Genomic DNA, 57,671 nt, shown 5'->3' with positions numbered 1-57,671 from the left:
AGTTGATCGTGTTAAAGAAAACCGCACGTAAATTTGCTGTGCGAGAGGTGGTCGATCTCACTCAAGGTGATAAGAAGCATTCCGTTCGTACGATAGACTTATTGGCTGGTGCTTACTCGCTTTTGGTGACGCACAACGATGGTCGGGTGTCGCAATGGTTTGATACGCTGCAAGAAGAAAAACGCACGTTAACGCATATTCGTGATTTTAAATTGGCGTCAGAGCTTAAGTATTTGTTGCCGGATTCTCATCGAAAAGGATTTTATAGCTTTTACACCAACGGCACGTTGCAAAGCCATTATACAACCAGTGAAAAACTGGTGTTGTTTAAGCGTGCGTACAATCAAGCGCCCGCAATCGCAGCAATGTCTAACAATGAACGCTACTTAATCACTTGGCAAAATAATGCGTTAAATGTTGCGGAAGTGGACAATGCCTATCCGGAAATTTCATTGTCTTCATTATGGCAAGAAGTGTGGTACGAAGGGTATCCTGAGCCTGAATTTGTGTGGCAATCGACTTCGGCGAGCGATAACTTTGAGGCTAAGTTCAGCCTAGTACCTATTGCGTTTGGAACGATAAAAGCGGCGATGTTTGCGATGCTGTTTTCAGTACCGCTCGCAGTGCTAGGTGCTATTTATACGGCTTACTTTATGTCGCCACGCATGCGTCGTGTAGTAAAACCGTCGATTGAGCTAATGGAAGCACTGCCAACGGTGATCATAGGTTTCCTCGCGGGATTGTGGTTCGCGCCTATTGTCGAAGATCATTTGATTACGATCGTCGTTATGCTGTTTGTTTTGCCCTTGAGCACCATGATTATGGGCGGGCTATGGGCATTAATACCGCAACCTTTGCGGAATCGTCTGCCTAATGGTTGGCATGCTTTAGTGCTCATGCCTGTCATATTGGTACTGATTGGGCTTGGAGTGTGGATTTCGCCTACGATTGAGCAGACGTTCTTTGGTGGCGATATGCGCTTATTCTTAACCGAGCATGGTATTGGTTACGATCAACGCAATGCATTGGTGGTGGGGTTAGCGATGGGGTTTGCTGTTATCCCGACGATTTTTACCATTGCCGAAGATGCCATTTTCTCTGTACCGAAGCATTTATCGGATGGCTCTTTGGCATTAGGGGCCACGCCTTGGCAAACTTTAATCTATGTTGTCTTGCTTACTGCAAGCCCAGGTATTTTTTCTGCCATTATGATGGGCCTGGGACGCGCTGTTGGCGAAACCATGATTGTATTAATGGCAACGGGCAATACGCCATTAATGGATTGGAATATTTTGGAAGGATTGCGCAGCCTGTCGGCGACCATCGCCGTTGAGTTGCCAGAGTCGGAAGTTGGAAGTTCGCATTATCGCCTGCTGTTCCTAGCTGCATTGATTTTATTTGTGTTTACGTTTGCAGTAAACGCGCTTGCGGAGTGGGTTCGTCAGAGACTGAGAGATAAGTACCGTGCGTTGTAATAATGGTTTGAATAAAGAGCGAGTAATAACGTGTTAAATTGGATTCGTTCTGGCGCACCGTGGATATGGCTAACAGGCGGTGCAGTCAGCATCAGTTTGTTGTCGGTATTAGGGTTGTTACTCCTTATCGGCTGGAAAGGCCTGACTTACTTTTGGCCAGCGCCTTTGTATCAGTGGAATGTTGCAGCGCTGACTCCTGTACAAGGTGAAGTGCTACATGAAAATACTATTCTGATTGGTCAAGTGTATGAGCGCAGCTTTGTACCGAAGAGTTATTTGCCTGAAAGCGCAGCACAACAGTTAGAAGACGATGAAGATTTTGCCACGCGACTCAACATCAAAATCGCTAACCGAGAGTTGTATCCCGCCGATTTTATCTCCGTATTGCAAATGCAGTTGGATGAGCCCACGACGCCAAAAGAGTGGGCGGTGATAGAGCGCAGTAGCGGTGGTTATTTCTTTGGTAAGCTGGTGGCGTTTCAAGATGGCGATAATATATACACCAGTGATATTCAATCGATACTAAATAAAAAGCTTGATGATGCAGAAACTCTGCGCCATGAGATTGATTCTTTGGTGGTCGATCAGCTTAAAGAGCTTGGTTGGAAGCTAGAGCAGTTGCGATTAGAAAAGCGCAAGCATGAATTGAATGACACGCTGACAGAAAGCTTCTTAAAGGAAAATCAGACGAAAAAAGAGCAGATAGAAAAAGCGCTTGCGACGTTAGATTTGCAACTTGATGGTTTACGACTTCAGCTCTCTGACTATGCCTTGATTGCCGAGGATATGACGGGGTCACAAGTATCGATTCCGCTCGAAGACATTTTGGACTACTGGTATCCAAACCAAATGTCACTGCCTGATAAAGTCATGCATTGGGGAAAACAGGTTTGGAAGTTTTTATCTGAAGATCCAAGAGAGTCTAACTCCGAAGGAGGCGTGTTCCCTGCGATATTTGGTACGGTTTTCTTAGTACTCATCATGTCGATCATTGTGATGCCACTCGGGGTGATCGCCGCTATCTATCTACATGAATACGCTAAGAATAACGCTCTAACCAGAGTTATTCGTATTGCGGTTATAAACCTAGCGGGTGTTCCATCGATTGTTTATGGCGTGTTTGGTTTAGGTTTCTTCGTTTATACGATTGGTGCCTCTATCGACAACGTATTCTATGCGGAGAAGCTACCGGCACCAACCTTTGGTACGCCGGGTTTGTTATGGTCTGCACTAACTCTTGCCGTGCTGACGCTTCCAGTTGTGATTGTGACTACTGAAGAAGGTTTAACTCGTATTCCGAGCTCAGTACGACATGGTTCTCTGGCGCTTGGTGCAACTCAGTTCGAAACACTATGGCGTGTGGTTTTACCTATGGCGACGCCAGCTATTATCACAGGTTTGATCCTTGCGATTGCACGTGCAGCTGGCGAAGTAGCGCCACTGATGCTGGTGGGGGTCGTGAAATTGGCATCCAGTTTACCGGTTGACGGACAATTCCCTTATGTGCATTTGGATAGAAAGTTCATGCATTTAGGTTTTCACATTTACGATGTTGGCTTTCAAACCTCCAACATCGAAGCGGCGCGACCATTAGTTTATGCTACCTCTTTCTTACTCGTGACAGTGATTGTCGGGCTAAACTTAACAGCAATCAGTATTCGCAATAATTTACGAGAAAAATACAGAACGTTAGGACAAGATTAAGTATGTTTAATTTTGATAGTACATTAGGTTATGAGCCACCATTGGATGTTCATAATTTAACGGATGAACAAACAGCCATCTCAATCGAGAACCTTAATCTGTTCTATGGTCAAACTCAGGCGCTGCATGATATTTCGATGCGAATTCCCAAAGGGCGAGTCACCGCTTTTATCGGTCCTTCAGGGTGTGGAAAGTCGACGTTATTACGTTGCATCAATCGCATGAACGACTTAGTGGAAGGGTGTCGAGTCACAGGCAAAGTGCGTCTCCATGGCAAGAATGTTTATCATCCTAATGTCGATGTTGCGACACTTCGACGCCGAGTGGGGATGGTGTTTCAAAGACCCAATCCATTTCCTAAGTCTATTTATGAAAATGTAGTTTATGGCTTACGCTTACAAGGTGTAAAAAACAGCCGCAGTTTAGATGACGCAGTGGAGCGATCCTTGCGCTCGGCGGCGTTGTGGGATGAGGTAAAAGACCGCTTGCATGAGAACGCATTTGGTTTATCTGGTGGTCAGCAACAGCGCTTGGTCATTGCGCGTGCGGTGGCGATTGAGCCGGAAGTCCTGTTATTGGACGAGCCAACATCAGCGTTGGATCCAATCTCAACTTTAACTATTGAAGAGCTTATCAATGAGCTGAAGACTCAATATACTGTCGTTATCGTTACCCATAACATGCAACAAGCGGCGAGAGTGAGCGATCATACTGCATTCATTCATATGGGTAAGTTAATTGAATACTCTGACGCGGACTCGATCTTCACTTCGCCAATGAAGAAACAGACCGAAGATTACATTACGGGTCGCTACGGTTAAGTCGCGACTCTATACGGAATAAGGAACATCATGCACTTTGGACGTCATATTTCAGGACAATTTAACGTAGAGCTAGAATCGATTCGTACTCATGTATTAACCATGGGTGGCTTGGTAGAACAGCAGCTTTCGTATGCTATTCAAGCCTTGCATAAAGAAGACATCGAACTGGCGCGTAAGGTTGTGCGTGACGATCATAAAGTGAATGCGATGGAAGTCTCGATCGATGACGCTTGCACACGCATTATTGCTAAGCGTCAGCCAACGGCAAAAGACTTGCGCTTAATTATGGCTATCATCAAAACGATCACTGATTTAGAACGTATCGGTGACGTGGCGACACGTATTGCTTACGTTGCCATTGAAAGCCCATCATCAAAAGAACGACAATTCCAAGTGTCGTTAGAGCCTCTCTGCCGTCAGGCAATTAATATGCTGCATCAGGTTTTAGACGCGTTTGCCCGTATGGATGTAGAAGCGGCAGCAGAGGTGCACAAACAAGATGACAAACTAGACGCCGAGTATGAAGCGGTGATTCGTCAGTTGATGACATACATGATGGAAGATCCAAAAAATATCCCTAATATTCTGCAAGTGATGTGGTCTGCACGCGCGATTGAACGCGTGGGGGACCGCTGCCAGAACATCTGTGAATACATTATTTACTTTGTGAAAGGGAAAGATGTACGCCACCTAGGTGATCAAAGTATTGATGACGTACTGAAGTAACTGACTTCAACAAATAGACCAGCTTTTAGGCTGGCCTATTTATTAGAGAGAAGGAAAGCACGTCAATATTTATCAGGAACGAAGGTCTGATCATCAATGGGCGCTCTGACGTAACCTTCTTTATTGAGTTCAGGTAATTCGATGGGTGAGTACTCAAGTGCTTTGTAGTCAACCTGGCTTAGTAAATGACTGATACAGTTCAAGCGCGCTTTCTTTTTGTCATCAGAAGGGACGACCCACCAAGGGCAGTTTTTCGTGTCTGTATAGGCAAACATCTTATCTTTTGCTTCCGAATACTCCGCCCAGCGATGACGTGACTCTAAATCCATTGGGCTGAATTTCCAACGTTTGATCGGCGTATTAATTCGACCTAGAAAACGTTTTTCCTGCTCTTCGTCTGAAACCGAAAACCAATACTTAATCAGAATAATCCCAGATCGTTGCAACATTCTCTCGAATTCAGGGCAAGAGCGTAAAAACTCCTCGTATTCGTCTGGAGTACAGAACCCCATGACTTTTTCGACACCTGCTCGGTTATACCAACTTCGGTCAAATAAAACGATTTCACCAGCAGATGGTAAATGAGCGACGTAACGTTGGAAGTACCATTGCGTTTTTTCTTTTTCTGTCGGTGCAGGCAGAGCCACTACGCGACAAACACGCGGGTTTAGCTTTTCTGTAATTCGCTTTATCACTCCGCCTTTGCCCGCAGCATCACGTCCTTCAAACAGAACCACCACTTTTAACCCTTTGTGTTTGACCCACTCTTGAAGTTTTACGAGCTCAACTTGAAGGTTTTTGAGCTCCTTTTCGTATTCCTTTTTCTTCAATTTAGACATACACATTTCCTCACTCCTTGATAAACAATATGTTAGCACTCAAAAGCTATGCGCGTGAGGTTACGGTGGTCTATTTGAGAGCTGCTACGACATCGGTAATGGCTTGTGTACTTGTGATGGGGATTAAAAAATCATCGACATCGGATGCGCCCATTTTGCTTTGTTCAGCAACAAAGGTCATTTGGCTAGGGCGTGTGGTTTTGCCTGACAGATGGATTTCAGGAACTTGAGTGTCTTCTACTAGCTCACGTACGTTACTCGCATTAACGCCAGCACCCGCCATGATTGCTATGCGTCCTTGGGCTTGCTTAACCAAAGCTCTAAGCACATCGATCCCTTGTGGTGCTGAAGGCGCAAGACCGGAGGTTAAAATACGTTCACAACCTAAGCTGATCACTTCTTCCAAAGCTTTTTCAGCGTCACGACACTGGTCAAAGGAACGATGGAAGGTCACGCCTAAGCCAAGCGCTTGAGCAAATTCACACAGCGCAGCCGCGTAAGGCATATGAATATCACCGTCTTGAGTGAGCACGCCGAACACGACACCGCTCAAGCCTGATTGGTGAGCTGCTTCAATATCCCAACGCATCATTTCGATCTCTTCTTCATTGTAGAAGAAGTCACCTTGGCGTGGGCGGATCATGGCATAAACTGGAACACTAGAAAGCTTAGCCGCTTGCTGCATAAAGCCATAACTGGGTGTTAGTCCGCCTAAAGCCAAAGAGGAGCAAAGTTCAATCCGAGTGGCGCCGCCAGCAATGGCGTAGTGCAGAGATTCAATATTATCAATACAGACTTCTAGGTGAGTAACCACGTTCATTCATCCTGCTAACGTTACAAATAAGTGTTGTGGCTAAGATATTAACAGGGCCAGTAAGCAGAATCTGTATGGAGGGGATGATAAATAGAGGTAAAGTTTACGCTAAAGCGTTACCTCATTTTGGCGGTTTATCTGAAGGAAAAAGAAAGCCCAGAGCAGAGGCTCTGGGCTTTGATAGGACTTTACTTAGACTGATTGGCGTTTGCGGTTTTCCGCATTAGCTTATTGCTTTATATACATCCAACCATCACACCCGTTGAGCTAGGGTGAAGGTCTATTATTTTTTGCCTAGGTCAGCTGCGTGCTCAGATAGGAACGCTGCAACACCTTTTGGAGATGCGTCCATACCTGCTTTACCTTCTTCCCATTGTGCAGGACATACTTCGCCGTGCTTCTGGTGGAAGTTAAGAGCGTCAACCATGCGTAGCATTTCGTCGATGTTACGGCCTAGTGGTAGGTCGTTAACTACTTGGTGACGTACAACGCCTTCTTCGTCGATTAGGAAAGAACCACGGAAAGCAACGCCTGCTTCTGGGTGCTCAACGTCGTAAGCTTTACAGATTTCGTGCTTAACGTCAGCAACTAGTGGGTACTTAACTTGACCGATACCGCCATCTTCGATAGCAGTGTTACGCCATGCGTTGTGAGAGAACTGAGAATCGATAGAAACACCGATTACTTCAACACCTTTAGCTTGGAAGTCAGCTAGACGGTTGTCGAATGCGATTAGCTCTGATGGGCAAACGAAAGTGAAATCTAGTGGGTAGAAGAATACTACTGCTTTCTTACCTTTAGTGAACTCTGCAAAGTTGAAGTTTTCAACGATTTCACCGTTACCTAGAACAGCTGCTGCAGTAAAATCAGGGGCTTGACGACCTACTAGTACCATTTTTTTGCTCCTAAAAAGTATGGTTAGCTCCAAACCGAATTCAGTTGTGTCGGTTTGGTTCGTGTTTGTACGAGACAAACTATAGTACAGATTGTAGTATTGAAAAAAGCGAAATAAATAGATTGAGTTAATCGAAAAAAACGATAATAACAAAACTCTTAACTCGATCACTGGAACGGCGGTAGATACAAATACAATTATGAATAAATGGCCCAGTTTGAAGCAGTTACACTATTTAGTCACACTGCATGAAACAAGACATTTTAGTGACGCTGCAGAGCGTTGTTTTGTCAGTCAGTCGACTTTAAGTAAGGGTATTCAAAACTTAGAGGAATTGATAGGTTGTCCCTTATATGAAAAGAAAGATAAGAAAAGTCCACTGGTTTTTACCCAAACAGGAGAAATGGTAGTAAAGCAGGGGCGAGAGCTGTTAGCAAAAGGGCAAGATTTGGTCGAGCTTGGACGTATGTGCCAAGGCGACGATATGCAAGGCCAGCTAAAAGTAGGATGTATACCAACAATTGCTCCGTTTTTACTGTGTGATTTGGTACAAGAGGTGAACTACCGTTTTCCACAACTGAATCTTTTATTAAGAGAAGACACGACGACAAACTTACTTCAAGCGCTCAGACATGGTGAGCTGGATGTGCTTATTTTAGCGTTACCAGTCGAAATTGATGGGATGGAAAGCCGAGTAGTGGGTAAGGATCCGTTTCGAATGGTTATAAGCGCTAATCAAGCCCAATCGGTCCCTGTGCCGATTCGTTACGCGGATTTACCTGACGAATCCGTCTTTCTACTAGAGAAAGAACATTGCTTAACGGAACATGCGGTATCAGCGTGTAAATTAACAGACAAAGAAAAAATCAATCCGTTTACGGCAACCAGCCTCCATACACTGGTGCAAATGGTTGCGAATGGTTTGGGAACAACGTTCATTCCTCAAATGGCTATCGACCATGGCTTGCTGCATAACCAGAATTTAGTCGTGATCGATCCTCCTGGTAAACAAGCTTATCGCGAAATCGGCTTAGTTTGGCGTCCGAGCTCGTCAAGAACGAAAACATTTAATCAACTTGCAGAAGTCGTTTCAGAGCTGCTTTAGCTATTAGTATTAGCCCTTACTTCTCCATTATTTATCTAAAAGCGCACTGGAAACAGTGCGCTTTCTAGTATTTTATTCTGTTGGTAAACTTTGACTTGTAAAATTTTACAGCTCTTCTTTGATGAAGCTTTCATAAAATAGTGAAATTTCACAATGTTAATTTTACACAAAGCCCTGCATACCTTGTTTGACCCCTGTTTAAATCCATCTCTTCAGCCCTTGTGAATACAAGGTGTTTGTTTACCAGTCTATATTCATACGCTTGTTTGAAATGATAAAACGACTTTAAATTTAATGTAATTTTATTACGTAATAACTTACAAAATAAGGCGCTTGATAGATGGTTTTTACCTTGCGGAATAAAACTTTGAATTTTCTGTTTTGTTTATATTGGGGGTTTCACTAAACTCTTTGTTGATATAGCTTATTTAAAGGCCGATACGACTTATGTCTAGATTGAAAATACACGTAGCATTACGCAATCTATCGGCATGGCTAGACGAGTTGAACACAAAGTTAAAGGATGTAATTTGTTGTTCATAACTTACAAATGTAGCTTTACGCTGACTGCCCAAGATTGATAAAGCACGTTAAGGATGAATAATTATGCTTGCTCAGACAGAACAAAAAACACAACAACTAAAGCAAACCCAAGGCATGCTTGAGGTGAATGGAGTCGTTGCTCCAGAACATCAAGCAATTTTCCCTGTTGAAGCCCAAACCTTTTTATCTCTACTATGTGAAAAATTTGCCGGACGTGTTGAACAGTTGCTGGAAGCAAGAGAAGAGAAGCAAGCACGTATTGATGCTGGTGAGCTACCAGATTTTCTACCAGAGACACAAGACATCCGTGAAGGAAGTTGGAAGATCCTAGGAATCCCACAAGATCTGCAAGATCGCCGTGTGGAGATTACCGGACCAACTGACCGCAAGATGGTGATTAACGCACTGAATGCGAATGTAAAAGTGTTCATGGCAGACTTCGAAGATTCAATGTCTCCAGCATGGAGTAAAGTGCTGGATGGTCAAATTAACTTGCGCGATGCTGTTAATGGCACCATCAGTTACACCAATCCTGGCAATGGCAAACATTATCAGCTGGAAGATGACCCAGCGGTGTTGATCTGCCGTGTTCGCGGCCTTCATTTAAAAGAAAAACACGTTACGTGGCACGGTCAGATCATTCCAGGTGCGCTATTCGATTTCGCTCTGTATTTCTATAACAACTACAAAGCGTTACTTCAAAAAGGCAGCGGCCCTTATTTCTACCTTCCAAAACTGCAATCGCATCACGAAGCGAAGTGGTGGAGCGAAGTGTTCCATTTCACGGAAGACTATTTCGGTTTGGATACAGGCACCATCAAAGCGACTGTGCTGATTGAAACCTTACCAGCGGTATTCGAAATGGACGAGATTCTGTTCTCGCTTAAAGAACACATCGTTGGTTTGAACTGTGGTCGCTGGGATTACATCTTTAGCTATATCAAAACATTGAAAAAACACTCAGACCGAGTACTGCCAGATCGCCAAGTGGTAACGATGGACAAGCCATTCTTAAACGCTTACTCGCGATTATTGGTACGTACTTGCCATAAACGAGGTGCTTTCGCGATGGGAGGAATGGCAGCATTTATCCCAGCTAAAGACCCGAAAGAGAATCAAAAAGTATTAGACAAGATCCAGACTGACAAATCGTTAGAAGCTAACAACGGCCACGACGGTACTTGGGTGGCTCATCCAGGTTTGGCTGACACTGCTATGGAAGTCTTTAGTGCTGTGCTGGGTGAACGCACCAACCAGTTGGATGTGAGCCGTGCAGAGGATGCGCCTATTACAGCAGCTGAACTGCTTGAGCCTTGTGAAGGCGAGCGCACTGAAGGCGGAATGCGCCACAATATTCGCGTTGCGCTGCAATACATCGAAGCTTGGATTTCTGGCAATGGTTGTGTGCCGATTTACGGACTGATGGAAGACGCAGCAACGGCAGAAATCTCACGCGCCTCTATCTGGCAATGGATTCAACACGGCAAGTCGCTAGACAACGGATTAAAGGTCACTAAAGAGCTGTTCGAGCTCTATCTCAAAGAGGAGATTGAAGTCGTGAAGCAAGAAATTGGCGAGCAGCGCTACCATGCGGGTCGATTTGAAGAAGCAGCAGACTTAATGGCAAGGCTCACGACGAGCGATGAACTGACCAACTTTTTGACAGTTCCTGGTTATGACTACCTGGATTAATAAAGAATAACTGTAACACCAATAACGTGAAGGATTTTCAAGGCAGATAGGGAAGTACTGCCTGAGAACGGAAACTCAACGCACACGCATAAAGTGCAAATTATAAAGAGGGATAGACCAATGACTAACTTAACTCGCCGCCAACAAATTGAAGCTCTGGAAAAAGACTGGGCAACTAATCCACGCTGGAAAAATGTGAAGCGTACTTACACTGCCGAGGAAGTGGTGGAACTGCGTGGCTCTATGGTGCCTGCAAACACAATTGCACAACGTGGTGCAGACAAACTTTGGTCACTGGTCAACGGTAGTGCGAAAAAAGGTTACGTAAACTGTCTTGGTGCGCTAACGGGTGGTCAAGCCGTTCAACAAGCTAAGGCAGGTATTGAAGCGATCTATCTGTCAGGCTGGCAGGTAGCGGCGGATAACAACACCGCTTCGACGATGTATCCAGACCAATCTCTTTACCCAGTAGATTCTGTACCGTCAGTAGTAAAGCGTATCAACAACTCATTCCGTCGTGCAGACCAAATTCAGTGGGCTGCTGGTAAGACGCCTGAAGATGAAGGTGGTATTGATTACTTCCTACCTATCGTAGCGGATGCTGAAGCGGGCTTTGGTGGTGTGCTTAACGCTTACGAACTAATGAAATCGATGATCGAAGCCGGTGCCGCGGGCGTTCACTTTGAAGACCAGTTAGCATCGGTGAAAAAGTGTGGTCATATGGGGGGTAAGGTATTAGTTCCTACGCAAGAAGCGGTACAAAAGCTCGTTGCAGCTCGTTTGGCTGCTGACGTAGCGGGTACAACAACATTAGTTATTGCTCGTACTGATGCGAATGCGGCGGATCTCATTACTTCAGATTGCGACCCATATGATAAAGACTTCATCGAAGGTGAGCGTACTCAAGAAGGTTTCTACCGCGTTCGCGCGGGTATCGACCAAGCTATCTCTCGCGGCCTGGCTTACGCACCATATGCAGACTTGATTTGGTGTGAAACGGCTACGCCATGTTTGGAAGAAGCACGTAAGTTTGCAGAAGCAATTCACGCTGAATACCCAGATCAATTGTTGGCGTACAACTGCTCGCCTTCATTCAACTGGGAGAAAAACCTAGATGCAGAAACCATTGCTAAGTTCCAACAAGAGCTTGCAGACATGGGCTACAAGTATCAATTCATCACGCTAGCAGGCATTCACAACATGTGGTTCAACATGTTTGAACTGGCGCACGCTTACGCTCAAGGTGAAGGTATGCGTCATTATGTTGAGAAAGTTCAGCGTCCTGAATTCCAAGCAGCTGAAAAAGGCTATACGTTTGTTGCGCACCAACAAGAAGTAGGTACAGGTTACTTCGATAGAATGACCAATACTATCCAAGGTGGTAACTCTTCAGTGACAGCATTGACAGGTTCGACCGAAGAAGACCAATTCTAATTGGCAGAGAAACACTTCCTTAATCAGCGTCAGTAATGGCATTTTGAGCGGCAACCCTGCCGCTCTTTTTTCGTTTAACCGGTGTAAAAACGAAACTTACAACAAAGAGAATACGCTTGCGTACTACTCTTCCTGCTCGATTTCTTCAGGTTCCACTTCTTCTTGTAGTTCCAATAAGTTAATCGCAATCGTCACGAAGTCACTATCAGTAATAATGCCGACCAATCGACCTTTGGTGACAACAGGTAGACAGCCAACTTTATGCTTTTGCATATAGATAGCGCTCTCTTTGAGCCCCGCGATAGGCTCTGCCGTCATGATATTGGTGTGCATCATTTCGTAGAGCGGTGTGTCTAAAGTAAAAGATTGTTCAGCCTCATCTGGGTGCAAGCTCGATTCTTGAGCAGCAAGAATGTCGCGTTGAGTCACCAAGCCTTGTAAGTGGTTATTGGCATCAACAACCGGAATGTGTCGAATATCAAGCGCATCCATCATGCTTTTTGCATCACGCAAGGTGTGCGTGCGCAGTAAGGTATGAGGATTACGAGTCATCATGTCTTCAACCTTGATCATAGAGACCTCCAGCGGCATTGTCCTTCTCTTAAATATAGAGAATATTTTTCTGTATATCTGGGAGCTAACTCGTTTTTCATCAATTAAATAGCACAATGCTGATGGGCTGCGTAATCTGTGTTTTATTGGTGTTTTTATTAATTTGAATAAGTCGGTTTGTGTGCGAGTCAGTTGGCATTTTTAGTTGATATTGAATGTGTCCCCAAGGTAATCCAATGAATTGAATCGCACATTTTTATTCGCTGGATTTTCCAAGATTCTTCTCTCGAAGAAGATACGTCCAGGCTTACCAAATTGAAGACAGCAACCTAGATGAAACGAACAACGTGTAACAAACTTATTGCGCTGGCAGTGGCGGCATTCAGTGTGCCATCAACACAGGCGATTGTGTTAGGAGATGAACAAACCGATCCTGTTGACCGCGTTACTTTGCGAGCAAGTAATATGGCAGAGTTTCCGCTGTGTGGTGGAACGATGCTGACAGAGCAATGGGTACTGACTGCGGCGCACTGTGTGGTGATGGGACAAGGAACCAATGAAGCAACCTACTATGTGACCCCGCCGGGTGAGCTGTCGGTGAATGCGAATGTGTATGAACTTAATTCTGCAGGGCTTGATAACTTCTATCCGGTGTCTCACGTTGTGGTTCATCCGGATTACACCCGGATTTCAAAAGCTGAGACCGACAGTAATGGCAACGTGAAACCTATCCAAACCGGTTTAGATTCAGACATCGCGTTGCTGTATCTCACGCGCCCAGTGGCAAACGCGAGCTTTGCTGACCTAGCGAGTAAAGTTGACATGGAGAGTATCGAAGCACGTTTGGCGGCGGATTGGAACGATAATTACCTGACCAATCAACGTGTCGAAAATGTGCAAGTGTTTGGATGGGGGGCTACTCAGCCGGATGCTTCTGAACCTTCTAATACGCTCAAAACCACCATTAGCACATTTTTACCCATCGACAAATGTTATGAGCGTTTAGAAATTGGCAGCAGTTTTCCGGGGATCATTGATTCAAGAGACAACCAAACCAAAATTTGTACGCTACCAACACAAAACCATGTATTGGAGCCAGATAGCCATACTCAATATGGCAACTCTGCATGTAAAGGTGACAGTGGTGGCCCGTTGGTCGATGTGGCGACCGGCAAACAAATTGGTATTGTTAGTGGCGGCCCCCTTATTCTACCAACGTGTGGCTCTTTGACGATCCCAAGTTTCTACACCAAGGTGAGCCACTATTACGACTGGGTACAGTCTTACATCACTGCCGATGCGCCACCAAGTCGTTACATCATTGCGCCGAATTTTATCAAAAGTGCTAACAATGAAAGTGGTGACAATAAAGAGTGTCACGATGGCATTGCGACCAATAACTGTGATTTCAAAGGCTCAGATGATGAAGGTGGCAGTCTAGGGTTTTGGTTATTGGGTTTATTCGTGCCGTTATTCTTGTGGCGAAAGCGTGAGGTTTGATAGGGCGATTGGAATGCCAAACTAATAAGCAGCGGTATACGCTGCTTTGCTTTTTTCATGTTTTCTCTTTTGGGCTCAAATTAAAAATAGTGCCAAGTAATCGAGGCTTTTCACGTTTTATTACACTCTTCACCATGGCTTTTACTGCTATATTCTGGTGATTTGCTTGCTATTGCAGCATGTAAACATATACTAGTCTGCTGCGAAAAACTCGTCGCAATTTTATCGTCGCCTAGACGTGATTTGACCAATAGATAAGACAAGTAACATGCAAGTATCAGATTTCCATTTCGACCTTCCAGATGAACTCATCGCTCGCTACCCTCAACCAGAGCGTACCGCTAGCCGACTGCTGCAAATGGACGGCAATACCGGAGAGCTCATTGATGGCACATTTATTGATGTATTGGGCCAAGTTCAACCCGGTGACTTAGTGGTGTTTAATAATACTCGTGTTATTCCTGCTCGTCTTTTTGGCCGCAAGGAGTCGGGCGGTAAATTAGAAGTGCTAGTGGAGCGCATGTTGGATGAGAAAAGCATCCTCGCGCACGTTCGTTGCTCTAAATCACCAAAACCAGGTACAACCATTATTGTTGGCGAGAATGATGAATATTCAGCAGAAATGGTTGCACGCCATGATGCTTTATTTGAACTGAAATTTAGTTCTGATAAGACGGTACTAGAAATTCTGGAAGAAATCGGCCATATGCCGCTTCCTCCTTACATCGACCGTCCAGACGAAGATGCAGATAAAGAGCGTTACCAAACGGTATATAATCAAAAGCCAGGTGCGGTTGCGGCACCGACGGCGGGCCTTCACTTTGATGATGTTCTCTTGGAGAAAATCAAAGCGAAAGGTGCAGAGTTTGCTTACGTTACTTTGCACGTTGGGGCGGGTACATTCCAGCCAGTAAAAGTGGAAAATATCAACGATCACCACATGCATGCCGAGTACGTAGAAGTACCACAAGAAGTCGTCGAAGCAATTAAAGCGGCGAAAGCGCGTGGCGGACGAATTATTGCTGTTGGTACAACATCTGTGCGTTCACTTGAAAGTGCAGCGCAAGACGCATTGCAAAAAGGGACTGAGCTGGCCCCATTCTTTGGCGATACAGAAATCTTTATTTTCCCTGGTTACGAATATCAGTTGGTGGATTGCTTGATCACAAACTTCCACTTGCCTGAATCAACACTGATCATGTTGGTGAGTGCATTTGCTGGATACGAGAACACCATGAATGCTTACAAACATGCGGTGGAAAACAAATACCGTTTCTTCTCGTATGGCGATTCAATGTTCATCAAGAAGAAAACGGCGTAGTTAAAAATAGATTTACGAGTGCTAGCAGTAAGCTAGGAAATAAAGCATCCATTGCTTTGTCTCTCGCAAGGAAAAGCGACCGCTCCTTAAAGTAGGGTAGAGCCCTAAACACTCAGTCAGACTGTTTCTCTGACACCCGGAGGCATCGTGAAATTAAAATTCGATCTTAAGAAGAAAAACGGCAATGCACGTCGTGGTCAACTGACTTTCGAACGCGGCACTGTTCAAACTCCTGCGTTCATGCCAGTAGGTACTTACGGTACCGTTAAAGGTATGACACCAGAAGAAGTAAAAGGTACTGGTGCAGAAATTCTGCTAGGTAATACGTTCCACCTGTGGCTACGTCCTGGTCAAGAAGTGATGAAAATGCACGGTGACCTGCACGATTTTATGAACTGGCACGGTCCTATTCTTACTGATTCAGGCGGCTTCCAAGTATTCAGCCTTGGTAAGATGCGTACGATCACTGAAGAGGGTGTTCACTTTCGTAACCCAGTAAACGGTGACAAGATTTTCATGGACGCAGAAAAGTCGATGGAAATTCAAAAAGACCTGGGCTCTGACATCGTTATGATTTTTGACGAGTGTACGCCTTACCCAGCGACACACGATGAAGCGAAGAAATCGATGGAAATGTCATTACGCTGGGCACAGCGTTCACGTGACCACTTCGAGAAGCTAGAAAACCCGAACAACCTATTTGGTATTGTCCAAGGTGGTGTTTACGAAGATTTACGTGATGTGTCGGTAAAAGGTCTAACGGAAATCGGTTTTGACGGTTACGCGGTTGGTGGTTTGGCAGTAGGTGAGCCTAAAGAAGACATGCACCGTATTCTTGAGCATACTTGTCCTCAACTTCCTGAAGACAAACCTCGCTACTTGATGGGCGTAGGTAAGCCAGAAGACTTGGTTGAAGGTGTTCGTCGTGGTATCGACATGTTTGACTGTGTAATGCCAACGCGTAACGCACGTAATGGTCACTTATTTGTGACTGGTGGTGTGATCAAGATCCGTAATGCGAAACATAAAACGGATACAACACCATTGGATCCGCATTGTGACTGTTACACTTGTCAAAACTACAGCAAGTCGTACCTTCACCATTTAGAGCGTTGTAATGAAATCTTAGGCGCTCGCTTGAATACAATCCATAACCTGCGTTACTACCAGCGTCTGATGGAAAGCATTCGTAAAGCAATTGATGAAGATCGCTTCGATGAATTTGTTACTGAGTTCTATGAGCGTCGTGGCCGTGAAGTGCCACCACTAGCAAAAGAGCAGTAATTGAAAAACTAAAAGAATTAAAGCCTTTGGCATGTCGCCAGAGGCTTTTGCTAATAAAGTAGGCTAACGCACGTTATTTTTGAGAGAGCGATCTCTATTAGTTACTCTCAGACTTGAATCTAAAATGCGAAAGCCCAATTTGTTTGATTATCAATAAAATATAATGAGGATGTTTTAATGTTTATTTCTCAGGCTCACGCAGCAGCAGAAGGCGCGCCAGCAGGCGGTGGTTTTGAAATGCTAATCATGCTTGGCATGTTCGCAGTGATCTTTTACTTCATGATTTACCGTCCACAAGCGAAACGCGTAAAAGAACACAAAAACCTAATGGCTTCTATGGGCAAAGGCGACGAAGTTTTAACTAGCGGTGGCCTAGTGGGTAAAATCACTAAGATTGCTGAAGACAATGACTACATTTCAATTGAGCTTAACGCGAACAATGAAGTAGTAATCAAGAAAGACTTCATCACTGCAGTGCTACCAAAAGGTACGCTTAAGTCTCTATAAAACAGCTAAAGGATCCTCGCTGTGCTAAACCGTTATCCATTATGGAAGTACTTGATGGTGCTTTTTGCCATCATCACCGCTGCGTTATACGCACTTCCAAATATCTACGGTGAAGATCCGGCTATTCAAGTTACAGGGGCGCGTGGCGCCTCTGTAGATATGTCAACGCTGGATGCTGTCACTACTGCTCTTAACAAAGAGCAACTTTCTCATAAATCCATTGCTCTCGAAGATGGATCAATTCTTGTTCGTTTTAACGACACTGACACACAAATCAGTGCTCGTGATGTCATCAGCGAAGCGCTAGGCAAAGACACAATTGTTGCACTTAACCTTGCACCTTCTACACCCGATTGGCTAGAAGCGATTGGCGCGTCACCATTGAAGCTAGGTCTTGACCTTCGCGGTGGTGTTCACTTCTTAATGGAAGTGGATATGGATGCAGCGATGGAAAAGCTTATTGGTCAACAAGAAGAAGCTTTCCGTAGCGAACTTCGTGACGCCAAGATTCGTTACCGTGCAATCCGCCCTTCTGGAAAAGAAGCGGTAGAAGTGTTGTTGCGTAACGAAGAGCAATTAGCAGAAGCGAAAGCAACGCTAGAAAAGAATCACCCGGACATGATTTTTGTCGATTCTGATTCAAATGGCCGTTACGCTCTTACTGCAACCTTTACTGAGCAACGTTTACAAGAGATCCGTAACTATGCTGTTGAGCAAAACATTACGATTTTACGTAATCGTGTCAACGAACTAGGTGTTGCGGAACCATTGGTTCAACGTCAAGGTGCTAGTCGCATTGTAGTTGAACTGCCTGGTGTTCAAGACACTGCTCGTGCAAAAGAAATTCTCGGAGCTACGGCAACGCTTGAATTCCGTGAAGTTGATGATAAAGCTGACCTATCGGCAGCGGCAAATGGTCGTGCGCCAGCAGGTAGTGAAATCAAGATGGACCGTGATGGTCGCCCAGTTGTGCTTAAGAAGCGCGTTATTCTTGGCGGTCAAAGCATCACAGATGCAAGCTCAAGTGTTGATGAATATGGTCGTCCACAAGTTAACATCTCGCTAGACAGCGAAGGTGGTAATAAGATGTCTGCGTTCTCTAAGAAGAACATTGGTAAGCTAATGGCTACCGTGTTTGCAGAATACAAAGACAGTGGCCGTCGTACGCCTGAAGGCAAAGTTATTCTGGATAAGCATGAAGAAGTCATCAACCAAGCAACGATTCAATCGGCTCTTGGTCGTAACTTCCGTATCACAGGTATCGACTCTGCTGCAGAAGCACACAACCTAGCACTTTTACTACGTGCTGGTGCACTGATTGCACCTATCTCTATCGTTGAAGAACGTACCATTGGTCCATCAATGGGCCAGCAAAACATCGATATGGGTATCCAAGCATGTATCTGGGGTATGGTTGCCGTAATGCTATTTACGCTGCTTTACTACCGCGGCTTTGGTTTGATTGCAAACATTGCTCTAATGGCAAACTTAGTGCTTATCATTGGTGTTATGTCGATGATTCCAGGCGCTACCATGACGCTTCCGGGGATAGCCGGTATCGTGTTAACAGTCGGTATGGCAGTTGATGCGAACGTACTGATCTTCGAGCGTATCCGTGAAGAAATTCGTGATGGACGTAGTCCACAACAAGCGATTCACCAAGGTTACGCGAATGCATTCAGCACGATTGCTGATGCGAACATCACAACACTAATTACTGCAATCATTCTATTTGCGGTCGGTACAGGTGCGGTGAAAGGTTTCGCAGTTACTCTATCTATCGGTATCTTAACTTCAATGTTCACCGCCATTATTGGTACACGTTGTATCGTGAACCTGATCTACGGTGGCAAACGCGTTGATAAATTGTCGATCTAAGGCTGGGAATTAATATGTTTCAAATTCTAAAAGCAGAGAAGACGATCGGCTTTATGCGTTGGTCGAAAGTAGCATTCGTTTTTTCAATTATAATGATTGCTGCTTCTATCTTCACTTTGTCAACCAAGTGGCTTAATTGGGGTCTAGATTTCACTGGCGGTACTCTTATCGAGGTCGGTTTTGAACAGCCAGCAAACCTTGAAGAGATTCGTGCAGCACTAGATTCAAAAGGCTTTGGCGATGCGACAGTACAAAACTTCGGTAGTGCTCGTGAAGTCATGGTTCGTCTTCGTCCACGTGATGACGTTTCTGGTGAAACGCTAGGTAACCAAATCATTGGTGCTATCAAAGATGGTACTGGCGAAAGCGTAGAAATGCGTCGTATTGAGTTCGTAGGTCCCAACGTTGGTGATGAGCTAACAGAAGCTGGTGGTCTAGCGATCTTGGTATCGCTGATCTGTATTCTGCTTTATGTATCGATGCGATTTGAATGGCGTCTAGCGGCTGGTGCGGTAATGGCATTGGCTCACGATATAATTATCACGCTAGGTGTCTTCTCGTTTCTACAAATTGAAGTTGACCTGACTATCGTAGCTGCGCTACTGACGGTTGTGGGCTACTCACTCAACGATACCATCGTTGTATTTGACCGGATTCGTGAAAACTTCCGTAAGATGCGTAAGGGTGAACCTTCAGACATTATGGACGCCTCAATCACTCAAACGTTGAGCCGTACATTGATTACATCTGGTACGACGTTGTTCGTGGTAATTGCACTGTTCATGCAGGGTGGTGCTATGATTCACGGCTTTGCAACCGCACTTTTACTCGGTATCACTGTAGGTACTTACTCTTCTATCTACGTAGCATCAGCACTGGCTCTAAAACTGGGTATCCAGAAAGAGCACTTGATGCCACCTCAAGTAGAAAAAGAGGGTGCAGAGTTCGACGAAATGCCATAAGGCAGATTGAGAACCGAAAACAAAAACCGCTGAACAATCAGCGGTTTTTTTATGCCTGATAGATTTGAAAGTTTCATTTTTTTTTGAGGTACTTCCAGCTTGAATTGTAGTTTTTTGATTGAGTTGAATATCGGAAGTATGTTCAACAATTTCGGGAGGAAATAATGTCAAGGCAAGCTGAAATAAAAGTACAGTTACTGAAGTTTGTAGAGATTTCTTACAAGCACAATAAAGGTGTTACCACCAAGCTAGTTACTGGAGGGAAAAGGTTCAAGTTAGCAGTTGATGAGTCAGGTAAAGTAACTTTATCTGGTGAGCTTGGATTTACTAAGTTTGAAGTTTCAAAAGAAATGGTTGAAGAGCTGGGCATAAAATTAAAAGCCGTTTCTGTTACTTTTAAAACTACTCGTGATGGTGTTTTGACATACAGTGGGAGTGTTTCTCTTTTTGGTGTTGTTTCCTTTGGAGTTACTGGGCAGGTAAATGTCCGTGAGCTTTTAGAGCAGTGCGAGTGGGGGCTTTGTAAGTACAGATTTAAGCCGAGTAAAATTGATCAAGCGCTCCGTGAAGCTGGGGTTTAGTTGGTTATGCTAAATAGAATTCTACCTATTCCGGTTTTACTAAGTGTTTCAACGCCCTGCATCGCAAGTCCACTCCACGATACTTACCTTGATATACGTAATAATTTATACAAGATGCAGTATATAGAGGTGGTAGAAGCTATGGCAGGACCAAATCTATCGATTGAAGAGCTGAACAGTATTAAGTCTCACCCAATAAAATTTGGTCATCAATTTCCATTTTTATCATCTATCCCATCAAGTTTGGTTACAGAGCTGTCTTACTTTGAAGAGTACAGTGAGGATGGAGGAGTTGGATGTCTTTCTGTAAACGGCTTTGGTGATGTATACCAGCCAGTCACGGTTTCGCTGCAGTTTTTAATGAAGGAACAAATATGGAAGGTTAAGCACGTAAAAATAGACCACTTATCTGACTACGACCGTTTCTACAAACAGGCTGATTGTTCGAAATAAAAAAGCCCCGCTCAATGAGCGGGGCTTTCTAAAGTCATCAGCGTGACGGGCTATATATGACTTTCAAATCTTACTTAAGGATCGCGCTGTTACCGTTTTCGCGGATGTGCTTAAGGATAGATTTTACGCCACGAGCGCTTGAAGCAACGATGTTACCAGACTTCATGTAGTCAGTGCCGCCAGCAAAGTCTGTTAGGATTGCGCCAGCTTCACGAGCAATAAGCTCACCTGCTGCCATATCCCAAGGTTTTAGGCCTAGCTCGAAGTAACCATCAACACGGCCAGCAGCCACGTAACAAAGGTCAAGAGCAGCAGAGCCGCTACGACGGAAATCAGCACATTCAGTGAATAGCGCACCAACGATCTTGATGTAAGACTCAGCGTGTTGTTTCTGCTTGAATGGGAAGCCTGTTGCTAGAACAGTACCTTGAAGGTCTTTTAGTTGAGCAACACGAATACGTGCACTGTTTAGTTGAGCGCCGGCACCGCGTTGTGCAGTGAATAGCTCGTTTTGCATTGGATCGTAAACACAAGCAACTTCAGTTTTGCCCTTAATACGAACAGCGATAGAAACCGCGAAAGTTGGGTAACCTTTTACAAAGTTAGTGGTGCCATCCAGTGGGTCGATGATCCATTGTACGTCTTTATCTTTACCTTCGATAAGACCTTGTTCTTCAGCAACGATACAGTGCTCAGGGTAAGACTGCTTGATAGTATCGATGATGATGTATTCTGCTTCTTTGTCTACGTTAGTGACAAAGTCATTAGTGCCTTTAAGAGTAGATTCTACTTTATCAGTGTTTTCTAATGATTTAGCAATATGATTGCCTGCCTTTCGCGCAGCGCGAATAGCAATGTTTAGCATTGGATGCATACGAATTTCCCAACGGATGTTAAAGAACAAATGAAAGCGGCGGCGAGTATACCAGAGATAATCAAAAAGGGAAGTGGTTATTTTTTACTCTAATTGCGGCCGGCTGAGTGTACAGATCATACTGCGGACGAGAACAATAACCAAGAATGAGAAGAGAGGTCTGCTTGCCTCTAGGGTGTCTTAAAAAACTATGATAACATTCTGCGGTTTTAATTTAGGTAGCAAACACAGATGTTGGATCAAGTAAAAATTGTACTCGTAGGTACCTCTCATTCAGGCAATATTGGCTCAGCAGCTCGAGCAATGAAAGTGATGGGTTTAAACCAACTAGTATTAGTCGATCCACAATGTGAAGTGGATGAACAAACTCTTGCTTTAGCTGCGGGTGCTGGTGATATTGCTCAAAATGCAAAGATTGTCGGCACATTAGAAGAAGCGGTTGAAGATTGTGGCCTTGTTGTGGGTTCTAGCGCCCGCTCTCGTACATTAGAATGGCCAATGCTCGAGCCACGTGAATGCGGTGAGAAATTTGCAGTTGAAGGCCGAAAGCATCCGGTTGCGCTCGTGTTTGGCCGAGAAAGAACTGGTTTGACAAACGAAGAGCTACAAAAGTGCCACTACCATGTTTGTATTCCCGCTAATCCTGAGTACAGCTCGCTTAACCTAGCGATGGCTGTACAAACTCTCAGTTACGAAGTGCGAGTTGCACACTTGAACTTAGAGCAAAGCCAGTTTTCCCCAAATGAATCGGAAGAATACCCGCGTCATCGAGAACTCGAATTGTTCTTCGAGCATCTTGAAAAGGTGATGGTTGAGACCCAGTTTATTAACAAAGAGCAACCTGGACAGGTGATGAATAAGTTGCGCCGTTTGTTCTCTCGTGCTCGACCAGAAACCCAAGAACTTAATATTCTACGAGGCGTTTTGACTTCGATAGAAAAGAAGTTCTGAGTGAATAATAACCACTTTAGATGTGAGGATGAATACCTGAGTAAAATGGTCAAATAAATACTTGACCAAATTACTCAGGTATGGAAAAATCTTAACCATTACAAACCATGTGGATACGGTGTGGTATGAAACTTACATCTAAAGGAAGATATGCGGTGACAGCCATGCTGGATGTGGCACTGCATTCGCAACAAAACCCTGTACCTCTGGCTGATATTTCAGAGCGTCAAGGGATCTCGCTCTCTTACTTAGAGCAGCTATTTTCAAAATTGCGTAAAGCAGGTCTCGTTGCCAGCGTTCGTGGTCCTGGTGGTGGTTACCGACTTGGTGCCGACGCTCACAGTATCGCTATTGGTACCGTGATTGCTGCCGTTGATGAGTCAGTAGATGCAACCAAATGCCAAGGTAAAGGAGATTGCCAAGGTGGAACACGTTGCCTTACTCACACGCTGTGGCGTGACCTAAGCTCTCGCATTAGTGACTTTTTGAATAACATCACTCTTGGTGAGTTGATGACAGACAATGAAGTACTCGAAATTTCTGATCGTCAGGACATTGATCTGGCGGTAACCCATGGGCTATCAAACAAAAATACAACCGCCGCGCCCATCGGTGTAAACGTCCGCTCTTAGCGGTCAGCTTTTTACATTGGAGTAGAGAATGAAACTGCCGATTTATCTTGATTATTCCGCTACATGTCCAGTTGATCCACGTGTTGCTGAAAAAATGGTTCAGTACATGACAATGGATGGCACATTTGGCAACCCAGCGTCACGTTCGCACCGTTACGGCTGGCAGGCAGAAGAAGCGGTCGATACTGCTCGTGAGCAAATTGCTGACCTTCTAAATGCAGATCCTCGCGAAATCGTATTTACATCTGGTGCGACAGAATCAGACAACCTTGCGATTAAAGGTGCAGCGCACTTTTACTCGAAGAAAGGCAAGCACGTAATCACTTGTAAAACAGAGCACAAAGCCGTTCTTGACCCATGTCGTCAACTTGAGCGTGAAGGCTTTGAAGTGACTTACCTTGAGCCAGAATCAAATGGCTTGATCGATCTAGAGAAGCTTAGAGCAGCCATGCGTGATGACACCGTGCTTGTGTCTATTATGCATGTAAACAACGAGATTGGTGTGGTTCAAGACATTACAGCGATCGGCGAACTGTGCCGTGAGCGTAAAATTGTTTTCCACGTGGACGCTGCGCAATCTGCAGGTAAATTACCAATCGACGTTCAAGAGATGAAAGTTGATCTAATTTCACTTTCTGCTCACAAAGTTTACGGTCCTAAAGGTATCGGTGCACTTTACGTACGTCGTAAGCCTCGTATTCGTCTTGAAGCGCAAATGCACGGTGGCGGTCATGAGCGTGGTTTCCGCTCTGGTACACTACCTACTCACCAAATCGTAGGCATGGGTGAAGCATTCCGCATTGCAAAAGAAGACATGCAAAAAGATTACGATCATGCTTTAGCGCTTCGTAACCGTCTTTTTGATGGCGTGAAAGACTTAGAAGCAGTGACGGTAAACGGTGACTTTGAGCAGCGTGTACCACACAACCTAAACATCAGTTTCGCATTCGTAGAAGGTGAATCACTACTAATGTCGCTTAAAGATCTAGCGGTATCTTCTGGTAGTGCTTGTACGTCTGCAAGCCTTGAGCCTTCTTACGTTCTTCGTGCCCTAGGCATGGATGACGAATTGGCTCACAGCTCGGTTCGTTTCTCGTTTGGTCGTTTCACGACTGAAGAAGAAATTGATTACGCAATTGAACAAATCCGCGTTGCAGTGACTAAGCTACGCGACATGTCTCCTCTATGGGATATGTACAAAGAAGGGATTGATTTGAGCACTGTTGAATGGGCTCACCATTAATCTCAGGGATTGAAATAGAGGATTCGAGGTAATTTATCATGGCATACAGCGAAAAAGTAATTGATCACTACGAGAACCCACGTAACGTTGGTTCATTCGATAAAGAAGATCCATCAGTAGGTAGCGGCATGGTTGGCGCTCCTGCGTGTGGTGACGTAATGAAGCTTCAAATCAAAGTGACACCTGAAGGTATCATCGAAGATGCGAAGTTCAAAACATACGGTTGTGGTAGTGCAATCGCATCAAGCTCACTAGTAACTGAGTGGGTAAAAGGTAAGTCAGTTGATGAAGCGGCAGCAATTAAAAACTCTGAGATTGCTGAAGAGCTAGAGCTTCCACCAGTGAAAGTTCACTGTTCTATTCTTGCTGAAGATGCAATCAAAGCAGCGGTTGCTGACTACAAGAAAAAACACCAAGAATAATTATTCCGTAATATAATGGGAGCTTTGACGCTCCCATTCCAATCGAAATTTAGACAGACTAAGGTGCAGTATGGCCATCACAATGACAGAATCAGCGGCAAGTCGCGTAAGAGCATTCCTAGATAACCGAGGCAAAGGTATCGGTTTACGTCTTGGAGTGAAGACGACTGGCTGTTCCGGCATGGCATACGTACTTGAGTTTGTTGATGAGCTCAATGAAGAAGACGAAGTATTTGAACTCTCTGGAGTGAAAATTATCATCGATCAAAAGAGCTTAGTGTACCTAGATGGTACTGAATTGGATTACGTGAAAGAAGGGTTGAATGAAGGTTTTGAATTCAACAACCCTAACGCGAAAAGTGAATGTGGTTGTGGTGAAAGCTTCAACGTCTAATTGATTGTCCTTCTGGGCAAACGAGTCCGGAAGGCTTTACTAGGACCCGAACTTAATGAATCACTTTGAATTATTTGGGCTACCAAGTCAGTTTAAGCTGGATGGTAGCCTTCTTTCTTCTCAGTTCCGAGAACTACAAAAACGCTTCCACCCGGATAACTTTGCAACGGGCTCAGAACGTGACCGTTTGATGGCGGTGCAAAAGGCGGCGCAAATCAACGATGCCTATCAAGTTCTGAAAAATCCTATTTCTCGCGCCGAGTATATCCTCGCAGAGCAAGGTGTTGAGATCCGAGGTGAACAGCAAACAATGCAAGATCCGATGTTCTTAATGGAGCAAATGGAACTGCGCGAAGAACTGGAAGAGATTGCTGACAAGTCCGATCCTGAATCGGCGCTTTTTGACTTCGACTCTAAGGTCAGCAAAATGTACAAACAGCATCTGGCAAGCGTCGAGCAAGAGCTTGATGATGGTCTATGGGCTGAAGCCGCAGACCGAGTTCGTAAGCTAAAATTCATTGCCAAACTAAAGAACGAAATTGAGCTAGTCGAAGACAAACTCCTCGGCTAGTAAGCGTGACAAGGACCTATCATGGCACTACTTCAAATCGCAGAACCGGGCCAAAGCTCGGCACCTCATGAGCATAAGTTAGCAGCGGGTATCGACTTAGGTACTACCAACTCTTTGGTTGCTTCTGTACGTAGCGGCGATGCAACTCCACTTGCGGACGAGCAGGGCCGTACTATTTTACCTTCAGTCGTTAATTACGCTGAGGAAACGTTAACGGTCGGCCACGAAGCCAAAGCCAAAGCAGAGTTTGAACCAGAGAACACGATTATCTCTGTAAAACGTTTGATCGGTCGTTCATTAAAGGACATTCAGTCCCGTTACTCTTCACTTCCTTATCGTTTTAAAGAGAGTGAAAACGGCCTGCCAATTTTGCAAACACCTCAAGGTGACAAAAACCCGATTGAAGTATCTGCGGACATCCTAAAAGTATTGGGTAAGCGAGCTGAAGATACGTTAGGTGGTGAGTTAGCAGGTGTCGTTATTACCGTTCCTGCTTACTTTGATGACGCGCAACGTGCAGGTACAAAAGATGCGGCGAAATTAGCTGGTCTTCATGTTCTCCGTCTACTTAACGAACCAACCGCTGCGGCAATTGCTTATGGCCTAGACTCAGGTCAAGAAGGTGTGATTGCGGTTTACGATCTAGGTGGCGGTACTTTTGATATCTCTATCCTACGTTTATCGAAAGGCGTATTTGAAGTATTAGCAACAGGTGGCGACTCTGCATTAGGCGGTGACGACTTCGACCATTTATTTGCCGATTATTTAATGGAGCAAGCGGGTCTAGAAGCGCCGCTTTCTGCAGAAAAGAACCGTACACTGTTGAACATTGCTACTGAAGCTAAGATTGCTTTCTCTGAGCAAGACAGTGTTGACGTTGACGTTTTTGGCTGGAAAGGCACCGTGACTCGCGAGCAGTTCGAAGATCTGATTCGTCCGCTAGTGAAGAAAACACTGATGTCTTGTCGTCGCGCATTAAAAGATGCGGATGTCGACGCAGATGAAGTACTCGAGGTCGTCATGGTTGGCGGCTCAACCCGTACATTGTTGGTTCGTGAAATGGTAGGCGAGTTTTTTGGTCGCACACCTCTGACAAGCATTAACCCAGATGAAGTTGTTGCAATCGGTGCGGGTATTCAAGCTGATATCCTAGCGGGTAACAAACCTGACTCTGAAATGTTGCTTCTTGATGTGATTCCACTGTCGCTCGGTATTGAAACCATGGGTGGTTTGGTCGAGAAGATCATCCCCCGCAACACTACGATTCCCGTTGCGCGTGCGCAAGAATTTACCACATTCAAAGATGGCCAAACGGCGATGAGTGTTCATGTGGTACAAGGTGAACGTGAAATGGTTGATGACTGTCGTTCACTTGCTCGCTTCTCGTTAAAAGGTATTCCTCCGATGGCAGCGGGTGCGGCACATATTCGCGTGACTTACCAAGTTGACGCAGATGGCCTTCTTTCTGTTACGGCAATGGAGAAGAGCACTGGTGTTCAATCAGAGATTCAAGTAAAACCTTCTTACGGCTTAAGTGACAATGAAGTGGCGGATATGTTGCGTGATTCAATGACGCACGCAAAAGAAGACATGCAAGCTCGTGCCTTAGCTGAGCAGCGTGTTGAAGCCGACCGAGTGATAGAAGGTTTGATTGCAGCGATGCAAGCTGATGGTGATGACTTACTATCAGAACAAGAGAAACAAAACTTGATTAAAGCCATCGAAGCCTTGATTGAGCTGCGTAATGGTGATGATGCAGATGCGATAGAGCAGGGCATTAAAGATACCGATAAAGCGAGCCAAGATTTCGCATCACGCCGTATGGATAAATCGATTCGAGCTGCGTTGTCAGGTCAATCAGTAGACGATATATAAGAGATAAGTAGTTATGCCTAAGATTATTGTATTACCACACGACGATTTGTGCCCAGAAGGTGCAGTGTTGGAAGCAAACTCTGGTGACACCGTTCTAGACGTAGCGCTAAAAAACGGTATCGGTATTGAACATGCGTGTGAGAAGTCATGTGCGTGTACTACCTGCCACGTAATCATCCGTGAAGGTTTTGATTCACTCGAAGAAAGTGAAGAACTAGAAGACGACATGCTAGATAAAGCGTGGGGTCTAGAGCCTGAGTCACGCCTAGGGTGTCAGGCGAGAATTGCTGATGAAGACTTGGTGGTAGAAATTCCTAAATACACACTAAACCACGCTTCAGAAGATCACTAAAACTATCTTCCCAATATAGGGAAGAAGCAAAAGGAAGATGAGCAATGAAATGGACAGATTCTCGCGATATCGCGATTGAACTTTGTGACAAGTTTCCAGATGTCGATCCAAAAACAGTGCGTTTTACCGATCTTCATCAATGGATCATGGAGTTAGATGAGTTTGACGATGAGCCAAACCGTTCTAATGAAAAGATTCTAGAAGCCGTTATCATGTGCTGGATGGACGAAGCAGACTAAGTCTGTAAAACACAGCCTAGTTAACAATTCTTACTAAAAAAAGCGGACCTTTAGGTCCGTTTTTTTATCCAATTGACATTTTTGCCCTACATAATGCTAACATCCGTGAGTTATTAAAAAGAAGCAGCGTAGGCAACGCTGCTATAAGACAAGGAGAAACCATGTCTACACAGATGTCTGTATTTTTAAGTCAAGAGTCGGCAGCACCACATTGGGGTGAAAAAGCACTGCTTTCATTCGCTGAAAACGGCGCAACTATTCACTTAGGTGAAGGTCATGATCTCGGCGCAATTCAACGTGCAGCTCGTCAGCTAGATGGCCAAGGAATTCGTTCTATTTTTCTTTCTGGTGATAACTGGGATCTAGAGAGCGTATGGGCTTTCCACCAAGGGTTCCGTAACCCTAAAAAACATGGCTCAGTTGAGTGGGCAGCATTGTCTGATGAAGAGCAAGCAGAGCTTCAAGCTCGTATTACTTCGACTGATTTTACCCGCGATATTATCAACAAAACGGCAGAAGAAGTTGCTCCTCGTCAGCTAGCGACAATGGCTGCTGAATTCATCAAATCTGTTGCGCCGAAAGGCACGGTGACAGCTCGTATCGTCAAAGACAAAGACTTGTTGGCAGAAGGTTGGGAAGGTATTTACGCAGTAGGCCGTGGTTCTGAGCGTACTTCTGCGATGCTTCAGTTAGACTACAACCCAACTGGTGACGAAAACGCACCTGTATTCGCATGTCTTGTGGGTAAAGGCATCACCTTTGATTCCGGTGGTTACAGCTTGAAGCCTTCTACCTTCATGAGTGCAATGAAAGCAGATATGGGTGGCTCGGGTACTATAACTGGTGGCCTAGGATTAGCTATCTTGCGCGGTTTAAACAAGCGCGTAAAACTGATCTTGTGTTGTGCTGAGAACATGGTTTCTGGCCGTGCCCTTAAGCTTGGCGACATCATCACTTACAAAAACGGCAAAACCGTTGAGATTATGAATACCGACGCGGAAGGTCGCTTGGTGCTTGCAGACGGTCTTATCTACGCCAGTGAGCAAAAGCCTGAGTTAATCATTGACTGCGCGACGTTAACAGGCGCAGCGAAGAATGCGTTAGGTAACGATTACCATGCGCTAATGAGCTTTGATGATGAGCTATCGCATCAAGCGCTTACGGCGGCAAACCAGGAAAAAGAAGGCTTGTGGCCGCTACCACTTGCTGATTTCCATCGAGAAATGCTGCCATCTAATTTTGCCGATTTATCGAATATCAGCTCTGGTGATTATTCTCCGGGTGCAAGTACTGCAGCTGCATTCTTGTCTTACTTCGTTGAGGACTACAAAAAAGGCTGGTTACATTTCGACTGTGCGGGTACGTATCGTAAAGCCGCTTCTGATAAATGGGCTGCGGGAGCAACGGGTATGGGGGTTCGTACACTTGCTCGTTTCCTCAATGAGCAAGCTGGAAAATAAGATTGATTGCAGCACTCTCTTGTTTGAGTGCTGCTCTTGCCCAGTAAGTCACTTTAAAAGCACAACTATTATTACAAGTACAGAAAGGAAATTTTATGGCTCTAGAAAGAACATTTTCAATCATTAAGCCTGATGCTGTAGAGCGAAACCTAATTGGTGAAATCTACAATCGTATTGAAAAGGCTGGCCTACGTATCATCGCTGCCAAAATGGTTCACCTGACAGAAGATCAGGCAAGCGGCTTTTATGCAGAGCATGAAGGTAAAGAGTTTTTCCCTCCTCTAAAAGAGTTCATGACATCTGGTCCTATTATGGTTCAGGTATTGGAAGGCGAAAATGCGATTGCACGTTACCGCGAGCTAATGGGTAAAACCAACCCAGAGGACGCGGCATGTGGCACTTTGCGTGCTGATTACGCACTCAGCATGCGTCACAATTCAGTTCATGGTTCCGATAGCCCTGAGTCTGCCGCTCGTGAAATTGAGTTTTTCTTCCCTGAATCAGAAGTTTTCTCTCGCTAACTCGTTCATGCATCACTTTTGCGTGATGATCTAGTTCGTAACAACCTCGGATTTGTCCGAGGTTTTTTATTCCGCGTTCTCCATTTCACCGGCGAGTTCATTCGTAATTATTCTCGAAGACGTTGGCTAATCTGAGCATCTTACAGGGGGGAAAGCTTAGTTAAGTGTGTTTGTTCTCACTGTTTTCTCTGTATCACTTCTACGCTTTTGCTGTCGGTTGTCTAATCATTATTCTCACCGTAAAGTCTGATTAAAATTTAATCGTTTTTATTTTAATGCCTTAGCAAACTCAGGGTCTTACACCCCTTGTTGTAGCTGCATAAAGGCTGTACAATTCGCGCCCTTATTCTTGTTTCAGTCATTGAGAGGCAACATGACCACTGAAAAAATCAATCTACTCGACTTTGATCGCAAAGGCATGCGTCAGTTTTTCGCGGAAGAACTTGGCGAGAAAGCGTTTCGTGCCGATCAGGTTATGAAGTGGATCTACCATTTCGGTGTAGATGACTTCGAAAAAATGACAAACATCAACAAGAAGCTGCGCGAAAAGCTTTTACACAAGTGTGAAATTAAAGCACCAACTGTAGCAGAAGCTCAGCATTCTTCAGACGGCACGATCAAGTGGGCAATGAAGGTTGGTGATCAGGATGTAGAAACGGTTTACATTCCAGAAGATGATCGCGCAACGCTTTGTGTATCTTCTCAAGTAGGTTGTGCATTGGAATGTAAGTTCTGCTCAACAGCACAGCAGGGCTTTAACCGTAACTTGAAAGTTTCAGAGATCATCGGTCAGGTGTGGCGTGCTGCACGTGAAATTGGTCTTGAGAAAGAAACAGGCCGTCGCCCAATTACGAACGTCGTGATGATGGGCATGGGTGAGCCGCTTCTTAATATGAAGAACTTGATTCCTGCATTGGAGTTAATGCTGGATGACCTTGGCTTTGGTTTGTCGAAGCGTCGCGTAACCGTATCAACATCAGGTGTCGTTTCTGGTCTTGATCAGATGACGGGCAAAATCGACGTTGCGTTAGCGATCTCTCTTCATGCGCCAAACGATAAGCTGCGTAGTGAAATCATGCCAATTAACGATCGTTGGGATATTCAAGATTTCCTAGCATCCGTTCGTCGTTACATTGCTTCATCGAATGCAAACCGTGGCAAGGTAACAGTCGAGTACGTGTTGCTTGATCATGTGAACGATGACATGGACCATGCTCGTGAACTGGCTGAATTGATGAAAGACACACCATGTAAGATTAACTTGATTCCGTTTAACCCGTACCCAGGTTCACCTTACAAGAAACCAAGTAACTCACGTATTGATCGCTTCCAAAAAACATTGATGCAATACGAGCACACAGTTACGGTTCGTAAAACACGTGGTGATGACATTGATGCCGCATGTGGTCAGTTGGTCGGTGATGTAATTGACCGAACTAAACGTACGGCAATGCTGAAAGCGTCACGCGGTGCCGATACCATTGAAGTGAAAGCTGTATAAACGACCGGAATTCAAAAATAGCCAGAGCCATTCGCTCTGGCTATTTTGTTTATTGTTTAGGACATTTTCGCCAAGATTTGGGACTATCACTCTTCAACCTAAGGTTATTTGGGTATAATTTCGAATTCCTTTGTCAAAGTTTGGACAAAAGCTTGAGCTATCTGTTAGTTTGAGTGTAAAGAGTTTTTGTCTTCGTTGCGCATTCGCTTATCATGATATGTAACACTAACGATGACACCGATAATTCTCAGCACTTTCTCACATACGTTTTGCTGATTTTTGCAAAACGGGTATTCGCACTCAGATCGCTGAGAGTTTCTTAAAATTATTATTTTTGGTTAACGCGTTTTGGCTAGCTATCTTTAAAGAGGCTTAAGAACAATAACGAAAATACATGACCACGTTAGCCACTAAAACAGATTAAATACCGCCATTATGACAGAACACGAAAATACGAATGAAGTGCCACTCTCTATTGAAGCTGGCACATTACTGAAAAACAAACGTGAATCCTTGGGAATGAGCCAAAAGCAAGTTGCCGACCGCCTGAGGCTTCGCATTTCTGTGATTGAAGATATTGAAAATAACCGATTTGAATCTCAACAAGTCGCGACATTTACGCGTGGTTACTTACGCTCTTACGCTAAATTCGTAGGTCTTGATGAGAAGGTGGTTTTGACGGCGTTAGAGCAGACTGCCGATGCTCAGCCTCAAGAGCAAGAAATTGAAATGCAAAGCTTCTCTCGTAAAACAAAAGACGAGAAGCACAATAGCCGTATTATGCTCCTTACTTGGGTTATCGGGCTAGTCATTATTGGCATTTCAGCTGCATGGTGGTGGCAAAACCAACAAGAGAATAGCCTAACTAAGGAAGTAACGGATTCAAGTGTTGAAGCGCCGCAGCCCACTGCTCAAGAATTAGCTGATATCGATTTGATGACGGCTGAAGAGTTAATCGCAAGCACTCCTGAAGAAGTTGCTTCAACTAATGAAGGTGTTGCTGAATTGACTGAAGCACCCGTTGAGCAAGGGGCGGATCCTTTGCTGACTGAAACTGAAAATACAACAAGCGTAGATTCTGAAGAACCTGTTGCCGTGATTGAAGCGGCGGAAGAGGAACAGCCTGCGCCAGTAGTACCTGAAGGCATGACACTTCTTACTATGAAGTTTAAAGCGGACTGTTGGATTCAAGTAAAAGACACCAATGGTAAAACGCTGGTAAGTGGTACTCATAAGCCAGGACAAGATGTAGAACTTACCGGAAAAGCGCCATTTAAAGTGATATTAGGCGCACCGGAAGGGGTTACAATGACATTTGCAAGTGAACCTGTCGACCTTTCTGGGTATACTTCAGGCAAAGTAGCTAGATTCACTCTACCGTTATAAAAAATTATGCAACACGAATCTCCAATTATTCGTCGTAAATCGACGCGTATTTATGTGGGTGATGTGCCAATTGGTGATGGTGCGCCAATTGCAGTACAGTCAATGACTAACACTCGCACGACTGACGTAGAAGCGACAGTCGCTCAAATCCGAGCACTAGAAAAAGTCGGCGCAGATATCGTTCGAGTTTCTGTACCTACGATGGACGCAGCAGAAGCTTTCAAACTGATTAAACAGCAAGTTTCTGTACCATTAGTGGCTGATATTCATTTCGACTATCGTATCGCGCTGAAAGTGGCGGAGTACGGAGTTGACTGTTTACGTATCAACCCAGGTAACATCGGCAATGAAGAGCGCATTCGCGCTGTTGTTGATTGCGCTCGCGATAAAAATATCCCGATCCGTATTGGTGTCAATGGTGGATCTTTGGAAAAAGATCTACAGATGAAATACGGTGAGCCTACGCCAGAAGCCTTGGTTGAATCGGCGATGCGTCACGTAGATCATCTCGATCGTCTTAACTTTGACCAATTTAAAGTTAGCGTGAAAGCTTCAGACGTTTTTCTTGCGGTGGATTCATATCGTCTGCTGGCGAAGAAAATCGATCAGCCTCTTCATTTAGGTATCACAGAGGCGGGTGGTGCTCGAGCTGGCGCTGTTAAGTCATCTGTTGGCTTAGGTATGCTGTTATCTGAAGGGATAGGCGATACGCTGCGTATCTCTTTGGCTGCCGATCCAGTTGAAGAAATCAAAGTCGGTTTCGACATCCTTAAATCTCTGCGCATTCGCTCTCGAGGCATCAACTTTATTGCGTGCCCAAGCTGCTCACGCCAAGAATTCGATGTGATTGGTACGGTGAATGCACTGGAGCAACGTTTAGAAGACATCATCACGCCAATGGATGTGTCTATCATCGGTTGTGTGGTAAACGGCCCTGGTGAAGCAGAAGTTTCTCACTTAGGTCTAGCAGGTAGTAACAAGAAGAGCGCATTCTACGAAGATGGTAAACGCCAGAAAGAGCGCTTTGATAACGATGACCTTGTGAATAAGCTAGAAGCTAAGATCCGTGCGAAAGCAGCTATGATGAATGGCGAAAACCGCATCGAAGTTAAAGTACAAGATTAATCTCAACGAGAATTACGGTAAGTATTGTGGCAAAAACAATTCAAGCAATTCGAGGCATGAACGATTGCCTCCCAACTCAGTCGCCACTGTGGCAAAAACTAGAAAACACAGTGAAAAATGTAATTAGCGCATACGGTTATAACGAAGTGCGCATGCCAATCGTTGAAGAAACAAACCTATTCAGCCGCGCTGTTGGTGAAGAAACAGACGTCGTTTCAAAAGAAATGTACACCTTTGATGACCGTAACGGCGACAGCCTAACACTTCGCCCTGAAGGTACGGCGGGTTGTGTACGTTCATGTATTCAAAACAGCCTTATCAACCGTGATGAACAGCGTCTGTGGTACATGGGGCCTATGTTCCGCCATGAACGTCCGCAGAAAGGTCGTTACCGTCAATTCCACCAGTGTGGTGTTGAGGTGTTTGGTCTAAATGGTCCAGATGTTGATGCAGAGCTTATCATGATGACGGCGCGTTTATGGCGTGAGCTAGGTATCAATGAACATGTTCGTCTTGAGCTGAACTCTATCGGTTCTCAAGAAGACCGCGCAGACTACCGTACTGCACTGGTTGCATTCCTTGAGCAACATATTGATGTGCTAGATGAAGATTGTAAGCGTCGCATGCACACGAACCCACTGCGTGTTCTGGATACGAAGAACCCAGACGTTCAAGCTATTTTAGGTGATGCGCCTCGCCTTTCAGATTACTTGGGTGAAGAATCTAAAGCACACTTCGCAGGTCTATGTGAACTTTTAGACGCTGCAGGTATCAAATACACAGTTAACGAACGTCTAGTTCGTGGTCTGGATTACTACAATCGCACGGTATTTGAGTGGATCACTGAGAGCCTAGGTGCTCAAGGCACTGTATGTGGCGGTGGTCGTTACGATGGCCTTGTAGAGCAATTAGGTGGTAAACCAACACCAGCGGTTGGCTTTGCAATGGGCCTAGAGCGTCTAGTACTGATGCTAGAAACGTTGGAACTGACAGACGTTCGTCGCAGTGTTGACGTGTACGTAGTCACTGCGGGTGAAGGCACCATGATGGCAGGAATGAAGCTAGCAGAACAGCTTCGCGAGTCTGTTCCAGGCGTTCGTGTGATGAATCACTTCGGTGGCGGTAACTTCAAGAAACAGTTTAAACGCGCAGACAAAGTTGGTGCTGTTGTAGCATTGGTTCTGGGCGAAAACGAAGTTGCGGATAACACTGTAGTACTGAAAGACTTAGCTGGTGGTGAGCAAGAGACTTACAACCAAGCAGAAGTTGCAGAAAAGATCGCAGCACTGATTTAAGTCTTTTAGTAATCTAACAAAATTACATCCTAGTTCGTAAGCTAAGGCTCCCAAATGTGGAGCCTTTAAACGAAATAGGAACAATGGCAGCTAAGCTGCCATTTACATGTTTTAAGAGGACAGGAAGTGGAACTTTACGATACTGAAGAACAACAAGTTGAAGCCATTAAAGACTGGTGGAAGGAAAACGGCAAAGCCGTCATCATCGGTGCGGTTGTTGGTTTAGGTGGTCTATTTGGCTGGCGTTACTACCAGGATTCTGTGATTCAGGCGAGTGAAGCAGCTTCTCAAAGCTACACGACAGCAATGAATGCTTTGCAAGACAAAGGCACTGATGCTCAAGCTGACGTGAAAGCTTTCATTGAGTCAAATGAAGTAAAAGAATATTCAGTATTGGCTGCACTACAACTTGCTAAAGCACAAGTTGAAGCTCAAGACCTTTCTGCTGCATTGGAGCAACTGAAGTGGGCGCAAAGCAACACTCAAGATGCTGCGTTGTTACCATTGATTAGTTACCGCATTGCGCGTATTGAGACGGAAATGGGTAACTTCGACGCTGCAACGGCAGAGCTAAGTAACGTCACTGATACAGCATGGACAGGTCGTATTGCTGAACTTCGTGGCGATATTGCGATTCGCCAAGGTGACAAAGATGCTGCGTACGCTGCGTATACTGAAGCTCAGCAAGCGGCAGATGCAAGCCCGACACTACAAATGAAATTGGACGATCTGGCGAAATAAGGACCGCATTGGATGAAAAGAGTCTTTAAGAAAGCCTTGCTAGGGGCGTTAACAATGGGAGTACTTGCCGGTTGTGCAGGTGAGAAAGACACCATTGTAATGGCGCCACTACCTCAGGTAGACAGTCAGTTTACAACCAGTAGTGAGTGGAGCACGTCGGTTGGCGATGGTGTCGGTCATTACTTTTCAAAGCTATCCCCTGTATTTGCGAATGATACATTGTTCGTGGCAAGTCGTGATGGCTTAGTAAAAGCGCTCGATCCTGAGAATGGTAAACAACGTTGGCAAACGGACCTAGAAGAAGATGTCATTGCTCGTCTCTCTGGTGGTATCACAGCGGCATACGGAAACCTTTACATTGGCTCTGAGAATGGTGAAGTCATCTCTCTTGACCAAGAAACAGGTGAAATTGTTTGGCGTGTAAAAGTTGGTGGTGAGGTACTGGCGAAGCCAGTTGCAGATTCAGGCCTTATTATCATCAATACTAGCCGAGGCATGTTGATTGCCCTTAATGAGAGTACAGGTGAGCAACGCTGGGCATTGAGTACAGAAGTGCCGAACCTAACTTTACGTGGCGACAGTACTCCGACTGCAATTGGCGGCGGTGTATTTTGGGGAACGGCAAATGGCCGACTCGCAGCTGCTATCGTTGAGCGTGGTCAGTTGATTTGGCAACAGCCTGTTGGTACGCCAAAAGGCGCGACAGAAATTGATCGTTTGGTTGACGTTGATTCATCGCCAATTGTGCTAGGCGGTACTCTTTTCACCATTGGATACAATGGTCAACTTATCGCCATTGACTTGCGTTCAGCGAACCCGATTTGGAAGCGTAATTACTCATCTGCGACAGACATTTCTACAGATGGTAGTCGCATCTTTGTGATAACGGAAAAAGATCATGTTGTTGCCGTTGATTCACGAAGCGGGACTGAGTTGTGGGAAAACAGCTTGCTTGAGCACCGACAACTTACAGCGCCAGTTATTGTTGGCAATTATCTCGTTGTCGGTGACACGCTTGGTTACCTTCACTGGATGGATCGTTCAACGGGCGAATTTGTTGCGCAGCAGTTTGTCGATGATAGTGGCTTGGCAGTTGGCCCGACGTTATTGTCGGATGGTTATGTGATTACAACTCGCAACGGCGATGTAAAGAAACTAACCATTAACGAATAATATCGTGATATAATTCACATTCGGCTCCTGGCTGGTGACAGCTAGGAGCCGTTTTGTTGTTTGAATTTATTAACCCTGACGTGGTTATAGGTAAAAAGCTGGTTTGATTTGGCATCGAGCAAGTCGTTACCTATAACTACAGAAGAAAGATTATTGTAGAGGTTGTTATGGTACCTGTTGTAGCTCTAGTAGGGCGTCCGAACGTAGGTAAATCTACACTATTTAACCGATTGACTCGCACTCGTGACGCGTTGGTTGCGGACTTTCCAGGCCTAACGCGAGACCGTAAATATGGCCAGGCGAGACTTGGTGAAGAGCACGAATTCATTGTGATTGATACTGGTGGTATCGATGGCACAGAAGAAGGCGTGGAAACAAAGATGGCAGAACAGTCATTAGCCGCGATTGATGAGGCTGATGTTGTATTGTTCCTTGTTGACGGTCGTGCTGGTCTGACACCTTCAGATGAAGCAATTGCTGCGCATCTGCGTAAAATTGAAAAGCCAGCGATGCTGGTAGTAAACAAAATCGATGGTATTGATGCCGATGCGGCGTGTGCTGATTTTTGGCAGCTCGGCGTGGATGATATGTACCAGATTGCGGCTGCTCATGGCCGTGGTGTGACCGCTTTGCTTGAGCGTGCTTTATCTCCATTCTTTGATGATCTACTAACAAGTGAATCTGAAGAAGGTGAGATTGAAGACCTGACTGGATTCGAAGACGAAGAGCCTCTTGTTGAAGATTACACTGAAGAAGACGCAGAAGCTGAATTCAAACGCCTTCAAGAGCAGCCGATTAAGTTGGCGATCATCGGTCGTCCTAACGTAGGCAAATCGACACTGACTAACCGTATTCTGGGTGAAGAACGTGTGGTTGTATACGATATGCCTGGTACAACGCGCGATTCTATCTACATCCCGATGGAGCGTGATGGACGCGAATACGTACTAATTGACACCGCAGGTGTTCGTCGTCGTGGTCGTATCAATGAAACGGTTGAAAAGTTCTCTGTTGTTAAGACGCTGAAAGCGGTAGAAGATGCAAACGTCGTTCTACTGGTGATTGATGCTCGTGAAAATATTTCAGACCAAGACCTAAGCTTGCTTGGTTTTGCACTGAATGCTGGCCGCTCAATTGTCATCGCCGTTAACAAGTGGGATGGTCTAGACAGTGACGTGAAAGAAAGCGTGAAGAAAGAACTGGACCGCCGTCTAGGATTCGTCGACTTCTCGCGTATCCACTTTATCTCTGCGCTGCACGGTACTGGCGTTGGTCACTTGTTTGAATCTATCCAAGAAGCATATAACTCGGCGACAACGCGTGTGGGTACGTCAGTACTGACGCGTATCATGAAGATGGCTGTGGATGATCACCAACCGCCAATGGTTCGTGGTCGTCGTATCAAACTCAAATACGCACACGCAGGTGGTTACAACCCACCGATCGTTGTTATCCACGGTAACATGGTTCGTGAATTGCCAGATTCGTATAAACGTTATCTGATGAACTACTTCCGTAAGTCTCTGGAAATTATGGGAACACCGATTCGCATTAACTTCCACAACAGTGATAACCCATACGAGAACCGTACGAATAAGCTTACGCTATCACAAGAGCGTAAACGTAAGCGTATGATGTCGATGGTGAAAAACCGCAATAAATAATGAAATTCGAATACCCAAGTTTCTACTTGGGTATTTTTTTATCAAAAGTAATCGTAAAAATGACTATCACAGCAACAAAGACTCGTTTTTGTCATCAAACATGGCAATTAGAAGCACAAATACAGCTCGTTCAATATACGGAAGAAGTGACTTACGTTATTACAGATGTCACGCCGTTCCATCCCGTTAGTCACATATGGCCGGATCACCCTGCAGACAAAGGAACGTTGAAGGTGAATGGGGCTGAGCATGACGTAGTAGATTGCCAAGTTGGGGCAGTGGAGCAGGAAAGTGGTGCTCTGTATGTGGGTAGTGACATCCCTGTAAAGCGTGATGCTGAAGGTTGGGTGTTTGTCGTCGTGCATGTTTTATCACGTACGGAATCACTTGTTACTGATGATTTGGTGACATTGGCGGTAGATAAGGATTACCAACGCGCTTTGAGTCGAGGCCACACTGCAGGACACTTAGCGTATTTGGCGTTGAATAAAGTACTAGCGGAAGACTATTGGCGAAAAGACGCAGACCGCAAAGACCCACATGGTTATTATGACTTTAATAGCTATGCACAAGTTACGAGTTATGTTACTCCAGACAAGTGCCTCGATACGTACCGTTTAGGCAAAACACTCCGTAAAAGAGGATTAAACAGTGCAGATATGCTGAATGACCTCCAGGCGATTGCAAAAAAAGTGAATAGCCAACTTGTGGAATGGCTTCGACGAGATGCGATGATCACCATGGAATGCCACGGTGACAGATTAACGGATTCTCGCTATTGGAAGTGCGATTTAGGGGAAGGTCAATTAGCGGTAATCCCTTGTGGTGGAACGCATGCGAGCCATTTAAATGAGTTTGCTTTTATCCAAGTTAAACTCGTTGAGCTCGACGCTCAAACTATCGAAATGCACACCAATGTAAACACTGCTTTCTGAATAAGATCTTTTTATTAAATTCTAATTTTACGTTTAATTAAATTGCTATAAGGTTTTTTATTCTGTCTTAAATTGGAATGCAGAATATGTAACTTATGCTTTCGGTGTGTGGTTATATAAATATTCTTTTAAGGGGTGATCGCTGATCAAGGAGTAAATATCAGACGATCAGTATAAGATCCTACGTATCAAGTATGGTTAACGCCTCGTGAAACTTGTTGGGGCGGTGATGAAGATCAACACACTTGTTCGTTATTTTGAGTAGCATGCGTTACTCGAAATTGCTTAGTTTAGAGAGAGGAACGGGATATGCAGCAGAACATTTGCCCGACTTGCAATGTCGAACTGGAATGGACAGGACAATACCATTGTGCACAGTGTGAATCGGATTTTAAAAAGGTAGGTTTTTGCCCTGATTGTGAGGCGGAGCTGGAGAAGCTGCAAGCATGCGGTGCTGCGAGTTACTTTTGTAATGTGTGTAATGAACTCAAATCAAAATCACGTGTCCGATTTGAGTTCCAGAAAGTCAGTTAACCAGAGTTTGTATTCAGTTAACGGTAGAACGAACGTCACCTTCGGCTAACCGGGTAATCAATACATCTCCCGACTTTACATCTGAAGATTGCGTAATTACTTTACCTTGCTCAGTTTGAGTAATTGAGTAACCTCGTTTCAATGTCGCTAGTGGGCTGACGGTGTCCAACTTTTCTGCGGCAATCGCGAGTTGATGGCGCATAGTCAGTAATTTGCGATCCATTGCATCCATGAGCTTTTGCTCAACACGTTCTAGCTTCGACTTCTGCTCGGCAAGGCGTGTTACAGGAGAATTTAATTGCAGCCGATAATGTTGACGCTCGATTCGCTGTTGACGCAAGGCAATAAAACGACTCATCGCTCGCTGTAAGCGCATGTCCAACTCATCTAACTGTTGCGTCTGACGTTGCAAGCGATAGCTTGGGTGCTGTCTCTCTAGACGGTGCACTAATTGAGCAGATTGCTGCTTTTGTTGTGCTAGGTAGTAACGCATCGCGCTCGCTAACTTATGCTGGCGGGTAACTAAAGCTTGATCTTTGTGGCTGTTATCACGGCTTACTAGCTCAGCGGCTGCTGATGGAGTAGGCGCGCGTACGTCGGCGACAAAATCAGCTATTGTCACGTCAACTTCATGTCCAACGGCGCTAATAATAGGAATTTGGCTTGCTGCAATCGTGCGAGCTAATATCTCGTTGTTAAAGCACCATAAGTCTTCTAATGAACCACCACCTCGGCCCACAATTAGTACATCACATTCATCACGGCTGTTAGCGCGACCAATGGCTTGTGCAATTTGAATGGCTGCGTCCTCACCTTGTACCACTGTCGGATAAATCACAACAGGTAGGGAAGGATCACGACGTTTCAATACGTCTAAGATATCGTAAAGCGCGGCACCAGTTTTCGATGTGATGACGCCAACACGTTTAGGGTGCTCAGGCAAAGATTGCTTATTGATTTGCGCGAACAACCCTTCTGCTGCAAGCTTCATTTTCAGCTCTTCAAACTCTTGTTGAAGACGGCCATCACCTTCCGGTTGCATGCTTTCGATGATCAATTGGTAGTCACCGCGAGGCTCATAAAGAGACAGACGAGCTTTTACTAGGACTTGATTACCGTTAGCGGGTTTGAAAGTAACGCGGCGATTGTTACCACGAAACATGGCACATTTAACTTGAGCGCGAGAGTCTTTAAGAGTGAGGTACCAGTGACCAGAGACAGGAGCTGAAAAGTTGGATATCTCTCCGACGAGCCAAACGATCCCCATTTCGTTTTCAAGGAGTAAACGAACTTCTGCGTTGAGACGAGAAACAGTAAAGATGTTTTGATTGGTCTTGGAGAGCACAGCTAATCTCTTAGACGTGAGTATGGAAATTAGCGGCAATATAATACATAGCAAGGGGGTAATTGCAAGAAAAAAATTAAAAAATTTGTGGTCAAGCGATTGCGTTAACCGTATAATCCCTCCGCAATATCTAATCCAAATGTAGCTAGTTGCTAACGCAGGTTACCCTCATTATGCGAAACGATGAGATTGGATTGTTCTTTTTACTCCTCTAATTGTGAGATATTGCAAATGCTAAGAATTGCCAAAGAAGCGCTGACATTCGATGACGTACTACTTGTGCCAGCACACTCCACCGTTCTCCCAAACACAGCTGATCTTCGCACTCAGCTAACTAAGAACATCACCCTAAACATCCCAATGATTTCAGCGTCTATGGACACTGTTACTGAAGCTCGTCTAGCAATTGCGCTAGCGCAAGAGGGTGGCATTGGCTTTATCCACAAGAACATGTCTATTGAGCAGCAGGCAGCCGAAGTTCGTAAAGTTAAGAAGTTCGAAGCTGGTATGGTAACTGACGCGGTTACTGTAAACCCTGATGCGACCATCGCTGATGTTGTTGCACTCACTGAAAAGCATGGTTTTGCAGGTTTCCCTGTTGTCACTGAGAGCAATGAGCTTGTTGGTATTATCACTGGTCGTGACGTTCGTTTTGTGACGGACCTTTCTAAGAAAGTATCTTCAGTAATGACGCCAAAAGAGAAGTTGGCAGCAGTTAAAGAAGGTGCAACACGAGAAGAAGTGCAAGAGAAAATGCACGAAGCTCGTGTAGAGAAAGTATTGGTTGTGAATGATGAGTTCCAACTAACCGGTATGATTACTGCGAAAGACTTCCACAAAGCAGAACGTAAACCAAACGCATGTAAAGATGAGCGTGGTCGCCTACGTGTTGGCGCAGCCGTTGGTGCTGGCGCTGGTAACGAAGAGCGTGTTGCTGCTCTAGTTGAAGCAGGCGTTGACATTCTACTTATCGACTCTTCACACGGACATTCTGAAGGTGTACTAAACCGCATCCGCGAAACTCGCGCTGCTTACCCAGATCTAGACATCATCGGTGGTAACGTAGCAACAGGTGCTGGTGCTAAAGCACTAATCGAAGCTGGCGTAAGCGCAGTGAAAGTGGGTATCGGCCCTGGTTCTATCTGTACAACTCGTATTGTAACGGGTGTGGGAGTTCCACAAATCACTGCAATCGCAGATGCGGCAGAAGTGGCTAATGATTATGGTATTCCGGTTATTGCTGACGGTGGTATCCGTTTCTCAGGTGATATCTGTAAAGCAATCGTAGCTGGCGCATCATGTGTGATGGTTGGTTCTATGTTTGCAGGTACTGAAGAAGCGCCGGGTGAAGTGATTCTATACAACGGCCGTTCTTACAAGTCTTACCGTGGCATGGGTTCTCTTGGTGCTATGTCTCAAGGTTCTTCTGACCGTTACTTCCAGTCTGACAACGCAGCGGACAAGCTAGTACCAGAAGGTATCGAAGGTCGTATCGCATACAAAGGCCGTCTAAAAGAGATCGTACACCAACAAATGGGTGGTCTACGTTCAAGCATGGGTCTAACTGGTTCTGCAACTATCGAAGATATGCGTACGAAAGCTGAATTTGTACGTATCTCTGGTGCTGGTATGCAAGAGTCTCATGTACACGATGTTCAAATTACTAAGGAAGCACCGAACTACCGTCTAGGGAACTAATTACCTAACGGAAACGTTTGCTTTTTCCTTGAAGCATTAAGAAGAGGCGAGTACACTCGCCTCGGTTTTAATCACTTAGCCTTAAAAAGACTGCTCAAAATGACTAAAAATATCCATGACCAACGTATTCTGATCTTGGACTTCGGTTCTCAGTACACTCAATTAGTAGCACGCCGCGTACGTGAAATCGGCGTTTACTGTGAACTATGGAGCTGGGATGTAGAAGAAGCGGATATTCGCGAATTCAACCCAGATGGCATTATCCTATCTGGCGGTCCAGAAAGCGTAACGGAAGAGAACTCTCCACGCGCGCCTCAATATGTGTTTGATTCTGGTGTTCCTTTGCTTGGCGTATGTTACGGCATGCAAACCATGGCGGAACAGCTAGGAGGCAAAGTGGCGGGCTCTAACGAACGTGAGTTTGGCTACGCTCAGGTTAAAGTTTCTGGTGAATGTGCTCTATTTAAAGACCTTGAAGCAACTCAAGACGTTTGGATGAGCCATGGCGACAAAGTAGTAGAGATCCCAGCCGATTTCGTAAAAGTTGGTGAGACAGACACTTGTCCTTACGCTGCGATGGCGAATGAAGAGAAGAAATACTACGGCGTTCAGTTCCACCCAGAAGTGACACACACAAAAGGTGGCCTACAAATGCTTGAGAACTTTGTTCTTGGCGTATGTGGCTGTGAACGTCTATGGACTTCTGAATCTATCATCGAAGACGCGGTTGCTCGTATTAAAGAGCAAGTGGGTGACGACGAAGTTATCCTAGGTCTATCTGGTGGTGTTGATTCATCGGTAGTTGCGATGCTGGTTCACCGCGCAATCGGCGACAAGCTAACGTGTGTATTTGTTGATAACGGTCTACTTCGTCTAAACGAAGGTCAACAAGTTATGGATATGTTCGGCGACCAATTTGGTTTGAACATTATCAAAGTTGACGCTGAAGAACGCTTCCTCAAAGCACTTGAAGGCAAGTCTGACCCAGAAGAGAAGCGTAAGACTATCGGTCACGTATTCGTAGATGTATTCGATGAAGAGTCTAAGAAGCTGAAAAACGCGAAATGGCTAGCTCAAGGTACGATTTACCCTGATGTAATCGAGTCAGCTGCATCTAAGACTGGTAAAGCGCACGTGATCAAATCGCACCACAACGTGGGCGGTCTTCCAGATGACATGGAAATGGGTCTTGTTGAGCCACTACGTGAGCTGTTCAAAGATGAAGTACGTAAGATTGGTCTAGAGCTAGGCCTGCCTTATAACATGCTTTACCGCCACCCATTCCCAGGTCCAGGTCTAGGTGTTCGTGTTCTTGGTGAAATCAAGAAAGAATACTGTGACTTGCTACGTCGTGCTGATGCTATCTTTATTGAAGAGCTTCACGCTGCAGACCTATATGACAAAGTATCTCAAGCGTTCACGGTATTCCTACCAGTTCGTTCTGTTGGTGTAATGGGCGATGGCCGTAAATACGACTGGGTTGTATCACTGCGTGCAGTAGAAACCATCGACTTTATGACGGCACACTGGGCGCACCTACCATACGACTTCCTAGGTAAGGTATCTAACCGTATTATCAACGAAGTTGATGGCATTTCTCGTGTTGTTTACGACATTTCTGGTAAGCCACCAGCGACTATCGAGTGGGAATAATTTTCCTCTAGACAGTTGAGTTTATAAGAACCAGCCTTCGGGCTGGTTTTTTTGTACTTCAAGTTTGTGAAGAGGTGGCTCAACTTTTTTGTGAGAGATATATACATGCGGTTAAATTAAATATATATTCATTTTAATTGTTTAATTATCATAAATGGTATTGCTATGGAACAGGCTGACGTTACCTCTCTCATTCCCATCCTTATTACTCTTTTCCTCGCGCTGACCACAAGAAATGTCGTTGTTGGTTTATTCGCCGGTGTGGTGAGTGGTGTCGCTATGCTTGAAGGGACATTTGTCGAAAAAGGGCCACTAGACTCGTTTAGTGCATTGATGAAAAGCTATCTACTGCCGCAATTAACTGACAGCTACAATGCGGGCGTCATTTTGCTCTTGGTCTTTATTGGTGGCTTTGTTGCCTTGATGGAGAAATCTGGCGGTGGTGTGGCGTTTGCTAAAAAGGTCACTCAATGGGTGGCGAGTAAGTGCCAAGCTCAACTGTCCGCATGGTTCGGTGGTGTGGTTATTTTCTTCTCTGACCTTGGTACACCGTTGATTGTTGGTCCTGTTTTTCGCCCTTTATTTGATAAGTTAAAAGTATCACGCCAAAAATTAGCTTTTATTATCGACTCTACTTCCTCTCCCGTCGCAATCTTGATCCCTTTTATCGGATGGGGCGTTTACATCATGGGATTGATTCAAAAAGAGTTTACTGCCCTGAATGTCAGTATGAGTGATTGGGATGCTTTCATTGGCGCGATCCCGTATCAGTTTTACGCCTTTCTTGCGATCGCGATTGTGCCGATTGTCTCTTTCTTCAAATTAGATTTCGGACCGATGGCGAAGGCTGAGCAGTTAGCAGAACAGGGCTCCGACTTTGGGAAAGTACAGGAGTCTATGAATGTGTTTACGCATAAAAATGCAAAATCCAGTTTTGTATGGGCGCCTTTGCTCGTTATGCTGGTGGTTCTATGTACCATCCTCGTGCCACACGGTTTTCCATTTCAAAAAGTGGCAGGATCAACGTTTAGGGCTGCACTTTCTTCTGCATATTTCTTCGCTGCCTTCACTTTAATTGCGCTGATGGCGTTTTATGGCGTAAGAAAGCTTTCGGATGGTATTCAGGTTTATCTGAAAGGGATGTCAAACATGATGTCAGTGGCGGTGATTCTGGTATTGGCTTGGGCGCTTAGCTCGGTTGGGAAAGAATTAGGTGCAGCTGCATACATTGCTGAACAAGCTCAAGCCGGTTTCCCTTACTGGTTATTGCCAGCGGTTGCGTTTTTACTGGCCGGTATTATCTCGTTCGCTACGGGATCATCTTGGGGGACGTTTGCCATCATGATGCCATTAGTGATCCCAACTGCCGTCGCGATTGATGCACCACTGTTGGTTTGTATTGGTGCGGTATTATCTGGTGGCTTGTTTGGCGATCACTGTTCTCCCATCTCTGAAACTACGATTTTGTCGTCGACAGGAGCGGGGTGTGAACAATATGAGCACTTCCGTACACAATTGCCTTACGCATTACTCAATGGAATGATCGCATTGGGGTGTTTTCTTTTAGCTGGAATCAACGCCTCACCAGTGATTGTGCTTGCCGCAATTATTTCTCAGTGTGTGGTTTATTTTGTGCTGTCTAAACAAAAGTCAACCGCGAAGCTAGAGGTGGTTTCGGCAGAACAATAAAGAGAGAAACATCACAAAGCGGAGGCTCACAGGGTCTCCGCTTTTCTTTTGAGTCAAGGTAACATTTTTCTTGTGACAAAATGTGTGTGAGGACTTATTTATTCATTTTGTCTCGCAGAATCAACGTACTTGGCTCGGTGTTTCGTATATATGATCCACTATATGTCTAGTTATTCCTCGTATATTGTATTGTTGAAATCCGGAGACTAGACATGTTTGCACTCAAACATCTTCCTCTTGCATTGAGTTGTGTCTTAGCAGCACAAGTGAATGCGAGTATGAATATTCAGCCCGATCCGCAAAATCCGAATGGTTATGTTATTGCTCGTGGTGACGTTCAAGCCGTAGAGCAAAGCAAAACTTCTGATCCTATGTATGCCATTTGGTCACAAGCATTAGAGACACGCCCGAACTCAGTGGTTGAAGCGATTGTACCAGGGGCGACAACCAACCCAGAAAACGTGAAGCGTGTAGAGCGTGTATTCCCCGAAAGTGAGTGGGACTTCCTGACTCAAATGGCGGCACCTGAATACACTTACACGCGTTTCCTACGTGCAATTGGTAAGTTCCCTGCATTCTGTGGTGAGTACACAGACGGTCGTGATTCGGATGCAATTTGTAAAAAATCGATCGTGACAGCGTTTGCTCACTTTGCACAAGAAACCGGTGGCCATATTTCGATTGATAACGTATCGGATAATCCGCTAGGGTTGGAAGAGTGGCAGCAAGCTTTGGTTCATGTGCGAGAAATGGGATGGTCTGAAGGGCAAGAAGGTTACACAACAGGTTGTGGTCAAAATGACTGGCAAAATAAGCGTTGGCCATGTGAACCAGGACAAGGTTATTTTGGACGTGGTGCTAAACAGCTTTCTTACCATTTTAACTATGGCGCGTTCTCTGAAGTGATGTTTGATGGCGATGCATCTGTATTGCTGAAAAATCCAGGCTTGGTTGCGGATTCATGGCTGAACTTAGCATCGGCTATCTGGTTCTTCCTAACCCCACAAGCACCGAAACCTGCAATGCTACATGTGATTGACCGTACTTGGGTGCCTTCACAGCGTGAGCTTGATGCTGGCATTGGTTACGGCTTTGGTACCACCATCAACGTGATCAATGGTGGTATTGAGTGTGGTGAGCAAAACAAGGATAAAGGTCAACCTGTTAACCGTATTCGCTATTGGGAAGGACTTGCCGCTCATTATCAAATTCCAATTGAAGCCGATGAGACCAATACCTGTTGGCAGCAGACGCCTTACGGCAGCTTAAATCTGAATGGTGCGACAGACGTGTTGTACACCAACTGGGATGGGAACTGGAAATACTACTCAGATCGTCCTGGAGGTCACTCATTTGAATGTGAGCTTGTTGGTTTCCAAACGGCTTATTCTGCGCTAGTTGCGGGTGATTATGAGAAATGTGTAACTAACTTCTACCAATCTCATGCGGGTTGGCCAGAAGTTCGTGTAGTTGACAAGTTAGACCCAGTGGATCCGGTCGATCCGCCTGTAGGTGGCGTGGCAGCTTGGGATTCTGGCAAAGTATATAACACGGGTGATCAAGTTTCTTACCAAGGTGCTGTTTACGAAGCGAAATGGTGGTCACAAGGTAATGAGCCAACGAAAGGAGACCCGTGGAAGCTGGTTTCAGGCACTCCTACGGAGCCGCCTACAACGGAACCTGAACCACCGGTGACTGAGCCAGAGCCGCCCGTCACAGAACCTGAGCCGCCAGTAACCGAGCCAGAACCACCAGTTACAGGCAATTTTATTCAGTGGGAGCCGGGTGTAACGCAAGTCGCTAACGGCGATAAAGTGACGTACCAAAACAAATGTTTTGTCGCAAAAAATGGCCCTGGAGTATGGGAAAGCCCAACGCAAAGCAACTGGTTCTGGGACGAGATTTCTTGTCAGTGATCGAGTAAAAAACAACCTAACCATCTATAAAGACTCTGCTTTTTTGCAGGGTCTTTTTTTATATATGTAGTGGTTTATTTATGGAATCTAAGTTTTCAATAACAGCTTTTCTCTTTTGTTCTGCAGCCCATTAAAATTCGCGCGCATTTTTTATCAACATTTTTGAAAAAAGGTATTTGTACATGTCGACAAAACTGGCTAACCCAGCACCGCTAGGTCTAATGGGTTTCGGTATGACCACTATTCTGCTCAATATTCATAATGCAGGATTTTTCCCAATTGACTCTATGATCCTAGCGATGGGCATCTTTTACGGTGGCCTTAGCCAAGTAATCGTTGGCATCATGTGCTTTAAACGCGGTGATACGTTCGGCACAACTGCGTTTACTTCTTACGGTCTATTTTGGCTAACATTGGTTGGTCTAATCGTAATGCCTCACATGGGGCTTCCTGCAAGCCCTGCAAGCTTTATGGGTTGGTACCTAGCGCTTTGGGGCATCTTCACTGGTTTCATGTTCATTGGTTCTCTATGTTACCCAACAGCGAAGCAAGTGGTATTTGGCTCTCTAACTATCCTGTTCTTCTTGCTTGCTGCTCGTGATTTCACTGGTAGCGAAGTGATCGGTGCTATCGCTGGCTTCGAGGGTATCTTCTGTGGCGCAAGTGCAATTTACTTCGCAATGGCACAAGTACTGAACAACGAATTTGGTCGTGAAGTATTACCTGTCGGTAAAGCAAAAATCGCTCGTAAAGTTGAAGCGGTTATCGCCTAAGCTGCTACTCATAATGAAGAAAGGGGGATTAACCATTGGTTAATCCCCCTTTTTTATGTCCTCAATCGGACCACTGCTTTTTCTTATTTATGTGATAACGCTATGTTGATGGTTGCTCAACAGTTTCTGCGCTATTGCTGTCTGCCGTTGGTGCTTTACCCGTTTTACGTCGGTACTTATCTTCCCAGTAATCTGCGCCTTTAATGCCCAGTGCAACAGGGTTAAATGTAAAATCGGTCACACCACGTTTTTGTTGCTCTTCGTAGTCGTTCAGTGCTTTGAGTGCAGGCTTCGACATAAAGAAGATGATCAAAATACCGATGATGTTTAGCCACGCCATCAGTCCTACGCCTACATCACCCATCGCCCATGCTAAGTTGGCGGTTTTCACGGTTCCGTAGAACACGGATGAAATAATGATGACTTTCAGAATAAACATCAGTCCATTTACTTTGAACGTACGACGAATGTAAGCAATGTTCGTTTCTGCAATGTAGTAGTAAGCCAGAATGGTCGTAAACGCGAAGAAGAATAGAGCGATTGCGATGAATGGTTTACCCACGCCAGGTAGTGCGCTTTCGATCGCCATCTGTGTAAACACAGGACCATTTGCACCAATATCCGCTGGTAGGTTTTGAACCAGGAATGTACCTTCAATCGCACCATTTACGTTGTACGCGCCAGTGATAAGAATCATGAACGCGGTTGCTGAACACACAAGTAGTGTATCGATGTAAATAGAGAAAGATTGAACAAGACCTTGCTGAGCTGGGTGATCAACACTCGCTGCTGCTGCTGCGTGAGGACCAGTACCTTGACCTGCTTCGTTGGAGTAGACACCACGTTTTACACCCCAGCCGATTGCTGCACCAACGCCAGCCATTGGTGTGAACGCGTCACCAATGATCATGCCGAAAATGCGTGGAACCTCACCAATGTTTAGAAGGATGATGACAAACGCAGTAATGATGTAAGCTAACGCCATAAATGGCACAACGACTTGGGTAAAGTTCGCGATACGCTTTACGCCACCAAAAATGATGAAAGCCAAAATGACACAAACAACCGTACCAGTGAAAATTTTAGCAAAACTGAAGGTACCAATAGCGGTTTCAATCATGTCACCTGAGCCAAATGCGGCTTCTACTGCGTTACCGATACTGTTCGATTGAACGCCAGGAAGTAGAACACCACAAGCAAAGATGGTCGCGATAGCAAAGATCCAAGCGTACCATTTTTGTCCCATTGCTTTCTCAATATAGTAAGCAGGGCCACCACGGAACTCGCCTTCGTCTTCTTCTTTATAAATTTGTGCAAGTGTTGATTCTGCGTATGCGGTTGCAGCGCCAAAGAAGGCAACGACCCACATCCAGAATACGGCACCTGGGCCACCGAAACCGATAGCAGCAGCAACACCAGCAATGTTACCTGTACCTACACGGCCAGATAGTGAAACGGCAAGTGCCTGAAATGATGATATCCCTTTTGTTGAACTCTTCCCTGAAAGTAATAAGCGCCACATCTCAAAGAAGTGACGAATTTGTACAAAACGCGTCATGATTGAATAGAACAAACCTGCGCCAAGGCACAAATAGATCAGTACCGGGCTCCAAATAATTCCATTCAGAAAATCAACTAATGACTGCATGAGTATTTTCCCTGTTAGTTGTGTTTGTGGTTGTTTTTCACACAATACATTACCCTTTATGTAATGCAATTGTTAACTTTTTTGGCTACAAATCCTTTGTAGCGTGATGATGAACACAGAATGGAGAGTAGTTGTTAAAATTTGGTTCTTGTTGCTTATTTGCTCCTTTTAGGTAGAAGATTTGCCTGATGATTAATTATGCAGCACATTGTCATTTAAATGTACTGCGATTTTGATGAGTTAAAAATGCCAATGGTTATGCATTTTGTGGAGTAAGTGTCTGTCTGTTTTTTGTTCAGTCATGTGCTCAGGCGTAACGACAAAGGTTAAGTTCCGCATTATCCATCACTTTTGCTTTTTCACCTTTCATTACGCTTGCTAGCAATTGACCTGAACCACAAGCCATCGTCCAGCCCAGAGTTCCGTGTCCGGTGTTAGTAAAAAGGTTATCGTATTTAGTCGCGCCGATAATTGGTGTGCCATCAGGCGTCATTGGCCTAAAGCCGCTCCAAAACTCAGCTTGGCTGAAGTCACCACAACGAGGAAAAAGATCACGGATGACCATTTCGATAGTGTTTTTGCGCTTTTGTGGAAGGGAAGCATCAAACCCTGCTAATTCTGCGGTGCCAGCTACGCGAATTCTGTCATCAAATCGAGTCATAGCGACTTTATAGGTTTCATCCATCACAGTAGATCGAGGAGAGAAGTGTTCATCTTCCATCGGGATGGTGAGTGAATAGCCTTTGACAGGGTAGACCGGAATATCAATATCGAGTTGCTTGAGTAGCGCTGTAGAGTAGCTGCCAGAGGCCACCACATATTGGTCTGCTTTAAATTGTCCTCGGTTCGTTTGGACACCTATGATCTTTTTGCCTACTGTAACCCAATTGCTTACTTCAGTATCGAACTCAAATCGGACACCGTGTGCCTTAGCAAGCTCCGTTAGTTGTTGGCAAAATTGATGGCAATCGCCCGTTTCGTCATCAGGTAGATGCAAGCCACCAACCAGTTTGTCTTTCACAAGTGCAAGCCCTGGCTCTTGTTCAATACATTGTTCGACGTCCATTAGCTTAAATCGGGTTCCGCTTTGTTCAAGGAGCTGCATGTCCTTTTCAATGGCTTGCAGCTGTTGATGTGTTCGGAATACTTGCAAGGTCCCAAACTGACGTCCTTGATACTCAATGGCGTGTTCTTGGCGTAACTGTTCTAAGCAAATACGGCTGTGGTTGGCGATCGAAAGCATGCGAGCCTTGTTAACTTGATAGCGAGGTAGGGTGCAGTTCGCGACCATTTTACTTGCCCAGCGGATCATGTCGGCATTCAGAGTGGGTTTGATTTTAAGTGGAGCATGCTCCTCCATTAACCACTTAATGGCTTTAACAGGAACACCAGGCGCAGCCCAAGGCGAAGAATAGCCATACGAGATCTGCCCGGCATTGGCGAAGCTCGTTTCCATGGCACTGCTTGGTTGGCGGTCAATGACGGTAACTTGATAGCCTGCTTGAGATAAATACCAAGCAGAGGTTAAGCCGATAACGCCGCTGCCTAATACGATGACTTCCATTGATGCACTCCACACATTTATTAGAGTGCTCAGTTTCTTTTCTTTACCTTTTGTTAACAATCGATATAAATTACACACAGAGTTTAGAAAAACTATAGGCTTAAGGATGAAAAGTAATCTGATAAGTGGCTTGTGTCTATTTAGCCAAGTCGCGGAGTACAACAGCTTTACTGGTGCCGCAAGACATTTACACCTCACCACTGGTGCCATAAGCCAACAAATTATTCATTTGGAAGCGTTATTAGGTTTTACTTTATTTGAACGCCACTCTCGCGGTATTCGTTTAACCGTAAAAGGCACTCAGTTACACCAAGCGACGCAGTTTCACTTTTCGGAACTGAGCAAATTGCTTGATGAGCTCAAAGTAGAAAAACAAACCAATGAAATTCGTTTGAAGTTGACGCCTTCTTTTGCTTTCAAATGGTTAGTCCCAAAGCTCGAAAGCTTCCATCATGATAATCCGGATATCCAAGTACAAATCTTTGCGGAAGGTGCGCTGGTAAATAGTGAGATAAAAGACTATGACGTCGCAATTGACTATGGTCTTCATCCTTATAGAAATGCTAACGCGGAGCTGATTTTGGATGAGCATCTGCTACCGGTGATGAGTCCAAAATACCTTGAGGATCATGGCTGGCTAAAAACGTTGTTTGGTGAGCAAAAAAACTCAATGCCAGTGAAGCAATGGCAAGAGGCGACACTACTACACGATGCGATGCCATGGGAAAAAGCGACGCGTGACTATGAGTGGCTATATTGGGCGTCAGCGATGGGGTTGGATTTTAAAACCGATATCGGACACTTTTTTAATCGAACGGATATGGCGATGTCTGCAGCCGAAGCAGGCGTTGGGATTGCGATGGCACGAATGGCACTGATTGAGGATGAATTGACGACAGAGCGTTTGGTTTCTCCATTCAAACCGATTCCTGCCAATGCAGGGTATTACTTGATCATGAACACACGTACGAATGCGACAGAAACGTTTCGTCACTGGTTACTTGGACAGTTGAATTAGCGTTTTATCTCTGTGATTCATCCCTACGTTATTTGTTGAAAAATTGGGCAATATAAGTTTTAAGCAAGGTAAGTGCTTTGCTTGCCGCTATTTGAGTGATGAAAGACAGGGAAGAACATGAAAGACGAAACGCTATCCATCCATTTTGGTTACGAAACTGACCCTACCACTAAATCTGTCGCGACGCCGATTTATCAAACAGTCGCGTACGAGTTTGACAACGCGCAGCATGGTGCTGATCTGTTTAACTTGGAAGTGCCGGGGAATATCTACACTCGCATCATGAATCCGACTAATGACGTGCTGGAAAAACGCATGGCAGCGTTAGAAGGCGGCATTGCTGGATTGGTCGTGAGTGCGGGGAGTGCAGCGATTAACTATGCGATTCTGACGTTAGCGCAAGCGGGCGATAACATCGTTTCTACGCCGCAACTTTATGGCGGTACTTATACCTTGTTTGCGCACATGCTCCCAAATCAAGGTATTCAGGTGAAGTTTGCTAAAGATGACAAGCCAGAAAGTTTGGCCGAATTAATTGATGAAAATACCAAAGCGGTGTACTGCGAGAGCATTGGTAACCCTGCGGGTAATATCATCGATTTAGAACGTGTGGCGGAGCTTGCTCATGCACAAGGCGTACCTGTGATTGTGGATAACACCGTTGCGACGCCAGTGCTTTGCAAACCCATCGAATTTGGTGCGGATATCGTAGTTCACTCTCTCACTAAATACGTTGGTGGGCATGGCACCACATTAGGTGGCGTGATTGTGGATTCAGGTAAATTCCCTTGGGCGCAGCACAAAGACCGCTTTCCTGTTTTCAACCAACCAGAACCTTCTTACCACGGCGTGGTGTATACCGAAGCGTTTGGTGAGGCGGCATTTATCGGGCGTGCGCGTACCGTACCACTGCGTAATACCGGAGCCGCATTATCACCGATGAATGCATTTATGCTTATGCAAGGGCTAGAAACGTTACCGCTGCGCATGGAGCGCCATACCGAGAACACACTCAAAGTGGCTGAATTCTTGGAACAGAATGACAAAGTCAGTTGGGTAAGTTATGCCGGATTACCAAGTTCTGAACACTTTCATCTCGCCGAAAAATACATGAAAGGTAAGCCTTCTGCGATTTTGTCGTTTGGTTTAAAAGATGGTTATGACGCTGGTGTGCGTTTTTATGATGCTTTGAAAATCTTTAAGCGTTTGGTGAACATTGGCGATGCAAAATCATTGGCTTGCCATCCTGCATCGACGACTCATCGTCAATTGAGCGAAGCAGAACAAAAACAAGCTGGTGTGTCTCCAGAGATGATTCGTTTATCGGTGGGTATTGAACATATTGACGATATTCTAGCCGATTTAGAACAGGCACTAAACGCGTAAAACGATTCTGTTTTTAGCTTTGGGTTACCCATAGGCCAGCCTTTAAAAAAGCTGGCCTATTTTTATTTTATTGTTTAAATATCAAGGGTTTTTGTGTTTTTGGTTTGTGGTATTCCAAAAGCTCATAGAGGGTGAGATTTATTCTCTTGTCACGTTTGGGTTTGTTCCTGATGATGTGTGCATGTATTACACATTGGAAGGGACTCAAATGTCTTACGTATTTCACCGTCACTGCCATGCCACGCTGCCAATCATCGATAGAGGTGAAGGTGTTTATCTATTCGATAAGCATGGAAAGCAGTATCTCGATGCTTGTGGTGGGGCTGCGGTATCAAACCTTGGCCACAGTCATCAAGCCGTTAAAAAAGCGATGTTGGAACAGATCGAGCGAGTGCCGTTTGCTCATACTGGATTTTTTACTAGTGATAACAGTGAGCGCCTAGCAGAATTGGTTTGTCAGCACATGCCTGAACAGTTCAACCATGTGTATTTAGTCAGTGGCGGATCAGAAGCGGTGGAGTCGGCACTAAAAATGGCGCGGCAGTATTTCGTGGAATCAGGTAAGCCAGAGAAAAAGCAATTCATCGCGCGTCAGCAAAGTTATCACGGCAATACCTTGGGGGCTTTGGCTGTCGGAGGTAATGAATGGCGACGTGAACCGTTCAAACCCATCTTACACCCGAGCCATCATATCGCCCCTTGCTATGCTTATCGTTATCAGCAGAGTCATGAGTCGGAATTGGATTACTCATTGCGAGCAGCGAATGAGCTAGAGGCAAAAATTCTTGAGTTGGGGGCTGATAATGTCATGGCTTTTGTCGCCGAGCCCATTGTGGGAGCCACCGCTGGAGCTGTGCCTGCCACACAAGGTTATTTCAAGCGTATTCGCGAAATATGCGACCAATACGATGTGTTATTGATCTTGGATGAAGTCATGTGTGGCGTTGGACGCAGTGGTAGTTTTTTTGCGTTTGAGCAAGAAGAGGCAGACCCCGATCTGGTGTGTATGGCTAAAGGGCTTGGTGCGGGTTATCAACCTATTGGCGCGGTGGTTGCGAATGATCGAGTCTACCAAGCTATTGCCGGTGGAAGCGGTTTTTTCCAACATGGCCATACCTTTATGGCGCACCCTGTGGCGTGCGCTGCTGCCGTGGCAACCATTCAAACCATCTTCCAAGATGATTTATTAACGGCGGTGAATCAGCAAAGTGCTTTGCTGCGTAATGAGCTTACTTCTGAATTGGCCCATTTACCGTACATTGGCGACATTCGTGGTAAAGGCTTATTTTTTGGCATTGAGCTGGTGGCGGATAAAGAAAGCAAGGCGCCTCTGAGTAAAGCCACATTGGCAGACAAACGCATCAAACAGCAAGCAATGGAAAATGGCTTAATGTGCTACCCAATGGGAGGAACGATTGATGGCGTTAATGGGCACCATATCTTGCTTGCACCGCCATTCATTATTCAGCCTCACCATATTGATGAGCTAGTTGGCAAACTCTCATTAACGCTAAAAGAGGTAGCGAAGGAATGGAATTAGAAAATCGATCTATACGAGAGCCTATCGCTATTATCGTGGCCCCAAACGGTGCAAGAAAAACTAAGTACGATCACGCCAGCTTACCCATGACAACAGACGAACTGGTTGCAGAGGCTATCGCTTGTCAAACGGCAGGGGCTGCCATGATCCATTTGCATGCTAGAGACGCCAACGGACGTCATTCATTAGACATCGACGACAACATGGCAATTTACCATGCCGTGAAAGAAGCGGTGGGACAAAACATGATGGTACAGCTCACCACAGAGGCGGTGGGCTTGTATTCTCCGCCACAACAGATGGCGTTAGTTAAAGCTGTGAAACCAGAAGCGGCTTCTTTCGCATTGAGGGAGTTAATCCCTGATCGCGCAAGTGAGAAAGAAGGGCATGCCTTTTTCCATTGGGTGGCAGAACACAACATTGTGAGCCAAATTATTCTCTACGATGCAACCGACATTGAACGT

52 protein-coding genes (2 of these 52 running past the window's edge) are annotated in these 57,671 nt (G+C 45.1%); 44 read left to right on the top strand and 8 right to left on the bottom strand.

All coding sequences use genetic code 11. The features are described 5' to 3' along the window. The 4 genes in view from R7093_RS16245 to phoU are tightly spaced (at most 30 nt apart) and all read left to right on the top strand, a layout consistent with a single transcriptional unit that may run on beyond the window. Positions 1 to 1,475, top strand: partial view of an ABC transporter permease subunit gene (locus R7093_RS16245; protein WP_047102164.1) — the 3' portion only. It extends 730 nt beyond the left edge of the window; only the last 1,475 of its 2,205 coding nucleotides appear in the window; the start codon falls outside the window, past its left edge; it ends in the stop codon at positions 1,473 to 1,475. 30 nt (positions 1,476 to 1,505) lie between these two features. After that, positions 1,506 to 3,179, top strand: a complete 1,674-nt coding sequence (pstA, locus tag R7093_RS16240) for a phosphate ABC transporter permease PstA (protein ID WP_025768855.1) — start codon at positions 1,506 to 1,508, stop codon at positions 3,177 to 3,179. Between the two features lie 2 nt (positions 3,180 to 3,181). Then, positions 3,182 to 4,000, top strand: coding sequence for a phosphate ABC transporter ATP-binding protein PstB (gene pstB, locus R7093_RS16235; protein WP_005381745.1), 819 nt, complete (start codon positions 3,182 to 3,184; stop codon positions 3,998 to 4,000). A 30-nt stretch (positions 4,001 to 4,030) separates the two neighbouring features. Beyond that, positions 4,031 to 4,729, top strand: a complete 699-nt coding sequence (phoU, locus tag R7093_RS16230; protein ID WP_005381744.1) for a phosphate signaling complex protein PhoU — start codon at positions 4,031 to 4,033, stop codon at positions 4,727 to 4,729. A 62-nt stretch (positions 4,730 to 4,791) separates the two neighbouring features. Here the strand turns inward: phoU and ppk2 are convergent, their stop codons facing one another. The 3 genes from ppk2 to R7093_RS16215 all read right to left on the bottom strand — a co-directional run bounded on the left by ppk2 (position 4,792) and on the right by R7093_RS16215 (position 7,277). Further along, a complete protein-coding gene (gene ppk2 / locus R7093_RS16225; RefSeq protein WP_170890783.1) occupies positions 4,792 to 5,568 on the bottom strand; it encodes a polyphosphate kinase 2 in 777 nt (258 codons plus the stop codon). A gap of 70 nt (positions 5,569 to 5,638) precedes the next feature. Then, the gene (locus tag R7093_RS16220; RefSeq protein WP_148299889.1) at positions 5,639 to 6,382 is read right to left on the bottom strand and encodes a copper homeostasis protein CutC; all 744 of its coding nucleotides are present in this window, start codon (positions 6,380 to 6,382) and stop codon (positions 5,639 to 5,641) included. 283 nt (positions 6,383 to 6,665) lie between these two features. Further along, on the bottom strand, positions 6,666 to 7,277 hold the full coding sequence (locus R7093_RS16215) for a peroxiredoxin C (protein WP_005381738.1): 612 nt from the start codon (positions 7,275 to 7,277) through the stop codon (positions 6,666 to 6,668). A 199-nt stretch (positions 7,278 to 7,476) separates the two neighbouring features. Between R7093_RS16215 and R7093_RS16210 the strand changes: the two genes are divergently transcribed. The 3 genes from R7093_RS16210 (at position 7,477) to aceA (ending at position 12,051) form a co-directional block, all read left to right on the top strand. Next, entirely contained in the window at positions 7,477 to 8,382 is a 906-nt protein-coding gene (locus R7093_RS16210; RefSeq protein ID WP_005383681.1) for a hydrogen peroxide-inducible genes activator, read from the top strand. A gap of 606 nt (positions 8,383 to 8,988) precedes the next feature. After that, positions 8,989 to 10,617, top strand: a complete 1,629-nt coding sequence (gene aceB, locus R7093_RS16205) for a malate synthase A (protein WP_017820561.1) — start codon at positions 8,989 to 8,991, stop codon at positions 10,615 to 10,617. Between the two features lie 120 nt (positions 10,618 to 10,737). After that, on the top strand, positions 10,738 to 12,051 hold the full coding sequence (gene aceA / locus R7093_RS16200) for an isocitrate lyase (protein WP_005381733.1): 1,314 nt from the start codon (positions 10,738 to 10,740) through the stop codon (positions 12,049 to 12,051). Between the two features lie 123 nt (positions 12,052 to 12,174). Here aceA and R7093_RS16195 read toward each other — a convergent pair whose 3' ends face one another. Continuing rightward, on the bottom strand, positions 12,175 to 12,624 hold the full coding sequence (locus R7093_RS16195) for a CBS domain-containing protein (RefSeq protein ID WP_017820562.1): 450 nt from the start codon (positions 12,622 to 12,624) through the stop codon (positions 12,175 to 12,177). Between the two features lie 312 nt (positions 12,625 to 12,936). Between R7093_RS16195 and R7093_RS16190 the strand changes: the two genes are divergently transcribed. The 8 genes from R7093_RS16190 (at position 12,937) to R7093_RS16155 (ending at position 21,089) form a co-directional block, all read left to right on the top strand. After that, entirely contained in the window at positions 12,937 to 14,103 is a 1,167-nt protein-coding gene (locus R7093_RS16190; protein WP_042521159.1) for a trypsin-like serine protease, read from the top strand. Between the two features lie 268 nt (positions 14,104 to 14,371). Beyond that, positions 14,372 to 15,424, top strand: a complete 1,053-nt coding sequence (gene queA / locus R7093_RS16185; RefSeq protein WP_047102150.1) for a tRNA preQ1(34) S-adenosylmethionine ribosyltransferase-isomerase QueA — start codon at positions 14,372 to 14,374, stop codon at positions 15,422 to 15,424. A 147-nt stretch (positions 15,425 to 15,571) separates the two neighbouring features. Then, positions 15,572 to 16,708: a tRNA guanosine(34) transglycosylase Tgt gene (tgt, locus tag R7093_RS16180; RefSeq protein ID WP_005381727.1), complete on the top strand. Its 1,137-nt coding sequence runs from the start codon at positions 15,572 to 15,574 to the stop codon at positions 16,706 to 16,708. 177 nt (positions 16,709 to 16,885) lie between these two features. Then, positions 16,886 to 17,215 (top strand): preprotein translocase subunit YajC, encoded by a 330-nt coding sequence (gene yajC / locus R7093_RS16175; protein ID WP_005381725.1) that lies wholly within the window; start codon positions 16,886 to 16,888, stop codon positions 17,213 to 17,215. A gap of 21 nt (positions 17,216 to 17,236) precedes the next feature. Continuing rightward, positions 17,237 to 19,093, top strand: a complete 1,857-nt coding sequence (secD, locus tag R7093_RS16170; RefSeq protein ID WP_080960089.1) for a protein translocase subunit SecD — start codon at positions 17,237 to 17,239, stop codon at positions 19,091 to 19,093. 14 nt (positions 19,094 to 19,107) lie between these two features. Continuing rightward, positions 19,108 to 20,055 carry a protein translocase subunit SecF gene (secF, locus tag R7093_RS16165; protein WP_005383689.1) on the top strand — a complete coding sequence of 316 codons (948 nt, stop codon included), beginning with the start codon at positions 19,108 to 19,110 and terminating at the stop codon, positions 20,053 to 20,055. A 164-nt stretch (positions 20,056 to 20,219) separates the two neighbouring features. Beyond that, entirely contained in the window at positions 20,220 to 20,636 is a 417-nt protein-coding gene (locus R7093_RS16160) for a hypothetical protein (protein WP_017633921.1), read from the top strand. A gap of 141 nt (positions 20,637 to 20,777) precedes the next feature. Continuing rightward, positions 20,778 to 21,089, top strand: coding sequence for a hypothetical protein (locus R7093_RS16155; RefSeq protein ID WP_017633920.1), 312 nt, complete (start codon positions 20,778 to 20,780; stop codon positions 21,087 to 21,089). A 70-nt stretch (positions 21,090 to 21,159) separates the two neighbouring features. Here R7093_RS16155 and suhB read toward each other — a convergent pair whose 3' ends face one another. Further along, positions 21,160 to 21,963 (bottom strand): inositol-1-monophosphatase, encoded by an 804-nt coding sequence (gene suhB / locus R7093_RS16150; RefSeq protein WP_005381722.1) that lies wholly within the window; start codon positions 21,961 to 21,963, stop codon positions 21,160 to 21,162. A 231-nt stretch (positions 21,964 to 22,194) separates the two neighbouring features. Here suhB and trmJ point away from each other — a divergent pair, with 231 nt between their 5' ends. From trmJ to R7093_RS16050, 20 genes are all read left to right on the top strand, one after another. After that, complete coding sequence (trmJ, locus tag R7093_RS16145; RefSeq protein ID WP_017633919.1) at positions 22,195 to 22,914, top strand: tRNA (cytosine(32)/uridine(32)-2'-O)-methyltransferase TrmJ; 720 nt, start codon at positions 22,195 to 22,197, stop codon at positions 22,912 to 22,914. 125 nt (positions 22,915 to 23,039) lie between these two features. Next, positions 23,040 to 23,546: a Fe-S cluster assembly transcriptional regulator IscR gene (gene iscR / locus R7093_RS16140; protein WP_005381720.1), complete on the top strand. Its 507-nt coding sequence runs from the start codon at positions 23,040 to 23,042 to the stop codon at positions 23,544 to 23,546. A 28-nt stretch (positions 23,547 to 23,574) separates the two neighbouring features. Beyond that, a complete protein-coding gene (locus R7093_RS16135) occupies positions 23,575 to 24,789 on the top strand; it encodes an IscS subfamily cysteine desulfurase (protein ID WP_005381719.1) in 1,215 nt (404 codons plus the stop codon). A gap of 38 nt (positions 24,790 to 24,827) precedes the next feature. Further along, positions 24,828 to 25,211, top strand: coding sequence for a Fe-S cluster assembly scaffold IscU (gene iscU / locus R7093_RS16130; protein ID WP_005381718.1), 384 nt, complete (start codon positions 24,828 to 24,830; stop codon positions 25,209 to 25,211). Between the two features lie 70 nt (positions 25,212 to 25,281). Continuing rightward, positions 25,282 to 25,605 carry an iron-sulfur cluster assembly protein IscA gene (gene iscA, locus R7093_RS16125; RefSeq protein ID WP_005381717.1) on the top strand — a complete coding sequence of 108 codons (324 nt, stop codon included), beginning with the start codon at positions 25,282 to 25,284 and terminating at the stop codon, positions 25,603 to 25,605. 55 nt (positions 25,606 to 25,660) lie between these two features. Beyond that, positions 25,661 to 26,176 carry a co-chaperone HscB gene (hscB, locus tag R7093_RS16120; RefSeq protein WP_033905803.1) on the top strand — a complete coding sequence of 172 codons (516 nt, stop codon included), beginning with the start codon at positions 25,661 to 25,663 and terminating at the stop codon, positions 26,174 to 26,176. Between the two features lie 21 nt (positions 26,177 to 26,197). Next, positions 26,198 to 28,051 carry a Fe-S protein assembly chaperone HscA gene (gene hscA, locus R7093_RS16115; protein ID WP_017820567.1) on the top strand — a complete coding sequence of 618 codons (1,854 nt, stop codon included), beginning with the start codon at positions 26,198 to 26,200 and terminating at the stop codon, positions 28,049 to 28,051. 13 nt (positions 28,052 to 28,064) lie between these two features. Beyond that, a complete protein-coding gene (fdx, locus tag R7093_RS16110; protein ID WP_005381713.1) occupies positions 28,065 to 28,403 on the top strand; it encodes an ISC system 2Fe-2S type ferredoxin in 339 nt (112 codons plus the stop codon). A 44-nt stretch (positions 28,404 to 28,447) separates the two neighbouring features. After that, on the top strand, positions 28,448 to 28,642 hold the full coding sequence (gene iscX, locus R7093_RS16105) for a Fe-S cluster assembly protein IscX (RefSeq protein ID WP_005381711.1): 195 nt from the start codon (positions 28,448 to 28,450) through the stop codon (positions 28,640 to 28,642). 161 nt (positions 28,643 to 28,803) lie between these two features. Next, complete coding sequence (pepB, locus tag R7093_RS16100) at positions 28,804 to 30,102, top strand: aminopeptidase PepB (RefSeq protein WP_017633915.1); 1,299 nt, start codon at positions 28,804 to 28,806, stop codon at positions 30,100 to 30,102. A gap of 95 nt (positions 30,103 to 30,197) precedes the next feature. Continuing rightward, positions 30,198 to 30,623 carry a nucleoside-diphosphate kinase gene (gene ndk, locus R7093_RS16095; RefSeq protein ID WP_005381702.1) on the top strand — a complete coding sequence of 142 codons (426 nt, stop codon included), beginning with the start codon at positions 30,198 to 30,200 and terminating at the stop codon, positions 30,621 to 30,623. 373 nt (positions 30,624 to 30,996) lie between these two features. Beyond that, positions 30,997 to 32,124, top strand: coding sequence for a bifunctional tRNA (adenosine(37)-C2)-methyltransferase TrmG/ribosomal RNA large subunit methyltransferase RlmN (locus R7093_RS16090; protein WP_017633913.1), 1,128 nt, complete (start codon positions 30,997 to 30,999; stop codon positions 32,122 to 32,124). Positions 32,125 to 32,559: 435 nt separating this feature from the next. Further along, positions 32,560 to 33,510: a cytoskeleton protein RodZ gene (gene rodZ / locus R7093_RS16085; protein ID WP_005383707.1), complete on the top strand. Its 951-nt coding sequence runs from the start codon at positions 32,560 to 32,562 to the stop codon at positions 33,508 to 33,510. 6 nt (positions 33,511 to 33,516) lie between these two features. Then, complete coding sequence (gene ispG, locus R7093_RS16080; protein WP_005381699.1) at positions 33,517 to 34,635, top strand: flavodoxin-dependent (E)-4-hydroxy-3-methylbut-2-enyl-diphosphate synthase; 1,119 nt, start codon at positions 33,517 to 33,519, stop codon at positions 34,633 to 34,635. 26 nt (positions 34,636 to 34,661) lie between these two features. Further along, positions 34,662 to 35,930, top strand: a complete 1,269-nt coding sequence (gene hisS / locus R7093_RS16075) for a histidine--tRNA ligase (RefSeq protein WP_005381698.1) — start codon at positions 34,662 to 34,664, stop codon at positions 35,928 to 35,930. Between the two features lie 126 nt (positions 35,931 to 36,056). Then, positions 36,057 to 36,671, top strand: coding sequence for a YfgM family protein (locus R7093_RS16070; protein ID WP_005381697.1), 615 nt, complete (start codon positions 36,057 to 36,059; stop codon positions 36,669 to 36,671). Between the two features lie 12 nt (positions 36,672 to 36,683). Further along, a complete protein-coding gene (gene bamB, locus R7093_RS16065) occupies positions 36,684 to 37,844 on the top strand; it encodes an outer membrane protein assembly factor BamB (protein ID WP_005381696.1) in 1,161 nt (386 codons plus the stop codon). Between the two features lie 167 nt (positions 37,845 to 38,011). Continuing rightward, a complete protein-coding gene (gene der / locus R7093_RS16060) occupies positions 38,012 to 39,508 on the top strand; it encodes a ribosome biogenesis GTPase Der (RefSeq protein WP_318146735.1) in 1,497 nt (498 codons plus the stop codon). Between the two features lie 59 nt (positions 39,509 to 39,567). Beyond that, entirely contained in the window at positions 39,568 to 40,443 is an 876-nt protein-coding gene (locus R7093_RS16055; RefSeq protein ID WP_047102174.1) for a metal-dependent hydrolase, read from the top strand. Between the two features lie 309 nt (positions 40,444 to 40,752). Continuing rightward, on the top strand, positions 40,753 to 40,977 hold the full coding sequence (locus tag R7093_RS16050) for a zinc ribbon domain-containing protein (protein WP_005381691.1): 225 nt from the start codon (positions 40,753 to 40,755) through the stop codon (positions 40,975 to 40,977). Between the two features lie 13 nt (positions 40,978 to 40,990). Here the strand turns inward: R7093_RS16050 and xseA are convergent, their stop codons facing one another. Next, the gene (gene xseA / locus R7093_RS16045; RefSeq protein ID WP_017633909.1) at positions 40,991 to 42,322 is read right to left on the bottom strand and encodes an exodeoxyribonuclease VII large subunit; all 1,332 of its coding nucleotides are present in this window, start codon (positions 42,320 to 42,322) and stop codon (positions 40,991 to 40,993) included. 231 nt (positions 42,323 to 42,553) lie between these two features. Here xseA and guaB point away from each other — a divergent pair, with 231 nt between their 5' ends. From guaB to R7093_RS16020, 5 genes are all read left to right on the top strand, one after another. Further along, a complete protein-coding gene (gene guaB / locus R7093_RS16040) occupies positions 42,554 to 44,020 on the top strand; it encodes an IMP dehydrogenase (RefSeq protein ID WP_017633908.1) in 1,467 nt (488 codons plus the stop codon). A gap of 99 nt (positions 44,021 to 44,119) precedes the next feature. After that, on the top strand, positions 44,120 to 45,673 hold the full coding sequence (guaA, locus tag R7093_RS16035) for a glutamine-hydrolyzing GMP synthase (protein ID WP_005383721.1): 1,554 nt from the start codon (positions 44,120 to 44,122) through the stop codon (positions 45,671 to 45,673). A 165-nt stretch (positions 45,674 to 45,838) separates the two neighbouring features. Further along, entirely contained in the window at positions 45,839 to 47,362 is a 1,524-nt protein-coding gene (locus tag R7093_RS16030) for a Na+/H+ antiporter NhaC family protein (protein WP_005381684.1), read from the top strand. 212 nt (positions 47,363 to 47,574) lie between these two features. Further along, entirely contained in the window at positions 47,575 to 49,278 is a 1,704-nt protein-coding gene (locus R7093_RS16025; protein WP_047102138.1) for a chitinase, read from the top strand. A gap of 182 nt (positions 49,279 to 49,460) precedes the next feature. Further along, positions 49,461 to 50,051 (top strand): acetate uptake transporter, encoded by a 591-nt coding sequence (locus tag R7093_RS16020; protein ID WP_005381682.1) that lies wholly within the window; start codon positions 49,461 to 49,463, stop codon positions 50,049 to 50,051. A gap of 100 nt (positions 50,052 to 50,151) precedes the next feature. On the opposite strand, the gene R7093_RS16015 is transcribed toward R7093_RS16020, so the two are convergent. Together R7093_RS16015 and R7093_RS16010 are read right to left on the bottom strand one after the other, a co-directional pair. Continuing rightward, on the bottom strand, positions 50,152 to 51,699 hold the full coding sequence (locus R7093_RS16015; RefSeq protein ID WP_005381681.1) for an alanine/glycine:cation symporter family protein: 1,548 nt from the start codon (positions 51,697 to 51,699) through the stop codon (positions 50,152 to 50,154). Positions 51,700 to 52,006: 307 nt separating this feature from the next. Next, positions 52,007 to 53,263, bottom strand: coding sequence for a D-amino acid dehydrogenase (locus R7093_RS16010; RefSeq protein WP_047102136.1), 1,257 nt, complete (start codon positions 53,261 to 53,263; stop codon positions 52,007 to 52,009). Positions 53,264 to 53,369: 106 nt separating this feature from the next. Here R7093_RS16010 and R7093_RS16005 point away from each other — a divergent pair, with 106 nt between their 5' ends. From R7093_RS16005 to R7093_RS15990, 4 genes are all read left to right on the top strand, one after another. Beyond that, positions 53,370 to 54,281, top strand: coding sequence for a LysR substrate-binding domain-containing protein (locus R7093_RS16005; protein WP_017635708.1), 912 nt, complete (start codon positions 53,370 to 53,372; stop codon positions 54,279 to 54,281). A gap of 117 nt (positions 54,282 to 54,398) precedes the next feature. Continuing rightward, a complete protein-coding gene (locus R7093_RS16000) occupies positions 54,399 to 55,667 on the top strand; it encodes an O-acetylhomoserine aminocarboxypropyltransferase/cysteine synthase family protein (RefSeq protein ID WP_005381677.1) in 1,269 nt (422 codons plus the stop codon). Positions 55,668 to 55,875: 208 nt separating this feature from the next. After that, positions 55,876 to 57,207, top strand: a complete 1,332-nt coding sequence (locus R7093_RS15995; protein WP_054575103.1) for an aspartate aminotransferase family protein — start codon at positions 55,876 to 55,878, stop codon at positions 57,205 to 57,207. Continuing rightward, positions 57,198 to 57,671, top strand: the 5' portion of a protein-coding gene (locus R7093_RS15990; protein WP_158157263.1) for a 3-keto-5-aminohexanoate cleavage protein. It continues 366 nt past the right edge of the window; 474 of the gene's 840 nt are visible here — the first part of the coding sequence; the start codon lies at positions 57,198 to 57,200; its stop codon lies off the right edge, out of view. The genes R7093_RS15995 and R7093_RS15990 overlap by 10 nt, the downstream gene beginning before the upstream one ends.

This window comes from Vibrio sp. 1580 (assembly GCF_033340055.1).
This window is presented reverse-complemented; position numbering and strand designations above follow the sequence as displayed.

Coding starts and splice junctions, on each gene's coding strand:
- pstB (WP_005381745.1), top strand. CDS start 3,182: ATGTTTAATTTTGATAGTACATTAGGTTATGAGCCACCATTGGATGTT.
- phoU (WP_005381744.1), top strand. CDS start 4,031: ATGCACTTTGGACGTCATATTTCAGGACAATTTAACGTAGAGCTAGAA.
- ppk2 (WP_170890783.1), bottom strand. CDS start 5,568: ATGTCTAAATTGAAGAAAAAGGAATACGAAAAGGAGCTCAAAAACCTT.
- R7093_RS16215 (WP_005381738.1), bottom strand. CDS start 7,277: ATGGTACTAGTAGGTCGTCAAGCCCCTGATTTTACTGCAGCAGCTGTT.
- R7093_RS16210 (WP_005383681.1), top strand. CDS start 7,477: ATGAATAAATGGCCCAGTTTGAAGCAGTTACACTATTTAGTCACACTG.
- aceB (WP_017820561.1), top strand. CDS start 8,989: ATGCTTGCTCAGACAGAACAAAAAACACAACAACTAAAGCAAACCCAA.
- aceA (WP_005381733.1), top strand. CDS start 10,738: ATGACTAACTTAACTCGCCGCCAACAAATTGAAGCTCTGGAAAAAGAC.
- R7093_RS16195 (WP_017820562.1), bottom strand. CDS start 12,624: ATGATCAAGGTTGAAGACATGATGACTCGTAATCCTCATACCTTACTG.
- R7093_RS16190 (WP_042521159.1), top strand. CDS start 12,937: ATGAAACGAACAACGTGTAACAAACTTATTGCGCTGGCAGTGGCGGCA.
- queA (WP_047102150.1), top strand. CDS start 14,372: ATGCAAGTATCAGATTTCCATTTCGACCTTCCAGATGAACTCATCGCT.
- yajC (WP_005381725.1), top strand. CDS start 16,886: ATGTTTATTTCTCAGGCTCACGCAGCAGCAGAAGGCGCGCCAGCAGGC.
- secF (WP_005383689.1), top strand. CDS start 19,108: ATGTTTCAAATTCTAAAAGCAGAGAAGACGATCGGCTTTATGCGTTGG.
- R7093_RS16160 (WP_017633921.1), top strand. CDS start 20,220: ATGTCAAGGCAAGCTGAAATAAAAGTACAGTTACTGAAGTTTGTAGAG.
- R7093_RS16155 (WP_017633920.1), top strand. CDS start 20,778: ATGGCAGGACCAAATCTATCGATTGAAGAGCTGAACAGTATTAAGTCT.
- suhB (WP_005381722.1), bottom strand. CDS start 21,963: ATGCATCCAATGCTAAACATTGCTATTCGCGCTGCGCGAAAGGCAGGC.
- trmJ (WP_017633919.1), top strand. CDS start 22,195: ATGTTGGATCAAGTAAAAATTGTACTCGTAGGTACCTCTCATTCAGGC.
- iscR (WP_005381720.1), top strand. CDS start 23,040: ATGAAACTTACATCTAAAGGAAGATATGCGGTGACAGCCATGCTGGAT.
- R7093_RS16135 (WP_005381719.1), top strand. CDS start 23,575: ATGAAACTGCCGATTTATCTTGATTATTCCGCTACATGTCCAGTTGAT.
- iscU (WP_005381718.1), top strand. CDS start 24,828: ATGGCATACAGCGAAAAAGTAATTGATCACTACGAGAACCCACGTAAC.
- iscA (WP_005381717.1), top strand. CDS start 25,282: ATGGCCATCACAATGACAGAATCAGCGGCAAGTCGCGTAAGAGCATTC.
- hscB (WP_033905803.1), top strand. CDS start 25,661: ATGAATCACTTTGAATTATTTGGGCTACCAAGTCAGTTTAAGCTGGAT.
- hscA (WP_017820567.1), top strand. CDS start 26,198: ATGGCACTACTTCAAATCGCAGAACCGGGCCAAAGCTCGGCACCTCAT.
- fdx (WP_005381713.1), top strand. CDS start 28,065: ATGCCTAAGATTATTGTATTACCACACGACGATTTGTGCCCAGAAGGT.
- iscX (WP_005381711.1), top strand. CDS start 28,448: ATGAAATGGACAGATTCTCGCGATATCGCGATTGAACTTTGTGACAAG.
- pepB (WP_017633915.1), top strand. CDS start 28,804: ATGTCTACACAGATGTCTGTATTTTTAAGTCAAGAGTCGGCAGCACCA.
- ndk (WP_005381702.1), top strand. CDS start 30,198: ATGGCTCTAGAAAGAACATTTTCAATCATTAAGCCTGATGCTGTAGAG.
- R7093_RS16090 (WP_017633913.1), top strand. CDS start 30,997: ATGACCACTGAAAAAATCAATCTACTCGACTTTGATCGCAAAGGCATG.
- rodZ (WP_005383707.1), top strand. CDS start 32,560: ATGACAGAACACGAAAATACGAATGAAGTGCCACTCTCTATTGAAGCT.
- ispG (WP_005381699.1), top strand. CDS start 33,517: ATGCAACACGAATCTCCAATTATTCGTCGTAAATCGACGCGTATTTAT.
- bamB (WP_005381696.1), top strand. CDS start 36,684: ATGAAAAGAGTCTTTAAGAAAGCCTTGCTAGGGGCGTTAACAATGGGA.
- der (WP_318146735.1), top strand. CDS start 38,012: ATGGTACCTGTTGTAGCTCTAGTAGGGCGTCCGAACGTAGGTAAATCT.
- R7093_RS16055 (WP_047102174.1), top strand. CDS start 39,568: ATGACTATCACAGCAACAAAGACTCGTTTTTGTCATCAAACATGGCAA.
- R7093_RS16050 (WP_005381691.1), top strand. CDS start 40,753: ATGCAGCAGAACATTTGCCCGACTTGCAATGTCGAACTGGAATGGACA.
- guaB (WP_017633908.1), top strand. CDS start 42,554: ATGCTAAGAATTGCCAAAGAAGCGCTGACATTCGATGACGTACTACTT.
- guaA (WP_005383721.1), top strand. CDS start 44,120: ATGACTAAAAATATCCATGACCAACGTATTCTGATCTTGGACTTCGGT.
- R7093_RS16030 (WP_005381684.1), top strand. CDS start 45,839: ATGGAACAGGCTGACGTTACCTCTCTCATTCCCATCCTTATTACTCTT.
- R7093_RS16025 (WP_047102138.1), top strand. CDS start 47,575: ATGTTTGCACTCAAACATCTTCCTCTTGCATTGAGTTGTGTCTTAGCA.
- R7093_RS16020 (WP_005381682.1), top strand. CDS start 49,461: ATGTCGACAAAACTGGCTAACCCAGCACCGCTAGGTCTAATGGGTTTC.
- R7093_RS16015 (WP_005381681.1), bottom strand. CDS start 51,699: ATGCAGTCATTAGTTGATTTTCTGAATGGAATTATTTGGAGCCCGGTA.
- R7093_RS16010 (WP_047102136.1), bottom strand. CDS start 53,263: ATGGAAGTCATCGTATTAGGCAGCGGCGTTATCGGCTTAACCTCTGCT.
- R7093_RS16005 (WP_017635708.1), top strand. CDS start 53,370: ATGAAAAGTAATCTGATAAGTGGCTTGTGTCTATTTAGCCAAGTCGCG.
- R7093_RS16000 (WP_005381677.1), top strand. CDS start 54,399: ATGAAAGACGAAACGCTATCCATCCATTTTGGTTACGAAACTGACCCT.
- R7093_RS15995 (WP_054575103.1), top strand. CDS start 55,876: ATGTCTTACGTATTTCACCGTCACTGCCATGCCACGCTGCCAATCATC.